The 57,671-nt window shown below is 39.4% G+C and carries 53 protein-coding genes and 2 riboswitches (2 of these 55 running past the window's edge); of the genes, 40 read left to right on the top strand and 13 right to left on the bottom strand.

Annotation, left to right across the window (positions count from 1 at the left end):
- Nucleotides 1-837, top strand: partial view of an aminotransferase-like domain-containing protein gene (locus C9J31_RS14130; protein ID WP_107949471.1) — the 3' portion only. It extends 567 nt beyond the left edge of the window; the window shows 837 of its 1,404 coding nt (coding positions 568-1,404); its start codon lies beyond the left edge, outside the window; it ends in the stop codon at nucleotides 835-837.
- 587 nt (nucleotides 838-1,424) lie between these two features.
- On the opposite strand, the gene C9J31_RS14125 is transcribed toward C9J31_RS14130, so the two are convergent.
- Nucleotides 1,425-2,360, bottom strand: a complete 936-nt coding sequence (locus tag C9J31_RS14125) for a bile acid:sodium symporter family protein (RefSeq protein WP_107923911.1) — start codon at nucleotides 2,358-2,360, stop codon at nucleotides 1,425-1,427.
- A gap of 292 nt (nucleotides 2,361-2,652) precedes the next feature.
- On the bottom strand, nucleotides 2,653-3,960 hold the full coding sequence (locus C9J31_RS14120; protein WP_107923912.1) for an HTH domain-containing protein: 1,308 nt from the start codon (nucleotides 3,958-3,960) through the stop codon (nucleotides 2,653-2,655).
- A gap of 109 nt (nucleotides 3,961-4,069) precedes the next feature.
- Here C9J31_RS14120 and C9J31_RS14115 point away from each other — a divergent pair, with 109 nt between their 5' ends.
- The 5 genes from C9J31_RS14115 (at nucleotide 4,070) to C9J31_RS14095 (ending at nucleotide 11,816) form a co-directional block, all read left to right on the top strand.
- Nucleotides 4,070-5,602 (top strand): AbgT family transporter, encoded by a 1,533-nt coding sequence (locus C9J31_RS14115; RefSeq protein WP_235616221.1) that lies wholly within the window; start codon nucleotides 4,070-4,072, stop codon nucleotides 5,600-5,602.
- Nucleotides 5,603-5,615: 13 nt separating this feature from the next.
- Entirely contained in the window at nucleotides 5,616-6,920 is a 1,305-nt protein-coding gene (locus C9J31_RS14110) for an amidohydrolase (RefSeq protein ID WP_107949473.1), read from the top strand.
- Nucleotides 6,917-8,362, top strand: a complete 1,446-nt coding sequence (locus C9J31_RS14105; RefSeq protein ID WP_107949475.1) for a M20 family metallopeptidase — start codon at nucleotides 6,917-6,919, stop codon at nucleotides 8,360-8,362. The genes C9J31_RS14110 and C9J31_RS14105 overlap by 4 nt, the downstream gene beginning before the upstream one ends.
- A 558-nt stretch (nucleotides 8,363-8,920) precedes the next feature.
- Nucleotides 8,921-10,156, top strand: coding sequence for a DNA polymerase IV (locus C9J31_RS14100; RefSeq protein ID WP_107949476.1), 1,236 nt, complete (start codon nucleotides 8,921-8,923; stop codon nucleotides 10,154-10,156).
- A gap of 448 nt (nucleotides 10,157-10,604) precedes the next feature.
- The gene (locus C9J31_RS14095) at nucleotides 10,605-11,816 is read left to right on the top strand and encodes an MFS transporter (RefSeq protein ID WP_107949478.1); all 1,212 of its coding nucleotides are present in this window, start codon (nucleotides 10,605-10,607) and stop codon (nucleotides 11,814-11,816) included.
- Nucleotides 11,817-12,050: 234 nt separating this feature from the next.
- Here the strand turns inward: C9J31_RS14095 and C9J31_RS14090 are convergent, their stop codons facing one another.
- Genes C9J31_RS14090 through C9J31_RS14080 form a run of 3 tightly spaced genes read right to left on the bottom strand, consistent with a single transcriptional unit; the run spans nucleotide 12,051 to nucleotide 14,566 of the window.
- The gene (locus C9J31_RS14090) at nucleotides 12,051-12,902 is read right to left on the bottom strand and encodes an SDR family oxidoreductase (protein WP_107949480.1); all 852 of its coding nucleotides are present in this window, start codon (nucleotides 12,900-12,902) and stop codon (nucleotides 12,051-12,053) included.
- Nucleotides 12,899-13,927, bottom strand: a complete 1,029-nt coding sequence (locus tag C9J31_RS14085) for a polysaccharide biosynthesis protein (protein ID WP_107923918.1) — start codon at nucleotides 13,925-13,927, stop codon at nucleotides 12,899-12,901. Before C9J31_RS14085 ends, C9J31_RS14090 begins: the two co-directional genes overlap by 4 nt.
- A 39-nt stretch (nucleotides 13,928-13,966) precedes the next feature.
- The gene (locus C9J31_RS14080; RefSeq protein ID WP_107923919.1) at nucleotides 13,967-14,566 is read right to left on the bottom strand and encodes a glycosyltransferase family 2 protein; all 600 of its coding nucleotides are present in this window, start codon (nucleotides 14,564-14,566) and stop codon (nucleotides 13,967-13,969) included.
- 345 nt (nucleotides 14,567-14,911) lie between these two features.
- Here C9J31_RS14080 and C9J31_RS14075 point away from each other — a divergent pair, with 345 nt between their 5' ends.
- Both C9J31_RS14075 and C9J31_RS14070 read left to right on the top strand, forming a co-directional pair.
- Nucleotides 14,912-16,000: a glycosyltransferase family 4 protein gene (locus C9J31_RS14075; RefSeq protein ID WP_107949482.1), complete on the top strand. Its 1,089-nt coding sequence runs from the start codon at nucleotides 14,912-14,914 to the stop codon at nucleotides 15,998-16,000.
- Between the two features lie 126 nt (nucleotides 16,001-16,126).
- Complete coding sequence (locus C9J31_RS14070) at nucleotides 16,127-16,567, top strand: GNAT family N-acetyltransferase (protein ID WP_107923921.1); 441 nt, start codon at nucleotides 16,127-16,129, stop codon at nucleotides 16,565-16,567.
- Nucleotides 16,568-17,088: 521 nt separating this feature from the next.
- On the opposite strand, the gene C9J31_RS14065 is transcribed toward C9J31_RS14070, so the two are convergent.
- The 5 genes from C9J31_RS14065 to C9J31_RS14045 form a co-directional block, all read right to left on the bottom strand.
- Complete coding sequence (locus C9J31_RS14065; RefSeq protein ID WP_107949484.1) at nucleotides 17,089-20,577, bottom strand: S8 family peptidase; 3,489 nt, start codon at nucleotides 20,575-20,577, stop codon at nucleotides 17,089-17,091.
- 385 nt (nucleotides 20,578-20,962) lie between these two features.
- Nucleotides 20,963-21,802 (bottom strand): energy-coupling factor ABC transporter ATP-binding protein, encoded by an 840-nt coding sequence (locus C9J31_RS14060; RefSeq protein WP_107949486.1) that lies wholly within the window; start codon nucleotides 21,800-21,802, stop codon nucleotides 20,963-20,965.
- Nucleotides 21,799-22,572 carry a cobalt ECF transporter T component CbiQ gene (cbiQ, locus tag C9J31_RS14055; protein WP_107949488.1) on the bottom strand — a complete coding sequence of 258 codons (774 nt, stop codon included), beginning with the start codon at nucleotides 22,570-22,572 and terminating at the stop codon, nucleotides 21,799-21,801. Before cbiQ ends, C9J31_RS14060 begins: the two co-directional genes overlap by 4 nt.
- 3 nt (nucleotides 22,573-22,575) lie before the next feature.
- Nucleotides 22,576-22,848 carry an energy-coupling factor ABC transporter substrate-binding protein gene (locus tag C9J31_RS14050; protein WP_107949490.1) on the bottom strand — a complete coding sequence of 91 codons (273 nt, stop codon included), beginning with the start codon at nucleotides 22,846-22,848 and terminating at the stop codon, nucleotides 22,576-22,578.
- A gap of 1 nt (nucleotide 22,849) precedes the next feature.
- Nucleotides 22,850-23,596, bottom strand: coding sequence for an energy-coupling factor ABC transporter permease (locus C9J31_RS14045; RefSeq protein WP_107949492.1), 747 nt, complete (start codon nucleotides 23,594-23,596; stop codon nucleotides 22,850-22,852).
- Between the two features lie 141 nt (nucleotides 23,597-23,737).
- Nucleotides 23,738-23,921: riboswitch (cobalamin riboswitch) on the bottom strand.
- A gap of 247 nt (nucleotides 23,922-24,168) precedes the next feature.
- Nucleotides 24,169-24,352, top strand: a riboswitch (cobalamin riboswitch).
- Between the two features lie 137 nt (nucleotides 24,353-24,489).
- Between C9J31_RS14045 and C9J31_RS14040 the strand changes: the two genes are divergently transcribed.
- The 26 genes from C9J31_RS14040 (at nucleotide 24,490) to C9J31_RS13915 (ending at nucleotide 48,222) form a co-directional block, all read left to right on the top strand.
- Nucleotides 24,490-24,882 carry a (2Fe-2S) ferredoxin domain-containing protein gene (locus C9J31_RS14040; protein WP_054767504.1) on the top strand — a complete coding sequence of 131 codons (393 nt, stop codon included), beginning with the start codon at nucleotides 24,490-24,492 and terminating at the stop codon, nucleotides 24,880-24,882.
- Nucleotides 24,866-26,536 (top strand): precorrin-3B C(17)-methyltransferase, encoded by a 1,671-nt coding sequence (gene cobJ, locus C9J31_RS14035; RefSeq protein ID WP_107949493.1) that lies wholly within the window; start codon nucleotides 24,866-24,868, stop codon nucleotides 26,534-26,536. The genes C9J31_RS14040 and cobJ overlap by 17 nt, the downstream gene beginning before the upstream one ends.
- Nucleotides 26,537-26,550: 14 nt before the next feature.
- Entirely contained in the window at nucleotides 26,551-27,456 is a 906-nt protein-coding gene (locus tag C9J31_RS14030; RefSeq protein WP_107949495.1) for a sirohydrochlorin chelatase, read from the top strand.
- Nucleotides 27,453-28,214 carry a precorrin-6A reductase gene (cobK, locus tag C9J31_RS14025; RefSeq protein WP_107949497.1) on the top strand — a complete coding sequence of 254 codons (762 nt, stop codon included), beginning with the start codon at nucleotides 27,453-27,455 and terminating at the stop codon, nucleotides 28,212-28,214. Before C9J31_RS14030 ends, cobK begins: the two co-directional genes overlap by 4 nt.
- A 12-nt stretch (nucleotides 28,215-28,226) precedes the next feature.
- Complete coding sequence (locus C9J31_RS14020) at nucleotides 28,227-28,886, top strand: precorrin-8X methylmutase (protein ID WP_107923928.1); 660 nt, start codon at nucleotides 28,227-28,229, stop codon at nucleotides 28,884-28,886.
- Nucleotides 28,886-30,019: a cobalt-precorrin-5B (C(1))-methyltransferase gene (locus C9J31_RS14015; RefSeq protein WP_107949499.1), complete on the top strand. Its 1,134-nt coding sequence runs from the start codon at nucleotides 28,886-28,888 to the stop codon at nucleotides 30,017-30,019. Before C9J31_RS14020 ends, C9J31_RS14015 begins: the two co-directional genes overlap by 1 nt.
- On the top strand, nucleotides 29,976-31,196 hold the full coding sequence (cbiE, locus tag C9J31_RS14010) for a precorrin-6y C5,15-methyltransferase (decarboxylating) subunit CbiE (protein ID WP_107949501.1): 1,221 nt from the start codon (nucleotides 29,976-29,978) through the stop codon (nucleotides 31,194-31,196). Before C9J31_RS14015 ends, cbiE begins: the two co-directional genes overlap by 44 nt.
- Nucleotides 31,189-31,896: a precorrin-2 C(20)-methyltransferase gene (gene cobI / locus C9J31_RS14005; protein ID WP_107923931.1), complete on the top strand. Its 708-nt coding sequence runs from the start codon at nucleotides 31,189-31,191 to the stop codon at nucleotides 31,894-31,896. The genes cbiE and cobI overlap by 8 nt, the downstream gene beginning before the upstream one ends.
- Nucleotides 31,896-32,681 carry a precorrin-4 C(11)-methyltransferase gene (gene cobM / locus C9J31_RS14000; RefSeq protein ID WP_107949503.1) on the top strand — a complete coding sequence of 262 codons (786 nt, stop codon included), beginning with the start codon at nucleotides 31,896-31,898 and terminating at the stop codon, nucleotides 32,679-32,681. Before cobI ends, cobM begins: the two co-directional genes overlap by 1 nt.
- Nucleotides 32,674-33,795: a cobalt-precorrin 5A hydrolase gene (locus C9J31_RS13995; RefSeq protein ID WP_107949504.1), complete on the top strand. Its 1,122-nt coding sequence runs from the start codon at nucleotides 32,674-32,676 to the stop codon at nucleotides 33,793-33,795. The genes cobM and C9J31_RS13995 overlap by 8 nt, the downstream gene beginning before the upstream one ends.
- A gap of 11 nt (nucleotides 33,796-33,806) precedes the next feature.
- On the top strand, nucleotides 33,807-35,174 hold the full coding sequence (locus C9J31_RS13990) for a cobyrinic acid a,c-diamide synthase CobB (protein WP_107949506.1): 1,368 nt from the start codon (nucleotides 33,807-33,809) through the stop codon (nucleotides 35,172-35,174).
- A complete protein-coding gene (locus C9J31_RS13985; protein ID WP_054767506.1) occupies nucleotides 35,167-35,805 on the top strand; it encodes a precorrin-2 dehydrogenase/sirohydrochlorin ferrochelatase family protein in 639 nt (212 codons plus the stop codon). Before C9J31_RS13990 ends, C9J31_RS13985 begins: the two co-directional genes overlap by 8 nt.
- Nucleotides 35,802-36,569, top strand: coding sequence for a uroporphyrinogen-III C-methyltransferase (gene cobA / locus C9J31_RS13980; RefSeq protein WP_107949508.1), 768 nt, complete (start codon nucleotides 35,802-35,804; stop codon nucleotides 36,567-36,569). The genes C9J31_RS13985 and cobA overlap by 4 nt, the downstream gene beginning before the upstream one ends.
- A gap of 163 nt (nucleotides 36,570-36,732) precedes the next feature.
- On the top strand, nucleotides 36,733-37,293 hold the full coding sequence (locus C9J31_RS13975) for a nitroreductase family protein (protein ID WP_107923936.1): 561 nt from the start codon (nucleotides 36,733-36,735) through the stop codon (nucleotides 37,291-37,293).
- 14 nt (nucleotides 37,294-37,307) lie between these two features.
- The gene (locus C9J31_RS13970; RefSeq protein ID WP_054767507.1) at nucleotides 37,308-37,844 is read left to right on the top strand and encodes a cob(I)yrinic acid a,c-diamide adenosyltransferase; all 537 of its coding nucleotides are present in this window, start codon (nucleotides 37,308-37,310) and stop codon (nucleotides 37,842-37,844) included.
- 130 nt (nucleotides 37,845-37,974) lie between these two features.
- Nucleotides 37,975-39,474 (top strand): cobyric acid synthase, encoded by a 1,500-nt coding sequence (locus C9J31_RS13965; RefSeq protein ID WP_107923937.1) that lies wholly within the window; start codon nucleotides 37,975-37,977, stop codon nucleotides 39,472-39,474.
- Nucleotides 39,471-40,307 (top strand): class I SAM-dependent methyltransferase, encoded by an 837-nt coding sequence (locus C9J31_RS13960; protein WP_107923938.1) that lies wholly within the window; start codon nucleotides 39,471-39,473, stop codon nucleotides 40,305-40,307. Before C9J31_RS13965 ends, C9J31_RS13960 begins: the two co-directional genes overlap by 4 nt.
- A 247-nt stretch (nucleotides 40,308-40,554) precedes the next feature.
- Complete coding sequence (gene rnz, locus C9J31_RS13955) at nucleotides 40,555-41,487, top strand: ribonuclease Z (protein ID WP_107949510.1); 933 nt, start codon at nucleotides 40,555-40,557, stop codon at nucleotides 41,485-41,487.
- 228 nt (nucleotides 41,488-41,715) lie between these two features.
- Nucleotides 41,716-41,946, top strand: coding sequence for an acyl-phosphate glycerol 3-phosphate acyltransferase (locus C9J31_RS13950; protein WP_107949512.1), 231 nt, complete (start codon nucleotides 41,716-41,718; stop codon nucleotides 41,944-41,946).
- Nucleotides 41,947-42,091: 145 nt separating this feature from the next.
- Nucleotides 42,092-42,676, top strand: coding sequence for a TetR/AcrR family transcriptional regulator (locus C9J31_RS13945; protein WP_107949514.1), 585 nt, complete (start codon nucleotides 42,092-42,094; stop codon nucleotides 42,674-42,676).
- 61 nt (nucleotides 42,677-42,737) lie between these two features.
- Complete coding sequence (locus tag C9J31_RS13940) at nucleotides 42,738-44,117, top strand: DHA2 family efflux MFS transporter permease subunit (RefSeq protein WP_107949516.1); 1,380 nt, start codon at nucleotides 42,738-42,740, stop codon at nucleotides 44,115-44,117.
- 303 nt (nucleotides 44,118-44,420) lie between these two features.
- On the top strand, nucleotides 44,421-45,041 hold the full coding sequence (gene cdaS, locus C9J31_RS13935; RefSeq protein WP_107923940.1) for a sporulation-specific diadenylate cyclase CdaS: 621 nt from the start codon (nucleotides 44,421-44,423) through the stop codon (nucleotides 45,039-45,041).
- Between the two features lie 95 nt (nucleotides 45,042-45,136).
- Entirely contained in the window at nucleotides 45,137-45,580 is a 444-nt protein-coding gene (locus C9J31_RS13930; RefSeq protein ID WP_107949518.1) for a MarR family winged helix-turn-helix transcriptional regulator, read from the top strand.
- Between the two features lie 54 nt (nucleotides 45,581-45,634).
- Entirely contained in the window at nucleotides 45,635-46,573 is a 939-nt protein-coding gene (locus C9J31_RS13925) for a ring-cleaving dioxygenase (protein ID WP_107949519.1), read from the top strand.
- Nucleotides 46,574-46,587: 14 nt separating this feature from the next.
- A complete protein-coding gene (locus C9J31_RS13920) occupies nucleotides 46,588-47,643 on the top strand; it encodes an LLM class flavin-dependent oxidoreductase (protein WP_107949521.1) in 1,056 nt (351 codons plus the stop codon).
- Nucleotides 47,644-47,661: 18 nt separating this feature from the next.
- Nucleotides 47,662-48,222 (top strand): NADPH-dependent FMN reductase, encoded by a 561-nt coding sequence (locus C9J31_RS13915; protein ID WP_274520176.1) that lies wholly within the window; start codon nucleotides 47,662-47,664, stop codon nucleotides 48,220-48,222.
- 77 nt (nucleotides 48,223-48,299) lie between these two features.
- On the opposite strand, the gene C9J31_RS13910 is transcribed toward C9J31_RS13915, so the two are convergent.
- A complete protein-coding gene (locus C9J31_RS13910; RefSeq protein WP_107949523.1) occupies nucleotides 48,300-49,325 on the bottom strand; it encodes a DUF2332 domain-containing protein in 1,026 nt (341 codons plus the stop codon).
- A 370-nt stretch (nucleotides 49,326-49,695) separates the two neighbouring features.
- Between C9J31_RS13910 and C9J31_RS13905 the strand changes: the two genes are divergently transcribed.
- A complete protein-coding gene (locus C9J31_RS13905; RefSeq protein ID WP_107949524.1) occupies nucleotides 49,696-49,971 on the top strand; it encodes a YuzB family protein in 276 nt (91 codons plus the stop codon).
- Nucleotides 49,972-50,190: 219 nt separating this feature from the next.
- On the opposite strand, the gene namA is transcribed toward C9J31_RS13905, so the two are convergent.
- Nucleotides 50,191-51,201: an NADPH dehydrogenase NamA gene (gene namA, locus C9J31_RS13900; RefSeq protein ID WP_107949526.1), complete on the bottom strand. Its 1,011-nt coding sequence runs from the start codon at nucleotides 51,199-51,201 to the stop codon at nucleotides 50,191-50,193.
- 45 nt (nucleotides 51,202-51,246) lie between these two features.
- Nucleotides 51,247-52,053 (bottom strand): pyrroline-5-carboxylate reductase, encoded by an 807-nt coding sequence (gene proC, locus C9J31_RS13895; protein ID WP_107949528.1) that lies wholly within the window; start codon nucleotides 52,051-52,053, stop codon nucleotides 51,247-51,249.
- A gap of 388 nt (nucleotides 52,054-52,441) precedes the next feature.
- On the opposite strand from proC, the gene C9J31_RS13890 reads away from it, so the two are divergent.
- From C9J31_RS13890 to C9J31_RS13870, 5 genes are all read left to right on the top strand, one after another.
- Nucleotides 52,442-53,389: an MBL fold metallo-hydrolase gene (locus tag C9J31_RS13890; RefSeq protein ID WP_107949530.1), complete on the top strand. Its 948-nt coding sequence runs from the start codon at nucleotides 52,442-52,444 to the stop codon at nucleotides 53,387-53,389.
- Between the two features lie 7 nt (nucleotides 53,390-53,396).
- Complete coding sequence (locus tag C9J31_RS13885) at nucleotides 53,397-54,152, top strand: SDR family NAD(P)-dependent oxidoreductase (protein WP_107949532.1); 756 nt, start codon at nucleotides 53,397-53,399, stop codon at nucleotides 54,150-54,152.
- Between the two features lie 331 nt (nucleotides 54,153-54,483).
- The gene (locus tag C9J31_RS13880) at nucleotides 54,484-55,677 is read left to right on the top strand and encodes an argininosuccinate synthase (RefSeq protein WP_107949533.1); all 1,194 of its coding nucleotides are present in this window, start codon (nucleotides 54,484-54,486) and stop codon (nucleotides 55,675-55,677) included.
- Nucleotides 55,678-55,883: 206 nt separating this feature from the next.
- Nucleotides 55,884-57,281, top strand: coding sequence for an argininosuccinate lyase (gene argH, locus C9J31_RS13875; protein WP_107923950.1), 1,398 nt, complete (start codon nucleotides 55,884-55,886; stop codon nucleotides 57,279-57,281).
- A gap of 201 nt (nucleotides 57,282-57,482) precedes the next feature.
- Nucleotides 57,483-57,671, top strand: the beginning of a protein-coding gene (locus C9J31_RS13870) for a carboxymuconolactone decarboxylase family protein (RefSeq protein ID WP_107949535.1). It continues 201 nt past the right edge of the window; only the first 189 of its 390 coding nucleotides appear in the window; the start codon lies at nucleotides 57,483-57,485; its stop codon lies beyond the right edge, outside the window.

The raw sequence follows: 57,671 nt of genomic DNA, 5'->3' as shown, positions 1-57,671 counted from the left end.
GGGGACCGAATTGGTACAGACCCTATTACATATGCAGGGATAAAAACAGCGGCCAATATGCTTGGTATCCAACTTGTAGCTATTCAACAAAGAAATGGAGAAATGACAAAAGAGGGGCTATTATACGCTTGCAAAAATGAACATATTAAGGGTCTTTATGTTATTCCAGATTTTCATAATCCAACAACACATACGATGTCTATCGAAACCAGGAAAATGATTGCTGAAATAGCAAGGCAAACAGGTTTACTTGTAATCGAGGATGCTATCTATAGTTTGCTGAAAGAACAACCTCTTGCACCGATAGCTTCCTATGCACCGAATAAGGTGATTTATATTGCTAGTGTCTCAAAGGCCATTTCTCCTGGCTTAAGGCTTTCCTTTATCGTCACACCTACTGGCCTGAGAAAGAAAATTATAGAGACGCTTTATAATATTAATATTTCTGTCTCACCTGTTATGGTGGAACTTACAGCACGGCTGATTCAAGATGGCGTGGCACAAACGATATTAGAGAAACATCGTTTGTATGCGAAGCAACAAAATGCTCTTGTCAATCAGTACTTATATGGTTACACAGTCTTAGGGGATGAGGCATGTATATTTAGATGGCTTATACTACCAAATAAATTTACAGGTGTGCAGTTTGAATTGCTTGCATCAAAGGCAGGCGTACAAGTTTATGCGGCGGAACGCTTTGCTGTTGGAAATGCCAAGCCGGTAAATGCGGTTCGCTTAGCAGTAACAGCGCCTGAAAATAGTGCGCAGCTTGAGCAAGCTTTATCAATATTAAAGGACTTACTCGAAAGTGATGGGGACTATGCGTTTGTCGATTGAATCGCGCCCACACTAAGTTTGTGAAATATGTATTGCACTAACATGGAAACCATACGTTATACCTTATTGTTATTGTAAATGTTTGATAAGTCTACTTCATGTTAACTGTTACTGTTTTCGGCCTTGTGTGTTAATTTTACTGAATTGATAGTGCTAATGAAGAGGGCTACGAGTAAACTTTGAACAAGAAGTTATCAATTTTGCGCAAACTACATTAGAATTTAAGGTGCCTCATATGTAGGGATTGTAAAAGAATTACCTCGAAACCCATCTGCAAGAGTATTAAAGCCTGTATTCGAGAACAACAAATATATTTTTTTATATTCTCGTTTTTTTAAAACACTTCATCTAAGTATTTGTGACTAACATTATGTTGGACGCAAATACTTTTCTTTTGGCCGATGCAAGAGTGTTACTGAAAGAATTGACAAGCATGTATCGAAGTTTGTTGTCGATATACAAAAAAAGCACTCAGACGGATCGTGATGAGGGATTACCCCGTCAACTCGCTAAAACAATCGTCTAAGCACCATAGTTTATTAGTTTTTCCGTGAGTAATCCATATAAAGTTTATGCTAAGTCTTAATTCACGTATTCTTATCGTTTATACGGCTAAAAATGGTAGCTAATATAGGACCTGATATATTGTGCCAAACACTGAAAATGGCACTTGGTACTGCAGCTAATGGAGAGAAATGTGCAACGGCTAAAGACGCACCTAGGCCAGAATTTTGCATGCCTACTTCAATGGCAATAGCTTTCTTTTTCGCTAAGTTCATACCGAACATCTTTCCAAATAAATACCCAATTAAGTATCCTAAACAATTGTGTAAAACAACCACAGCGAAGATAATTAAACCAGTTTCAGCAATTTTTTGTTGATTGCCCGCAACCACAGCTGCCACAATCGCAACGATGGCTACTACAGAAACAAGCGGCATCACTTTTACACTTGCTTTGGCTTGCTTGTTAAAGAGCTTTTGTACAATGAAGCCTAATGCAATCGGAATAATAATTACTTTGACAATCGACATAAAGAGTGCACTAGGTGCAATATCAATGTACTCACTTGCAAATAAATAAATAAGTCCAGGTGTCACGAATGGGGCTAATAAAGTTGTAATCGATGTAATGGTCACAGATAATGCTACATCACCTTTGGAAAGGAATGTCATAACGTTTGAAGATGTCCCCCCTGGGCAACAACCTACCAAAATAACACCAATAGCAATTTCTGGTGGAAGGTTAAATATTTTTATTAATAAAAAGGCTAAACTGGGCATAATTAGAAATTGACCAACTATACCAACCGCCACATCTTTCGGTCTCGTTAATACTTCTTTAAAGTCTGCAACCGTTATTGTTAATCCCATACCAAACATAACAATACCTAGTAATATCGTGATATACGCTGCAATCCAAGAAAAACCGCTTGGCACAAAAAAGGCAAGTGCTGCAAAAAGAAGCACCCACATAGCAAATGTTTTGCTAACAAACTCACTAAAACGTTCTAAAGCTTTCATCCTACACCTCTATGTATTATTTAATAACATAGTAAATCATATACCGAATACAGAATTTAATCAATAATCAGAATAATAAAAAATCTATCTTGTTTACGATAAACACCTCTGTATAGGACAGCCTTTAAGTAACATGGAGAATAATAAAGAAAGGTTTGCGTCAAATCAAAAACAACTACCCCAATTGATAGAATGTGGTCTACCAATGGGGAGTTTACTTGAGGTTTGCGACTGTTCGTATAAACATAGAAACGGACTATATAAAGAGACGAGTTAGATTTTTATCAATCCGTTATAATTCAAGTTTAAATAATTTTGGCGGTCGTCCTTTGGCTTTGGCCACTAAGTTTTGCAGGATAGTTGCATAACCTGATTCTTCTAGACGTTTGAGAATACGGCTAGCAGTCCGAGTAGATATAGATAAATGTGCCGCTAAATCTTCTGCTGTAATAGTATCTGTTTTAAGCTTTTGTAGAACATTTTTAATTTTTTGCAACTGAAACACAGAGAGGTTTGTTTCTGTTGCTATCTCATCTAGTTGCGCATCGTGATGGATAGGGAGGGGCTGACTTTGACCATTCAATGGTCCAATTAGTTGGCTTTCTTTCGTTAGCACAAAACTTTCTGTCTGATTGCCGTGGCAAAATGAGGCAGCTTTTTCAGCCTGCAAACGTGACTCGTCTAATGTTTTGCCGATACCCCAGCCAATTTTTACTTTAAAGGGTAGTTCTTTATGAAGAAAATCAGACAATGTACAGGATTCGAGATGATTGGTGATTTTCATCAAATCCATATAATTCGTGATAATTTCATAGTGAATCGCACTTTTAAAGGTGATAATGGAAATGCCTTGCTGGCGTTTATAATCTAGAATCGCCTTGTAAAGGGCAATTTGACGGTATTCAATCTCATTCACATCATTTTGAGCGCTAAAGAAAATGACATGCCCCGTGACAACCTGACTATTTGTTAACTGCAATACCTCAATTTCCTTCATCAACTTATGAAGTGTTGACAGCATACTTTTTTCAGAAGGAACGACGAGAATGGGGGTAATATTGTCAGCCTCTAAATGTTTATATAAATTCGTTAACCGAGTAAAAGAATAGCGCACCTTATTGTCTTTCCAGAGCGCTAAATGCCGTTTGCTGACTACCTCATAAGCTTGTTCATGTCCAAAAATCTCAATTGTATTACTTAAAATATACGGAAAATCCTCTTCGGGCAACCAATTTTTTAGATCTAAATAACTATTTTCTTCGTAAATAAAGTCAATAATGGAGTCTTTAAACGAAAATTGAGGATCTTTGTATTGCACTTCCGCAATTTTATAATAAAAATCTCGCTGAGAAATATCGAAAAAAGTAGTCGGTAAGGATGTCGCCTCCACGGGCAATGTTCGGTGAATATGTAAATAAGGAATTTGACCACTAAACACAACGCCATCGTACTGTTGGGCGTGTTTTATGAAGAGATTCTCTAACTCTCCTAAGGACTCATAAATAAAAAAATGATAAGAAATATCGGCTAAATTTAATTGATGAACTTTCTCCATCCACGTAAACGAATACTTCGTAGAAAATATACAAATATGAAACATTCTTAAAATTCCTCCTATTTTCCCTATTGTTTTAATTTTCAGTTTATATTAACCTTATTTTAAGACATTGCAATAATATGTCCGTAATGCAATCATAAGGGGGATTTGGATGAAAACACAATCAGATTTTGACATGAACAATAATGGATTTTTTAATAAATTTCTAGATGTTATTGAAAAAGTGGGTAATAGACTGCCTCATCCATTTATGTTGTTTTTTTATTTAACTGTAGTTTTAGTTGCTGTTTCAGCTATTTTGGGTACAATGCAAGTTGCTGTCACACATCCTAATACGGGGGAAGAGGTAGTTGTGCAAAACTTGTTATCCAAGGACGGACTCCGCTATATATTAGCAAACACGTTAACGAATTTCACTGGTTTTGCGCCGCTCGGCTTAGTATTGACAATGATGTTAGGGATTGGTTTGTCTGAGAAAGTGGGGTTATTCTCAGCTTTAATGACAAAAGCTATTACAAAAACGCCAAAAAAGATTGTGACATTCATGGTCGTGTTCATTGGTATTTTAGGTAATATCGCTTCAGATGCAGCTTTTGTAGTCATTCCACCATTAGCGGCTCTCGTCTTCTTATCTTTAGGTCGCCATCCATTAGCTGGTTTGGCAGCAGGTCTAGCCGGTGCAGGGATTGGATTTACAGCAAATATTTTAATAGCAGGTACGGATGCTTTACTATCAGGGATAACTACTGAGATTGCAAAGGGAATCATACCTGATATAATCGTATCGCCTTTAGACAACTGGTTCTTCATGAGTGCTTCAACATTTTTATTAGCTTTCCTTGGTGCGCTTGTAACCGACAAGTTTGTGGAACCTCGCTTAGGCGCTTACACTGGCGAGAAAAAAGCAGAGTCAACAGCATTAACAACACTAGAAAACCGCGCATTACGCAATACAGGTATAGTTGCATTGCTATATATCATCATTATTTTGGTGTTAATCTTAATGCCGAATTCACCGTTATTAAATGACGATGGGACAATTTTACGCTCACCATTCTTATCTGGTATTGTACCGATTTTATTTATGTTTTTTTTAGTAACAGGTATCACATATGGTATATCGGTGAAGAAGATTACAAAAACGGCAGATGTTCCTGAAATTATGACATTAGCGATAAAAGATTTATCTAGCTATATTGTATTAATCTTTATGATTGCACAATTCATAGGTTACTTCAACTGGACAAATATTGCGACTTGGATGGCTGTTCATCTAGCCGATTTTTTAACGATGATTAATTTAACAAATGTCTTCTCCATTGTATTATTCGTGTTATTAGTTGCGTTGTTAAGCTTGTTTATTATTAGTGGATCTGCTTTGTGGTCGTTAGTTGCACCAATTTTTGTTCCAACATTTATGGTGCTCGGTTATCATCCAGCGTTCATCCAACTAGCATATCGTATTGGTGAATCATCAACGAATATGGTAACACCGCTTAATACGTATTTCGCGATTATTTTAGGATTTGTACAGGTTTACAATAAGCGAGCAGGTATTGGTACATTGATGTCCCTGATGATTCCATACACACTTGTTTTCCTAATTGCGTGGATAGTATTAATGCTCGTATTTGTATTCTTCAATGTCCCAATCGGACCGGGAGTAAATTTCTTACTAGATTAGGAGAGAATTTTATATGACATCCATTAAAATAGATAAAAATTATTTAAATACAGTCATTTCATGGAGACGTGATTTTCATCAATATCCTGAAGTGGGATGGCTGGAGTTTAGAACAGCGTCACTCATTGCCAGTTACTTAGATGACTGGAATTATGATGTGAAAGCAGGTAAAGAGGTCATTACTTCTGAGCGTTTAGGCGTGCCAGAGCAGCAAGTTTTGGATGCTTCCTATGATATGGCCAAAAGAGAGGGGGCTCCAATATACTGGCTAGAAAAAATGAAGGGCGGATTTACAGGTGTTGTAGCTACATTGGATACTGGAAAACCTGGCCCTACGATTGCATTTCGTGTAGATATTGACGCCTTGCCAATTTTGGAGTCTGCAGCAAACAGTCATGTTCCTTCTCAACTTGGTTTTCGATCAAAACATGAAGGAGCCATGCATGCTTGTGGTCATGATAGTCATGCGGCAATAGGCTTGGGTCTTGCACAACAATTAATGGAAAGAAAAGAAATGTTAAAAGGCAAGATAAAAATTATATTCCAGCCAGCAGAAGAAGGAGCACGTGGCGGAAGTGTGATCGCAGAGTCATCGCATCTAGATGATGTGGATTTTTTTATGGCGCTACACATTGGTACAGGAATCCCAAAAGGAACATTCGTAGCAGGAACTGATGGATTTTTAGCATCTACCAAATATGATGTAAAGTTTCATGGAGTGGCAGCCCATTCAGGGGCATTTCCTGAGCGTGGGAAAAATGCGCTATTAGCAAGTGCGCAGGCGACGCTTGCACTTCATAGCTTACCCCCTCATAGTGATGGGGTTTCACGCGTAAACGTCGGAAAACTTCTGGCAGGTACTGGCCGTAATATTATCCCGTCGTACGCGGAGGCACAGTTTGAAATTAGAGCAGAAACATCAGAAATAAATGCTTTTTACGAACAAAAAGTGGAACAAATTATTCAAGGGGCTGCAACGATGTATGGGGTAGAGGCAACACTTGAAAAAGTAGGGTATGCCATCAACATTCCTTCTAATAGAGAACTAGCAGGAATTTTAGCAAAAGCGGCAAGCAAGACCAGCATTCAACAAGTCATCGATTTTAATGAGTTCAAAGCGGGTTCTGAGGATGCAACCTTTTTAATGAAAAAAGTGCAGGAACAGGGTGGTCAGGCATGTTATTCCATTATTGGCACAACGTTAGCTGCTGGACATCATCATGAATGTTTTGATATAGCAGAAGATGACATGCTAACTGCCATTGAAATTTGGTTAAATACGGTTTTCCAAATTTATGAGGAGGCTAACGAAACATGAATGGTATGAAAGAAAAGATAGATCATTTATTAAAGCAATATAAGCAAGACATCATAGATTTAGCTGATCGAATATGGGACATTGCGGAAACGCGGTTTGAAGAGTATGAGTCTGTACATGTATTGACGTCCTATTTGAAAAGTATTGGTTTTGAAGTAGAAGTAGGGATTGCTGGGTTACCGATTGCATTCATAGCAAGCTATGGTACAGCAGGCCCTGTGATTGGCATATTAGGCGAGTATGACGCACTCCCAGGGCTCAATCAAAAGTCGTCATCACCAATACGTGAGGCTACTGTTGAGGGCGGGAACGGCCATGGATGCGGACATAACCTGCTTGGTACAGCTGGTGTAGCGGCGCTTGCTGTATTAAAGGATTTAATTGTAGCGGGTGAATTGACTGGGACAATACGCTATTATGGTTGTCCTGCGGAAGAAGGCGGCTCTGGTAAAACGTTCATGGTGCGTGAAGGTGTTTTTGACGATGTTGATATCGCTTTAACTTGGCATCCAAATTCATTTACAAGCGTGTTTAGTTTTTCTTCTTTAGCCAACTATCAAGTATATTTTGAGTTTGAAGGTGTTGCTGCGCATGCTGCCAATTCCCCTCATCTAGGAAGAAGTGCTTTAGATGCAGTAGAATTAATGAATGTTGGTGTGAATTATTTACGTGAACATATTACCACTACAGCCCGAGTGCACTATGCTGTGACGGATACCGGCGGGATGTCTCCAAATGTGGTGCAATCGCATGCAAAAGTCTTGTATTTAATTAGAGCAAAAAATATTAAGGAAGTAGATGGAATTTACCAACGCATCGTAAAGATTGCGCAAGGTGCCTCGCTCATGACGGAAACGAATGTGACCATCAAGTTTGATAAAGCGTGTTCGAATTATTTACCGAATGATACGATAAATAAAATTATCTATGAGAACTTGCAAAAAGTTGGCTTGCCTCACTATACAAATGAAGAAATGGCTTATGCGGTAGATATGCATCACTCTATCTCGCCACATGAAATGCAAAGTGCGAAAGAGGAGATTAAGCTACTTGCAGGAGGATATGCAGAGGAATTAGCTTTAGAAAATGTAGATACGCCTTTTTATGAGAAAATTGTGCCGTACACAAAATCCAATTTATCGATGGCGGGTTCTACGGATGTAGCTGATGTGAGCTGGGTAGTGCCGACAGCGCAGTTCTTTACAACTTGCTTCGTATTAGGTACGCCTCTTCATACATGGCAACTTGTATCACAAGGGAAAACGGCATTGGGCCATAAGGGTATGCTTTATGCTGGTAAGGTAATGGCTTTAACAGCCATTGACCTCCTACAAAATGAACAACTCATTGTCGAGGCGAAACGAGAGCATGCCAAGCAAACAAATCATGCTTATAAAAATCCTATACCTAAAGAAGTAAAACCGAATATGTTTGGTTCATGATAAATGGATGAGGGATACAACACCGTATTTGCTGAACAGCATTCTTTTGGCGGGTCTCTCTATAAATAGAAACTGTCTTTATTTTATGAAAAAACACTAACCTTTACTTGAATTCGAGGCTGTTAATGTCTAAAAGTAGTAGCTGATAATTTCACATGCGTAATAGAGGAACTACTGCAGAAGCTGAGATTGGCAGTCTTTGAAACTTAATTTGTCACTAAATGTAGTCATAAAAAATTTAAAGAAGTTGGGATATTGAGTGGGAGTAGTATTCCTAGCCAATATCCTTCTTTTAATTACTCAAGGCGTATTAAGGGTGGAGTCATTTGAAAAATATTGAAGTTCATATGGCATTAATCTTTATTTACACACTAGTTCCTCAAGATTAGTATAATGAAACTAAGTATAGTTATTCTCACGAAGACGGTTGGGCCATATTCCCGTTAACATTTCAACACAGGGTAAGTGATGGGGAATTATACGAAATGAAATTATGAATACAATGTTTTCGTATTCACATTTTAAAAAACTGTAGCTGAGTTAATGGGGTGATGACATATGAACAAAGGGAGAATCATTTTACATATTGACCTTAATTGCTTTTATGCTTCTGTTGAACAAATTTATGATACCTCTTTAAAAGGAAAGCCAGTCGCAATCGCGGGCAATCCTAAAGAACGTAGAGGTATAATTATTACGTGTAGCTACGAAGCAAGGGCTAGAGGTGTTTATACAACGATGAATGTTGGAGAAGCACGGCGAAAATGCCCTGAGCTCATCGTACGACCTCCAAATTTTGATCGTTATCGGACAGCTTCGAAGTCTTTTTTCCATTTATTAAAGGAATATAGTGAAATTCTCCAGCCAGTTTCAATTGATGAAGGGTACTTGCAGCTACCTATTATCGAGGGGCAAAATGTATTGCAACATGTCCAAGATCTGCAAGAGAGAATTTGGACCGAGCTTCAACTGCCTTGTTCGATCGGCATTGCACCAAATAAATTCTTGGCGAAAATGGCAAGTGATATGAAAAAGCCGATGGGTATTACGGTACTACGAAAGCGAGACGTGCCAGCAATATTGTGGCCGATGCCTGTAATTGAGATGCATGGAATTGGCAAACGTACAGCAGAGAAGCTGAAAAAGTTAGATATTCAAACAATTGGGGAACTCGCGGTTGCTGATGAATATGTATTAAAACAAAATTTTGGCATCAATGGTCCACGTATGAAGCAAAAGGCGAATGGCCAAGATGACAGACCTGTGGACCCAGAAGCCATATATGATACGAAAAGCGTAGGGAACTCAACAACGTTGTCACATGACGTGACGGACAGAGATGAATTATATGAAATAATTTCGATGCTTTCTGAGAAGGTTGCTGGAAGATTAAAGGCAAAAAAACTTGCAGGCGTTACCGTAAGTGTTATGATTCGGACTGCTGATTGGGAGACGTATACACGAAGTAAGTCCATGAATAATGCGATTAATGCTAAAGAGGATATTGTTGAGCAAGCATGGAATTTATTTAATAAACATTGGCATGAAGAGCCGGTTAGATTACTAGGTGTTACTGTATCGAATGTCAGTGATATTAAAGAAACGACACAGCAGTTAACATTCTTTAACTTTGAAGAACATGTCAAAGAGGAGCCCATTATTAAACTGGTTGATCAAATTGAGCAGAAGTTTGGAAAAGGCGCCATTATTCGTGGTTCAGATATAGCTAAGCCAGCAGGGAAACACCATGCGAATACGAGTTTTAGCAAGGATTTTTGGGATGAACATAAATAATATGTTTGTCCCTTTAATTTTTGGTCAAAGAACAGGGAATTAAACTGGATTTTACAGTGAAAATGGTGTTTGTTCTTCCATAGATACAAAATCTATGGATAGATTCAATTGATTGGTGGAAAGGGTGCTCACTCTAGTGGGAAAAGCGGGCAAGTGCTAGCGTGGAAAGTATCAGCTTGTAATGGAAATCAATAGTTTACAATCTAACACCAGAATGACTAAAATAGTGGTTTTATTGTGGATATGATGAAAATTTCCTTTATTCAATTTTTTACGTAAAAATACACAATAAATGGAATATTTTGATAACATATAATAAAGGTAACTCTTGGTCAGTTCATTAACCCGAAAGAAGACTTAAACAAGATGATTGTCGATTGGCATATCTGCAAGTGCAAAGGTTCAAATGATGATGAGTTCGTTATTAGGATAGGGGGGGAACAACTTCATGAAAATCATTCGAAAATATAGTTTGTTAATTGGTGGCTTAGGTTTTTCCAATTTAGGAAATTGGATTTACCTTGTAGCGCTAAATTTATTTGTTTGGCATTTGACACAATCACCAGCAGCAATGGCCGGAATTTTTATTGTCGGACCTTTAGCGAGAGTTTTAACAAATTTGGTTGCAGGTTCTTTCATCGATCGTATGAATAAACGTAAGTTAATGATGACAACTGATATTATTCGAGGGATCGTCGTTTTTTGTATGCCATTTATGGAATCTATTTGGCTAATCTATACATTGTTATTTCTAGCGAATATTGCGAGTAGTTTCTTTGGACCGAGTAGCACCTATTATATTACAAAATTTGTTCCATCAGAAGATAGACAAAGATTCAACGCAGTGCTGGGCACATTTAATTCAGGTTCGTTTTTACTTGGTCCAGCATTAGCTGGTCTCCTCATTATGCTTTTTAATACAACGATTACGATTTGGTTCAATAGCGTTACATTTTTTGTTTGTGCCATATTTATATACTTATTACCCGATGTAGATGATGCTCATGAAACTTTACGGCAACGTATTACCTGGCGTGTGTTAAAAAGTGACTATCAGGCAGTAGTAGCTTTCATCCGTCAACATCAAATATTTATCGCGATTTATTTACTATTCCAATGTGCATTAATGATTGCCTTTGCGCTGGATTCCCAAGAAGCAACATTTATCAAGCAAGACTTAGCTTTATCCGATAGTTTATATGGTGCCTTTGTAAGTATTGCCGGAGCTGGGGCTATATTAGGTGGGATGGTTGCAGCAAGCTTTGCAAAAAAATGGTCTACTCGTTCATATATGGCTTTTGGCTTATTTATGACCATGCTATTTTATACTGCTTTTTATGCTTCAACAACAAGCGTATTGGCGTTTGTCAGTATTGCTTTACTCGGTTTTTTCATGGCATTTTGTAATACGGGGTATGAAACGTTTTATCAGCACAGTGTACCACCTGAATTGATGGGGCGCTTTGGCAGTATCGCAAACATTTTTCAAAGTAGTTTACAAATAATCTTTACATTATTATTAGGTCTATTTGCACAATGGTTTACGCTTCAAATGACTGCAGTTGCTTTCGGTATTCTAAGTATTTTATGTGCAGTTGCATTATACTTTGTACTGTATTCCAAAAAATTCCGATTACAAGTAGAGGAGGAAGCATTATGATTACCTATTCGCTTCGCTGTATTTTTTGTAAGGAAATTTTCGAGGTTATAGAAGGGACAAAGAAATATAAACTATACAAACAAAATATGCAGGGGAAATTTTCCTGCGAAGATTGTGATAGAAAAATTCAGTTCGAGTCAAGGAAAGGTTTCATAGGTAAACTTTAATGACAAGTTATGGAAGGTGCCTGGCACCAAAAAAGTCGAACCTAAAAGAGGATTCGACTTTTTTTATTCATTTAAAATAATGGGGATATAGTTTTTTATGTGCGTATATCCAGTCCTTCATTTCTATAATCATTTCTTCGTAGCTAGGTACTTTATATGAAAAATCATTTCGTGTATTGATTAAAGTTTTATCTAAATTTACTAATGACGAGGGGTTAATGGTAATCTGATTATCTTTAAAGTGTTTATTGAATAATTGTAGTAAATCGAACTTATTGATACTTACTGGATTTACGAGATGGTAAAGACCAGTTGTTCCTTCCATTGCTGCTCTTTCCATTGCTTTAGCTAAAGTCAGGGTTGTGACACCCGTCCAAATGGCACCTGTATAACCGTTAATGGGACCACTTTGTTTCATAAACCAATTAAATAGTCCAATACCATGTTCTTTCAAATCAGGACCGATGATGGAGTTTCGGAATGTTAAATGCCGAGGACTGTCAATTTCCCCTAATCCCTTTGTGCGGTCATAAAAGGTTTCACCGTCTCGGATACTGTTTTCACTATAAGGTGCTGCTTTTCCTGAAAACACACAATCTGTACTCATATGAAATAGCCTTGTCTGCGTTTTTTTTAGGAAAGCAGTAATGGCATGTGGTAAAAAGCTATTTAGATAGACAGCTTTTGCACGGTTATCATTACACGCTTCATTTAAAACGCCAATGCAATTAATAATAACATCATAGTTATCTAGCAGTAGTTTTTGTAAAAAAGTAGAATCTGTAATATCACCAGTTATGCTTTTTCCATAGGGAAAGGCTGATCTTGAATAGGTTGTGACTTCATGCCCCCGCATACTTAAAAATAAGGAAATGGTATGCCCCGCCATCCCCGTTGCACCAAGAACTAAAAATTTCAAGGTTTTCCTCCCGTCCAGTTATGTAGTTCTTCTTGAATGCGCGAGAGCTTTAATAATTTTTCCTTTATTTCTTGTATGGAAAGGATTTTTGTATTATTTGAGTTATATTCATCTGTTAAAGTGATTTTAGGAGAGCCCTCATCAAGGTATTTACCATAATTTAAATCGCGATTGTCTGCTGGGATTTTGTAAAAATTACCAACGTCAATCGCTTTAGCCGCTTCTTCCTTTGTTAATAGTACCTCATATTTCTTTTCTCCATGGCGTGTACCGATAATTTGAATGTTATTTTGAGCTTGGAAAATTTCCAGCAGTGCTTGTGCTAAATCCTCAATGTATGCTGAGGGAGATTTTTGTACCATGATGTCCCCGTTATCCGCATGTAAGAAGGCATATAATACTAACTCAACTGCTTCATCCAAGCTCATCATAAAACGCGTCATTGTTGGATCAGTAATAGTTAGTGGTTTCCCAGTCTTAATTTGTTCCATGAATAAGGGAATGACAGAGCCGCGAGAAGCCATAACATTACCATATCTCGTTCCGCAAATTAAAGTTTTATCGGCGTGAACCATCCTTGATTTGGCGATGAATGTTTTCTCCATCATTGCTTTCGAAATGCCCATTGCATTGACAGGATAGGCGGCTTTATCAGTAGAAAGACAAATGATTTTGCGAACGCCTGCTTGAATAGCTGCAGTCAATACATTTTCAGTGCCTAGAATATTTGTTTTGACAGCTTCAAGTGGGAAAAACTCGCAGGAGGGAACTTGCTTAAGGGCAGCTGCATGGAATACAAAATCTACATTATACATGGCATTGTGAAGGCTTTGGATGTCACGAACATCCCCAATATAAAACTTGATTTTGTTATTCTGATATAAAATACGCATATCTTCTTGCTTTTTTTCATCTCTTGAGAAAATTCGAATTTCCTTAATATCTGTATTTAAGAACCGTTGTAAGACGGCATTGCCAAATGAACCAGTGCCTCCAGTTATTAATAATATTTTATCTTTAAACATCGTATTGTATTTTACACCTCCTTATTACTAAGCCTACGCCTATTTCAAACCTCTTAAGTGTAAATCGTATTCAGAATTTTCTCTTGGGAAGTTGTACCAATATGCTAATAGATCTGTGTATTTGCATGTAGGATTTTTGATCATTAATGCGCAATTAAAGTCCCAATCTCCCGCAATATCTTTTCTTTTCGTAAACTTTGCATCACCTATGAAACTTCTGCGGATAATTTTAAACTGTCCAGGTAATGAATAACGATTCGTTTCGTTTTTAATAAATGTATAACCTGCTTTTGTTAACATGTTGTAGTAATAAATATCAAATTGACCGTCCACTTGTATCAAAACATCTGTAATGGCCGGTAAATAATGATCATCACTATCAATGATGGCTATATAATCGCCCGTTGCTTCTGCGATGCATCGATTATAGGAATCACTAGCACCTATATTAGTGTGGTTGATTAATATTTTTAACGAAGGACAGTTTTTTTGATATTCTTGTAAAATTGCTAACGTCTTGTCGGTTGATCCATCATCACAAACGATAATTTCGTAGGCATATTCTTTAGGTATACTATCGAGCATTGTTAATATCCATGCTTCACTATTGTAAGCAGGAGTTAAAAAACTAATATTCATGAGTAAGAACCCTCAATTCTTTAGGCATTTAAAGGCTTTAATGGCCTCTGTTTTTAGGGCGAAGTTATAACCACCTTAATGGTAATAAACAACACAAAGACTTTCTTTTTATAATATGCATAGAATGATTTGTTCGGTAGGCTATTGTTTATTTTGAATAAGAGATTTGAAATTATAGATGTAAGGCAAAAATGAGGCAATTTTGAAGGGAGAATATATATAAAGCGATCTTTAACAGCCTAATTATATTTATACGAAGCAGGGGATATACCGATAAATACCAAATTACGCACCTTATTTTCGGAGGCGGCATATGTTATATAGAGTTTTTTAAAGGGGGATACAATGTCAAAAAAAATAGCATTTATTTGTAGTGTGGAATCGTATAAGCTATCTGACGCACATATGTTTAAAGACCTTTGTCTTGTTCCTATATTACTAGGCGAATACTTAGGTTATGATGTCACCATTTTAACAACTGAAATGAATGAAACTTTACTCAAACAAACCTTTCCTACGGTAACCTTCCATCATATTCCTTTCGAAGCTGATTATGTTGCCAATATGAATGCCTACTTAATCGAACATGCACAAGAGATTGATATCGCATTTGCAATTGGACCATATCCATCGTATTTATCCATACTAAAGACCTATAAAAAATTCAACCCAAACGGTAAAATCTATATGAAGCTGGATGTGAATCGATTTTGGTTAAGTCGCTTAAAGACTTACCCTTATTTCACGGAATTGCTACAACTTTGTGATGTCCTTACATCTGAAAGTGAATCCATTCAAAAGTCTATTCAACAATTTTTGAATCTAGATATTAAACATATACCAAACGGTTTTTATGAATTTTTCCCCACTGACCCAGTTTCTTTTAGCGAGAAAAAAAATAGAATATTAACAGTTGGTCGATTAGATGCTCCTGAAAAACAAATTCTACTGGCTGTCAAAGCATTTTTAGCCGCCGAGCTCACCGATTGGGAATATCGTTTAGTTGGTCCAATGTCTGAGGACTTTAGCAAGGAGTTACACACACTTTTAGAAGGGAGCCCGTTCGCTTCCAAAGTAACGGTATTAGGACCCATTTATGATAAAGTTCAGTTAGAGGATGAGTATAGGCAAGCTAAAATTTTTTGCCTCACATCGTTAGTGGAATGTTATGCACATGTATTTGCTGAGGCAGCGAAGAATGGGTGTTATATCGTTACGACGGATGTTGATGGCGCTGCTGATATTACCCATCATCAACGCTTTGGTACAATCCATCCAACGCATGATTGGGAAAGTGTGGGACGGACATTACAGCAAGTAACGAAGCAGGACGCCTTACTGGCAGATACATGCGCGCACCTTCAAGCATTCGCTAGAGCAGAGTTAAACTGGAAGCATATTGTACAGAAGGTTGCCGATTATTTAAAAGAGTAACCATGAAAATGTGTATATTTGCTAGAAATTGAGAATTATTCTTTCCTTTATGCCATTATTTCCTTTATAATGAAAACTAGCTTCATAATTTTAGACAATGATGGGTAGACACAAGGGGAGAATGGCATGGAAATACTTCAAGCAACAATGCATGAACTAGAGGAGCTTACAGTGCTTTTTGATGAATATCGCCAATTTTATGGGATTGAGTCAGATAAAAGCAGTGCGAAAGCATTTTTACAACTTCGAATGGCCTTAAAAGAATCAGTAATTTTTATAGCAGTGGAAAATGGTAAAACAATTGGCTTTGCACAATTATATCCGACATTTTCTTCTATTGCTTTACAGTGTGCGTATATTTTAAATGATATCTATGTAACGGAAGATGCTAGAGGCCAAGGGGTGGGCAAGGCATTGATGAAAAAGGTATTTCAATGTTGTGAGCAGCAGCATGCTCGTTATGTGACGTTGCAAACGGCAACAGATAATGTAAATGCACGTAAGCTATATGAAAAGCTTGACATGATGCAGGATCAATATAGTAACTATGTGAAATATTTCAGTTAAAAAAAAGTATCTCGTCCATCTCGGATGAAGATGCTTTTTTTGTGCTCAGCATGGTAATGGGGATAGGGAGCAAGTGCGGTACCACGAATAGTGCGTAGTGGTTAGCCAAGTGCTAGGGTGTTCGGGGTGACATGGAAAGGGAGGGGAAACAGGCAGCAAATCTTGGGTTTGGAACACGAGCATATTCTTGGCTAGGTATACTGGTCGAGTGTGTGTAAACTTTATGTGGAATGATGAGGCAGAAATCTTAGCCTATTTTAGTGTAAAGACTATGGAATCAGTGTCATTTGCTTTCTATAAGCGTGAATCCAGGATGCTAGGCTTGAAGAGCTTAAAAAATCCCCTAGATTTTTTACATCTAGGGGACAATTCTTCACTTACTAATTGTAATGGAAAATATCGTGGACATTTCATAGTAAAAGAAGTAAAGGAGAATCTAAAAGAGTGCTTCTACAATACTAACTTCTATCGAAATTTCGGTCCTTCTACCAAGTTTATATTTTAGTCCAGATAGTTATAGCTTATTTTATTTCAAGTGTATAGGGTTGTGTACTAGCTTTGCCATCTACTTCACTGACTTCAATATAGTAGGTTCCTTTGTCTAGTTCGACTGTACCTACTTCAGGATCTTCAGCTCCATAAAGATCTAAGGTTTCTACTGTTTTTCCTTTTGCATCAATAATACGGATGACGCCATCGAGTGCTTTTTCAGTTTGTAGAGAAAAGAACACATCGCGCTTGCTGTCGTTGGTAAATTCAAAATAGTCTTTGTCACCAAATGGAACACCTGCATTAAGGTATTGAGTTGCTACCCATTTACCGTCTTTTTTTGTAAGGTGAGTTGGCTTTGTTGGTATGCCATTGACTAACTCGGAATCTGCATCTTCATCTACTCTATTATGATCAAACATAGTTAAAGTATATGGTTGCAGCGATACTTGCCCAAGATTCGCTCCATTCACAATAATAAAATAACCGCGATCCTTTTTCGCTTTAAATGAAGTATTCACATCTGTTGTGCCAGAAATACCGAGTAGTAATTCAATTATGTTTTCACCTTGCCCAAATGGAATTTCTGTTTCCATTTCCTTTGGATCAATTTCCATATTACCATTGGTGTCTTCAATAATAGAACCTGAAAATTTCAATTCTTTTTGAAGCTCTTTAGGTAATTGATTTAGCTGTTCATTCGTAAATGGTACGGAAGAAACAAGAAGACTCATGACTTCATCTTTGCCTCGTTGTTTATAATAGTAGAAATCAGTATCATCTTTATAAATGAGATGATCTTTATAAGTGCTACCAGGTTGAATCGTTTGAGCATTTATTGGTGTATTATTATCTGTATTATTATCTGTTGGAATAGCTGCCATTTTACTTGTTTTTAGTGTATATGGTTCAGAAGAACGGTCACCATAATTGGCTACACTTACAACATACGTTTTGTCCTTTTTCAAGGCAATAGTTTTGGCTTCATTTTCATCAGTTGTTGTTCCAAGAAGTAATCCGATTAATCCCAAATCATTTGTTAAAGAAGAAACTGGTAATAATTCATTTGTTTCCTCATCATACTCAAATATAGTTCCAGTTGGTGCTTGGTTCATGCCTTTATTAATATGGAAACCATATACGGCATCTTCTTTTGCTTTAAACAAGAAGTAATCTTCATCATTTTCTGTTTGGAAGTATGCTTTTTGGTCTACGCCAATATCAAAACGAATCGCTTTCTCCATAATGACATCCACATCTTCTAGACCACCCATACCACCTGGACTCATGAACATATTCATTAAATCATTTATCTGATTATTTTTTTTAGCTTCATATGGAGTTACAGGTAAAAGATCATTTTGTACGTCTTCTTCTAGTATTTCCTCTTTTAGTGGAAGTCCGTCTTCATCTTCAGGCAAGGTAATGACTTCTCCTTTTAATGTGTAAGGAATCATTGATTCACTTATAATCTCTTGCACTTCAAAGCCCCCACTAAAGAACATGTCTAGTGAAAAATCGTTACTGCTGTCATTTGAAACGCTTAGTACATACTCTTCATCAGGCATAGCATCGACGATAAGGCTTACTCCCTCTCCTTTATCCATGCTGTAAGCTGTTTGAATTGGATAAGCCCCTGCTGATTCCTCATCATTAAGTTCTTCTGTCGGTACATTACTTACGTCTTCTTTTAAATAAAGTTCCATGGATGCTGTAATACCTGGGATACCCGATAAATCAAATTTTAGTGTTGTTGGTTCTTTTACTGTAAATGTAAAATAATCTTGGTCACTTTGTTGATCTGTAGAAAGTAGGGTATAGTTTTTCCCTGCTGTAGTGAATGGGAATTGTTTAATATTCTCCATATTGTTCATATCTAATGAATCAATTGGTAATTCCTTTGTTGTTTGAGCTGTAAAGACGTAGTTAGATTCGCCCTTTAAACTATAGCTGCCATTATGATCTTTTACGCCAACAAGAAGGGTTCCTTCTTGATCTGCTTTAAATAGATATCCTTCTTGCTTTCCGACACGGACATCATTGACGTTGATTGGTTGTACTTCATCTTTATGTCCTTTAGGGTAGAAGTATAAATCAAATGCATAGTCGAATTTGTTTGCACCTTTTAATGTTAGTTGAGCATATTCATTTGTTTCTAAATCAACCTTGTACCATTTTTTTTCATCAGGCTGCTTGAATTCACCTTTTTCTGTATTCAGTACAGTCTTTTTAAGTTCTTTTGCGTTTTTCATTCGCTCATCTTTTGATTCTAAATACTGTTTAGGTAGATTTTTTAAATCAAACTGTAATGCTTTTACAGGATCGACAAGACCATGGCCATATGTAAGATCATAGCCTTTCTCGCCTAAATCCTTTGCGGTCATTTCCAGAATAGCTTCAATTTCATGGGGCTTTAAATTTGGGTATTTTGATTTTAGTAGGGACGCCACACCTGCAACAACGGGAGAGGCCATTGATGTCCCGCTAAATTTTACAAAGGATGATCCTTTTTTCTCATCATGAACAGTACTGTATACTTCTTCACCTGGAGCTACCACATCAACAGATGGACCGTAATTTGAATAGCTTGATAGTTTATTTCTATCATTCGTAGAACCTACACTAATAACGCCTTCGAAAGAAGCAGGGAAGGAGTAATTATCTGTCGATTCATTGCCAGCCGCAGCTACAACGGTAATTCCCTTTTCATTCGCTTGCTGAATAGCTTCCTTCATTAATGGAGATTCTCCGTAGCCGCCAAGGCTCATATTAATAACATCAGCGCCTTGCTCAATGGCGTAAAGGATTCCTTGTGCAATGACGAAATCATTGGCACCGTCTTTTCCGTTGAATACATCAATTGGAAGAAGCTTGGCTTTTGGATTAACCCCATGTCCACCGATCGCATTATCTTTTGCTGCGCCAATAATTCCAGCTACATGTGTACCATGGTCACCAGCATAAGTAGTATTGGCAGGTGCTGCTGCATTATAGGGTGGAAGCACTTGAGATTTTAAATCTGGATGTTTAAAATCCACACCAGAATCGATAACTGCTACCTTCACCTCATGATCGCCTGCTAATTCTAGCGCCTTATCAATTTGAAGCAGATTTAAATGATACATATCCTTTTTCTTTGGATCTTCTCCTGTACCAAAGGCATGATAGACGTAGCTAGGAGATACATTTTTAACCCCTTGTTGCTTTGCATAATACGAAACTGCTTTTTCTAATGTTACTCCCTTGCTAAGTTGGATAACATCGTAGCCTAATGAAGGGATAGAGCGAATCACTTTTGAGCCAATTTTTTTATGAACATTCTTAGCAAGACCTGAATGCTTGATAATAATTGTATCCTGACTGATCCATTCCTTTTGATTGTTGAATTGCTTTAACGCTTGTTCCTGATTGCTAGCGACCTTCGCTGTGTTTTGTGGCGCTTCTGCAAAGGCAGAGGCAGCGGGAACCATTAGTGCTGCAGACGATACTACAGCCATTGATTTTTTAATCCAGTTTTTCAATTGTTTTCTCCTTTAAGTGTTTTAATGTAAGTCACAACTATATTACGATTGGAAGATAGAAAAGTTTCATAATATAAGGATATAAGTAAATATTTTTCCAAGATTTTCGATTTCTATTGTTTGTTTTTTCAACTATGATAAAAAATGCATCAGCATATGAATAATAGTAGAAAGGGAGGAAGGTCGAACACCTCCTGCAACCAAAAAAAGAGTCTCTATCTACAGCGAGATACTGAATCACTGTCCCTCAGACTTCATGGAACTGCTAGTTACAAAAACGTACAGTAAGAGATTAACCTTCTACAAGATTTGTGCAATCGATTCGACCACAAGTGAAAAGTACACAACAATAGAGCAAGAAAAGCTATTTTTCTAAAATATTATCTTAAAGCTGTTCAATAAGTCTTTGTAAATCTTCCTTCGAGCGAGGTATTGATATGTTTTTGTCAAATAATTTTTTATGTTGTAAGGCTAACGCCATTTCAAAAACCCATGGCCGCCCAAGATGAGCTCGATTAAGTAAATCCTCCTGATAAAACAAGGCTACTGGATCGCCATTATAAATAATTTTCCCAGCTTCCATTACGATTATTTGTTCTGCCCATTCATAAGCGAGTGAAAGGTCATGGGTTGCTAGTAAAATGGTTCTTTCACCATCTTCTAATTTGGCTAAGTATTGTAAAACTTGTGCAGCATAATAATTATCAAGTCCTGCCGTTGGCTCATCTAATAATAATACGGATGGTTCCATTGCTAAAACACCTGCCATCGCCACACGTTTTTTCTGCCCTACACTCAAAAAGTGAATGGGCTTATCAAGTAGTGTTGCAATTTCAGTTTGCGCTACGGCCCATGCTATTTTTTCTTCAACTTTTTCTGCAGACCAACCAAGATTAAGCGGCCCAAATGCAATATCCTGCATCACTGTTCCAGAAAAAAGCTGATTATCTGCATCTTGAAATACAATCCCAACCTGTTGCCGTAATGCCTTTAAAGCTTTCCTGCCATAATAAAGTTCTTTGCCACAAAATGCTATACTACCGGTGGTTGGTTTTAAAATGCCATTTAGATGCTGAAATAATGTTGATTTTCCTGCACCATTATGACCAAGTAAAGCGATTTTTTTGCCTTTTGGAATTTGGAGTGTAATATCTGTTAAAGCATAGGTTCCATCTGCGTAGGCGTAGGATAATTGTTTTAATTCAAAATATAAGCCTGTTGTCATCTGCAAAGCCCTCCATAAATGATGAGGAATATAATAATAACAGCAATACCTAGCCAGTTTTTCCTGCTAGAGATAAAATTCTCTTGCCAATAGACGGTTTCACCACCGCGTGCTTGCATGGCATTGTTAAGCTCACGACTTCGTTGAAACATCTCTGCAAATAACGCTGCAACCAGCATTGAAATTGAACGTAACCATTGCAAAGGGGAGCGGAAACCTAATCGAGCCTGCTGGGCAAGATGAATTTTTTGCATACTGTCTAAAAAAATAAAAATAAAACGATACGTTAATTCTACTAGCTCGACAAATAGAACGGGAAGCCGCCATTGTCGTAGAATATGGCAAATAGATTGTACCGATGTCGTAAGAATTAAAAAATACAAACAGCTAATACTGCCAAGTACGATGAAAAAAAGTTCTTGTGCTGTCATCAAACTTGCAGTACCTATAAAAATAGTCCATGTTTTCAGCTGTAGTGCCCAGATATGTGAAGGTATAACACTTGCTGATGGCGCAATAGACAATATTATCGACACTAAGCTAGTCAACAGAAAAAAACCTGGTAACAGTAATAACTTTGCATAATACGTAAAGGGAATTCTTGCACCTAAAATGATAAAAGCACTCATCACAATAAATGTAATGAGTGAAATAAGTTCATCCCTCATGATAAGCGACAGCAGTAGAAGACCAAGAGAAAACGTCATTTTTTCTAGCGGATGAACAGACGCTAGTTTGTTCATGTAAGCATACTTATCAATGAGTAACATCGCTTAACCTTCTTTGTGTTTGCCACGCATATAGCCGATAAAATAGCCGATAAAACCAGCACCAATTGCGGCTTGAAGCACGAATAATAGGCTCTCAATTTCACCACTTGGTGGCTCCCAAAAACTTTCAAACCATGGCTCGTACTGAGCGTTAATTTCACCAATTGCGACTTCAGCCTCACCGTCAGCTCCACCGAACTCTGCTCCTTTTTGTACGAACAGCGGAATGATTGCCAATAGCACAACAATAGCTAAGAGTAGTAAATTTTTTTTCATGTCAATGTGCCTCCTTTGCTGAGAAAACACGTAAAGCTTTTAATTCACTGACATTATATTTTTTTAAGAAATTCATGACGATGACTGTTAAAATCCCTTCGCTAATGGCAAGTGGAATTTGTGTCAACGCAAAAATACCAGAAAATTTTGTGAATGAAGCCATAAAGCCTCCAACTTCTGAAGGGAAGGCCAGTGCAAGTTGGACAGAAGTCACAACATATGTACCTAAATCACCAAGCATTGCTGCAAAAAATACGGCAAGTGAGAACGATAGGCCAATCTTTTGAGAACCTTTAAAAACAAAGTACGCGATAAAAGGTCCTACTATAGCCATCGAAAAGGCATTTGCACCCAATGTCGTAATGCCGCCATGCGCTAACAGTAAAGATTGGAATAATAAGACGATTGTTCCAATTACGCTCATTGCCAATGGACCGAATAATACAGTTCCTAAGCCAACTCCAGTTGGATGTGAACAACTTCCTGTTACAGAGGGGATTTTAAGTGCAGATAAGACGAATGCAAAAGCACCTGAAAGACCGAGTATCATTTTTGTTTCGGGATTTTCATCGATTGTTTTACGAATTGAACGTAATCCTAAAATAATAAATGGCATGGCTACGATCCACCAGAAAATCGCCCATTCAATCGGCAGAAATCCTTCCATGATGTGCATGGCAAATGCTCGATTTGGCACGAGTAAAAATGCTAGTAAGAAATAACTAAGCTTCCAACAAGAAAATTTCAAAATAGCTCCTCCTTAAAATAAAATTTAGAATGTAGCGTGCGCAATAAAAAAGCACTTTTCCGATGTAGGAAAAGTGCATAGCTGAAAAAGCAAATAGAAATTATCATCTGCCAAGCCGCACACCTATCCTCGTAGGTTGAAACGATCACGTATTTTTCGGCAGGTCTCCTGGCTTTAGTTCAACATTTTATAGGCCTTCCCATCCTTTGGACAGTGACATAATCTATAAAACTCCCTAGTACAGTGGCGGGACCGCGCCGGACTTGAACCGGCTTCCCTTTTAAGCAAAATGACTACACTTCGCACCGAAAAAAGATGAAGTTGTGAGATTTCACGACAAAGTGTAACATGATTTTCCATAAATATGCTATCTCTTTTTATAAAAAATATTTTTAATTGAGCTTCATTCTAGAAAATTCTGATAAATCATAGAGTAACACCACATTTTTGCATGAAATATTTGTTGAAATTTTACTAAAAATTTCACAAATTAAAAAAGAATTGTTGAAATTTATAAATAATAAGCTATGATAGAAACAGTTTTCTATTACGTTTTTAGACAATTAAAATTTCATATAGATACATCTATAAGTGCTCGAGATAATTCGAGATAATAGGGAAATCGGTGTGAATCCGATACAGCCCCCGCTACTGTAATAGCTGATGAAATCGCAAATGCCACTAGTATCACTTGGGAAGGCGCGAAAGTAAAAAGAAGCTTAAGTCAGGAAACCTGCTTAGTTGATGGCATGCAAACTTTTCGGAGGGAGAAGTTGAAGCGAGAACGAGTACTTATATTTATTCGTTTTTATTTGGCTTCTACAAGACCTTTACTCTTCGTTTAGAGTGAAGGTCTTTTCTTTTTCCTAGTCGCAAATGAGGGGAGCAAGACAATGACAACTTGGAACTTAGACGGAATGAAAACGCATCTTTTTATTTGCAATGGCAGTAGCTGTATGCATAAAGATGGCGAAGAAATTACCCAAGCAATACGTAATGAAATACAGGTACAAGCACTTGATAAGGAAATACATACGACAAGAACACGCTGCAACGGCAGGTGTAAGGATGCTTGTGTTGTCATCGCCTATCCACAAGGAAACTGGTATCGTGTGCCAACGACAGAGCATGCAAAGGCGCTCGTGCAAGACTTACATCATGAGTCTTTACATAGTGAACATGTGTTCACACTGCGTGAAGGTACGTTACAGCGTACACCACAAACAACAGCTATTAAAGGCATTGAAAAGGTGAAAGAGGGGGAACAAAATGGCGCAAAAAGGTAAGATTTTTGTTGTGGGCTTTGGCCCCGGGGATTTTAAACATATAACAACAAGAGCTGTAGAAGCACTGCAACAGAGTGACTTTATCATCGGCTATAAAACGTATGTGGAGCTCATACAAGATTTAGTGACTGCCAAGTCGATTGTTAGTACAGGAATGACCGAAGAAGTTTCGAGGGCGCAGGAAGCTGTGCGTCAGGCAGAGGCAGGTAATATCGTGTCTGTCATTTCCAGTGGTGACTCAGGCGTGTACGGGATGGCGGGGCTCGTCTATGAGGTATTGATAGAGCTTGGCTGGACCGAAGCAACTGGTGTTGAAGTGGAGATTGTGCCTGGTATTTCTGCGATTAATTCGTGTGCCAGTTTACTAGGTGCGCCGATTATGCATGATTCTTGCACAATTAGTTTAAGTGACCATTTAACACCATGGAATTTAATCGCTAAACGGGTGGAAGCAGCAGCAATGGCGGATTTTGTGATTGCACTTTACAACCCGAAAAGTGGTCGTCGTACACGCCAAATCGTCGAAGCACAACGTATTTTACTAGAATATCGATCTCCCGATACACCGGTGGGGCTCGTAAAAAGCGCCTATCGTGATCGCCAGGAAATTACGATGACCACACTAGCGGAGATGCTTGAGCATGATATCGGGATGCTCACAACTGTTATTATCGGAAATTCATCTACATTTTTCTATGACAATAAAATGATTACACCGCGTGGCTATCAACGAAAATATACGCTTGGAGATGAAAAACAGCCACTACGTCCACATCAACGTCTGAAAGAAGAAAATGAACCGTGGGCGATGAATCAACAAACGGGAACAGCGCGTGCTGATTTTGCGGCAGACCCGAATGCAGGACGTAGCAAGCCCAGTTTAGCGATTACACCTGTGTCAACGCTAAATAAATCATCTCTTGAAATGGCTGCAACTGCACTTGCAATGGTGAAAGGGACAAGTGCTGGGCATGTCACATCTAAACTTGTCCAACAAAAGATTGAATCCATTTTTGAACTTGCCGTTAGTCCTGGGGTGGCTAATAAGTTTTTCACGCCGCAACAAATGACGGCTTTAGCTGAAGTTGTTGGGGAAGAAGGAACGATGGAGTATACACCGGACCATCAAATTCATTTGAAAATTCCAACATCTGAACCCGGTAAAATTACAGCAAAACTACGTGAAGTGGGCTTTTTGTTAGCTCCAATCGGCGATGTACTGTCATTAAAAGCATGTGATTTCTGTTATGGAGAGAAAGCAGACTCTATTCCATATGCCGAGGAAATTCAAGCAAAACTAGGTGGCTTAGCATTACCGAAAACGCTAAATATCGGCTTTAACGGCTGTGGTATGGCATGCTACCGTGCAGTGTTTGATGATATTGGTATTGTCTATCGTAAAAGTAAATTTGATGTCTTTATCGGTGCTAAACCAGTTGGGCGTACAGCGCATGCGGCACAGCCTGTGGTAGAAGGGTTAGAGCCAGAACAACTTGTTCCACTTATAACAGACATTCTTGAAGAGTACAAAGCCAATGCGCATCCAAATGAACGCTTGTTTAAATACTTCAAACGTGTGAAAAAAATATTGCATTTTACGTATCAAGATATGTCTTCAAAAATAAAAGTAGAGCCAGCTCCGTGCGGCGACTAGTGAGGAGAAAAGAGATGAAAGCTATTTTATTTGTCGGCCATGGTAGCCGTTTAGCAGCAGGAAATGATGAGGTACGCACATTTATTGAGCAAATGACTCCTCGGATTGATGACAGCTTTTTAGTTGAAACTTGTTTTCTGGAATTTGCTTCGCCAAACATTGAAGAGGGCATTACGAATTGCATACAAAAAGGTGCAACGGAAGTGCATGTTATACCAATTATTTTACTGCATGCTGGACATTCAAAGATGCATATTCCAGCAGAAATTGAGCATGCACGCGAGCATTACCCAAACATCACTTTCACATATGCGCAAACGATTGGCATTCACGATGAAATTTTTGCCATTCTAGAAGACCGTCTTGAAGAGATTGGGTTCAATGCACAAGATGAGCATAAAGATACGGCAGTGCTGTTAATTGCGCGTGGCGGTAGTGATCCTTATGCCAACGGTGATTTTTATAAAATTACTCGTTTGCTTTGGGAAAAGCTACCAGTACCAATCGTGGAAAGTGCTTTTATGGGCGTAACAGATCCGCGCGTGGACGCAGGCATTGAGCGATGCGTCAAGCTTGGTGCGAAAAAAATTATTATGTTACCGTACTTTTTATTTACAGGCATTCTGATGGAACGAATGCAGGGCATGTGCCAACAATTTAATGACAAATATCCTGACTGTGATATAGAAATTGCCAATTATTTTGGCTATCATGAGCGTCTACAAAATGTGCTGTTAGAACGTATAGAGCAAGCGGTGAATGGTACTTCTACTGGTATGCAAGATTTAGAAAATTACCGTGCTTATGCTGCGGTGCATGGTCATGCGCATCATCATCACCATCATGACCATGATCACGACCATGGCCACCAACACAGCCATGACCACCACCATCACCATGAAGAGGAGTCAGTGAAATGATTTTCATGTTAGCAGGCACTAGTGATGCAAGGAATCTAGCACTGGAATTGCAGTCTGCGGGTCATCAAGTGACTGCAACCGTTGTCACTGATTCAGCAGCTTCGAGCCTTACAAAAGCTGGTCTTCCACATTTAGTCGGTCGCTTGACGGCTGAAGAAATGGCGACAATTTTACTGGAAAAGGGCTATCAACTTGTTGTAGATGCCTCACACCCATTTGCTGAAGAGGCTTCTAAAAATGCGATGGCAGCAGCTGAAAAAGCAGGTGTACCTTATATTCGCTATGAACGTGCCCATGAGCATTACGCACATCCTCTCATAACGGTTGTGAGAGATTATGAGCAAGCTGCACAACTAGCAGCAACAAAACGCGGTGTCATTATGTTGACAACAGGTAGTAAGACGCTAGCGACGTTCACCAAAGTATTGCAAGGACTGGAAAATACACGTGTTATTGCTCGTATGCTTCCTCGTCTCGATAATATGGAAAAATGTGAGGCACTTGGTGTGGCGCAAAGAGATATAGTGGCCATTCAAGGACCGTTTTCAAAAGAATTAAACGAAGCCCTTTTCCGTCAATATGATGTCACATTGATGATTACGAAAGAAAGCGGCAAAGTTGGTTCTGTTGATGAAAAGCTTGAAGCCGCACTTGCTTGTGGCATAGAAACGATTTTAATTGCTCGACCAAATATACAATACGGCCAACAGTATTCCACATTCGAGGATATACTACGGGCTGTTCACAACACACTTTAGGAGGCAATTCATATGGATTTTAAAACAGATTTCAAACCTTTAACAGTAGACCCAGATAAAATTTATGATTACAGTTTCGCAATTATTGCAGAGGAAATGGGCGACCATAACTTCACAGAAGATGAGTGGAAAGTTGTACGTCGTATTATTCATGCATCTGCTGACTTTGAGTTAGGCCGTAGTGTCATCATCACACCAGGCGCATTAGAAGCTGGGGTTAAGTCTATCTTAGCAGGACGTCATGTTATTGCTGATGTCCAAATGATTGAAAGTGGTTCAGGGAAAAAACGTTTCCAAAAGCATGGCGGGGATTTACACTGCTATATTGCAGATGAAGATGTTTCAGTTGAAGCCAAAAAACAAAATACAACACGTGCCATTATTTCGATGCAAAAGGCTACAAAACTACACGAAGGCGGTATATATGCCATTGGTAATGCACCGACAGCATTACTAGAGTTAATTCGCTTAATTAAAGAAGGTTTAGCAAAACCGGATCTAATTATCGGTATGCCAGTTGGCTTCGTTTCAGCGGCTGAGTCAAAAGAGGAGCTATTAAAGCTAGAGGGTATTCCATATATTACAAATGTTGGCCGTAAAGGCGGTAGTACAGTGACGGTTGCCGCATTGAATGCCATCTCTATTTTAGCGGACGAACAGGCAAAAAAATAATGGAGCGGAAGCCAAAAAAGGATCCCAAGGACATGCGTCACGGTTATACAACGGGAGCCTGTGCAACTGCTGTTACAAAGGCTGCATTACTAGCACTAATTACAAATGAAGAACAGGAAACGAGTACCATTCATTTGCCGATAGGACGAGATGCAACATTTACAATTGAAAAATGTACATTTGCTCGCAATGCAGTAATCTGTGAAACGATTAAGGATGCTGGTGATGATCCAGATGCAACACATAAAGCGCTCATCATTGGCACAGTAAGCTGGGCCGACACACCAGGTATTCATTTAGACGGAGGAATAGGCGTCGGGCGGGTGACAAAGCCCGGCTTACCCGTTGCTGTCGGAGAAGCGGCTATTAATCCAGTGCCACGCAAGATGATACATAATACCGTACAGAGCGTACTTGACGAGTTTCATATTGATCGTGGTGTTAATGTCATTATTTCCGTACCAGCAGGTGAAGAAATTGCTAAAAAAACATTAAATGGAAGGCTCGGCATTATCGGTGGTATTTCCATTTTAGGCACAAGGGGAACCGTCGTGCCTTTTTCGAGTTCAGCCTATATGGCAAGTATTGTTCAAGCCATCAGTGTTGCAAAAGCAGCTGGATGTGAGCATGTAGTGGTGACAACAGGTGGACGCAGTGAAAAGTATGCCATGGCCCAATATCCTGAATTGCCAGAGGAGGCATTTATTGAGATGGGTGATTTTGTCGGCTTTACGTTAAAACATTGTAAACGACTCGGCATAAAGCAAGTATCGCTCGTAGGGATGATGGGCAAATTTTCAAAGGTGGCACAGGGTGTCATGATGGTACATTCAAAGAGTGCAGCCATTGATTTTAATTTTTTAGCGCAATTGGCAGTCGATGTTGGTGCAGATGAAGACACAGTGAGCGCAGTAAGGGAAGCTAATACGGCTTCACAGGTCGGAGAAATTATGGCAGATAAGGGCTATCAGGCCTTTTTTGATCATTTATGTGCGGCATGCTGTTATTCATCCATACATCATACACGGGGCGGCTTGACGCTCGCCACATCGATTTATTCGATGCAGGGACAATTATTAGGAAGGGCTGATGACATTGCATCGATCGATGAAATTAATTGGGATCGGGGATAACGGACAAGAAAGCTTATTGCCACAGTATGTACAGTGGATTGAAAACTGTGAGGTACTTGTTGGCGGTGAACGTGTCCTTGATTTTTTCCCAAGCTTTACAGGAGAAAAAGTTGTCATTAAAGGTGGTCTTTCAGTGCTTGTTGAACGCTTAGCAGCAGAGACACGAAGCACAGTTATTTTAGCATCAGGTGATCCATTATTTTATGGTATCGGTGGTTATTTAGCGAAAAAGTTAGACATCGAGGTTTATCCATATATGAGCTCGTTGCAATTAGCATTTTCGAAAATGGGTGAGAGTTGGCAGGATGCCTATGTAACAAGTATTCATGGACGACCAATAAAGGGCTTAGCACAGCGCATTGATGGTAAAAAGAAAATAGCGCTACTCACAGACGCTGAAAATAATCCAAATGCACTGGCACGTTATCTAAAGCATTTTGGTATGACAGAATATCGCGCCTTTGTCGCAGAAAATTTACAAGGCAATGATGAAAAATATGGTTGGTATTCGCTAGACGAATTAGAAACCGTTACATTTTCACCACTGAATGTTGTCATTTTACAGCAAACATCTGCACCAAAACGCTATCCACTAGGCATTGATGATGAAGAATTTTCACAGCGTAAGCCAGATAAAGGGCTTATTACCAAGAAGGAAATTCGTGTGTTAAGTTTACAGGCAATGCAACTCCAAAAAGATAGTATCATTTGGGACGTCGGAACCTGTACCGGTTCAATGGCTATTGAGGCCGGTAAATTGTCACCAGAGGGACAAATTTTTGCAGTGGAAAAAAATGCACCTGATTTAGAAAACTGCATGCAAAACCAGCAAAAATTCCGTGTAGATATTACCGCTATTCATAGTAAAGCACCAGCAGGGCTTGAAAATTTCCCAGATCCGGATGCGATTTTTATCGGCGGCACAGGAGGCGAAATGGTGGAACTCCTACAGTTGTGCTGTACACGGTTGAAACCGCAGGGTCGCATTGTCTTAAATGCAGCAACGATAGAAAATTTATATAAAGCGGTTGAAGCGTTTAAAGCTTGTGGTTTTGCAGTCGAAATTTTGCAGGCCCAACTTGCACGTAGTAAACCTATTTTGGATATGACCCGTTTTGTCCCATTAAATCCGATATATATTATTTCGGCACATCGAAAGGAAGAAAATCATGAGTAATCTTGGTATTTTATATGGCTTAGGCGTAGGCCCTGGCGATCCAGAGTTAATTACAGTAAAGGCATTCCGTGTTATTCAGGAGTCGCCAGTTATTGCCTATCCGAAAAAATTGAAGGGCAGTAAAAGTTATGCGCATCGTATCGTAGATGTGTACATTAACCCAGAAGAGAAAGATATGCTTGGTCTTGTGTTTCCAATGACAAAGGATGAGGCTGTGTTAGAGCGTGAATGGACAAAATCGGTGGAGCTTGTATATGGTAAGCTGCAAGAGGGGAAGGACGTCGCGTTTGTGACAGAGGGGGACCCATTATTATATAGTACGTTCATCCATATGATGAAGCTTATGCAGGATATGCATCCAGAGGTAGAAATTCGTACAGTACCTGGAATCTCTTCATTCAACGGCTCCGCGTCACGACTAGGTATTGCCCTTGCAGATGGTGATGATCGTGTAGCGATTATTCCAGCATATGATAATTATGACGCAATGCGTGAAGCAATTGAAAGTCATGATGCGGTAGTTTTCATTAAAGTCGCAAAAGTTATTGATTTAATGCTTAAAGTACTGCGCGATTTAGATTTACTTGATAAGGCATCAGTTGTAACAAAGGTCACGTCCGATGAGGAAATTATTTGGGATGTGCAAGAATTAGACGGCGTCGATTTAGAATATTTAACATTAATGGTGGTGCGTAAATAATGAAGAAAATTTTTATTGTTGGTGCTGGTCCTGGGGATCCAGATTTAATCACGGTGAAGGGTTTACATATGTTACAAACAGCAGATGTTGTCATGTATACAGATTCCTTAGTAAATGAAGACCTAATTGCAAAAGCAAAACCTGATGCTGAGGTTATTCGTACTGCTGGTATGCACTTAGAGGAAATGGTGGCAGTGATGGTAGATCGTGTCAATGCGGGCAAAGTTGTAGCACGCATGCACACTGGTGACCCAGCCATGTATGGTGCCATTATGGAACAAGTCGCGTTATTGAAAAAAGAGGGCATTGGCTACGAGGTTATTCCTGGGGTTAGCTCAGTATTTGCAGCTGCGGCGGCCATCGGGGCAGAACTTACTATCCCTGATTTAACACAAACACTTATTTTAACTCGTGCTGAAGGCCGTACACCCGTGCCTGAGTTTGAAAAACTACGCGATTTAGCGAGCCATCATTGTACAATTGCACTATTCCTGAGTGCGACATTAACCAAGAAAATCGTTAAAGAATTGCAAAATGCCGGCTGGGCTGATGATACACCGGTGGCAGTGATTCAACGGGCTTCTTGGCCAGACCAAAAAATTGTGCGCACGACATTAGTTGAACTTGATGAGGCAATGCGTGTAAACGGCATTCGTAAACATGCAATGATTTTAGCGGGCTGGGCATTAGATCCAAACATTCATGATAAAGATGAGTACCGTTCGAAATTATATGATGCTACCTTTACACATGGTTTCCGCAAAGGTGTGAAGACCAGTGATTGAATTGCAAGAGGGCGTTTTACCAGAAGTTGATCAACGCAATCCGTATGCAGTTGTGGCAATTACAAAACATGGTGTACAAATTGGGCGTAGACTGCAACAAACCTTTGCGGCAAGTGATTTATATTATATGAGTAAATTTGAGCAAGGCGACGAAGCAAAAAAGCATATTCAGCTTTTCACTGGTACAGTGCGCTTGCTATTACCTACATTATTTAAACAATATAAAGGCTTGATTTTAATCATTTCACTTGGTGCGGTTGTGCGCATGATTGCGCCAATTTTACAGGATAAGAAGACAGACCCTGGTGTTGTTGTCATTGATGATCGTGGGGAAAATGTGATTAGTGTGCTTTCAGGTCATTTAGGTGGTGCCAATGAGCTTACTCATGAAGTCGCAGCTGCTCTTGGTGCAAACCCAATTATTACAACGGCTTCAGATGTACAAAAAACAATCCCTGTTGATTTATTTGGCGCACGTTTTGGTTGGGTATGGGATAGTGCAGACAAGCTTACGCCAGTAAGTGCCTCTGTTGTTAATGAGGAACATGTCGCAATTGTACAAGAAATTGGTGAACGTGATTGGTGGATGCGTGATAGTCCTATGCCAGAGCAAATCAAAATATATCCATCGACAGAAGCGGCGATAGAGGCGAAACCACATGCAACATTGTTGATTACGGACCGCATCATTGAACCAGTGGAAGAAGTGCTCATTGAGAATGGCGTGATTTATCGTCCCAAATCGGTGGTGCTTGGTATGGGCTGCAATCGTGCTACTTCTCTTGAAGAAATCGAACATGTCATTGATGAAACACTTGCACAATTAAAATTATCGAAAAAAAGTGTCAAAGCACTCTGCACGATTGATTTAAAGAAAGACGAGCAGTGCTTCCTTGATGTCACAAAGAAATATGACTGGGAGTTTGTCACGTATACGCCAGCACAATTAAATGAAATTAATTTTCCGTCACCGTCAGACACGGTATTTAAATATACAGGTGCATATGGTGTGAGTGAGCCGGCTGCTATGCGCTATGCACAGGTGGAATCGCTCGTGCTACCAAAGAAAAAAGCAGGGAACGCGACGATTTCTGTAGCGAGATTAACATTTTAAGGAGGGCGCCTATGCAAACGAATCGCTTTGTACTTGCCGGAACTGGTAGTGGTGTTGGTAAAACGACGTTTACAATTGGTCTGATGAAGGCATTGCAGGAAAAGGGGAACATTGTACAGGGCTTTAAATGTGGTCCTGATTATATAGACCCAAGCTATCATACAGCTGTGACTGGTCGTGTGTCGCGCAATATAGATAGTTGGATGTTTTCACAGAATGCTGTGCGTGATATTGTGGCACGTGCAAGTATGGATGCAGATGTTTCGATTATCGAAGGCGTTATGGGATTCTATGATGGCAAAAGTCCATTATCTGATGCCGGATCTGCCGCTGATATTAGTGTTATTACAGAAAGTCCGGTCATTTTAATTGTCAATTGCGCAAGTATGGCGCGAAGTGTGGCTGCAGTTGTGAAAGGCTTCCAGTTGCTTTCTGACAAACCAAATATCGTTGGCGTCATTGCGAACCAAGTAGGGAGTGTCGGTCACTACGAGATTGCCAAAGCAGCAATTGAGCAGGAGTGTGGTATTCCTGTCATTGGTTATTTAAAACGTGAAGCAGACATTGATATTCCCAGTCGCCATTTAGGGTTAATTCCTGCTATAGAGCGAGGGGAGCTTGATTCGTTTTTTGACAAGCTAGGCGCTCTAGTGGCAGAAACGATAGATTTAGAGCAATTACTTGATTTAACAAAGGCACCTGTATTAGCGGAAACGGGTGATTTATTTGACCAACAGGAAGATCAACATATTCATATTGCGATTGCAAAGGATGCTGCATTCAACTTTTATTACGAAGAAAATCTAGCCCTTCTTCGAGCAAAAGGGGCCACGTTACAATTTTTCTCCCCGTTAGCCAATGAGCCTGTACCACCTGAGGCTGACGGTCTATATATCGGTGGGGGCTTCCCAGAGGAATTTGCCGAAATACTTGCAGGCAATGCTATCGCAAAGAAGTCCATAACTGAGGTTGTTAACAAGGGTTTACCAACCTTAGCTGAATGTGGTGGTTTTATGTATTTGACAGAAGCTATTACCAATAGCACTGGCCAACGCTACGACATGCTAGGTATTATTCCTGGTGAAGTAGCCATGCAAACAAAGCTTGCCGCGCTGGGCTACCGTGAAATTTCTGGCACGCAAGCAAACTTTTTAATCGGTGAGGATGAAGAGGCGAAGGGACATGAATTCCACTATTCAAAGTATAGCGCTGTACATGAAACGCCAGCCTACGAGACAAAAGGGCGCTTTGGCAAAAAACAAGAGGGTTATCAGGCGGGCAATTTAGTTGCTGGCTATACGCATTTTCATTTTGTATCCAATCCAAAGCTTGTCGATAACTGGTTGGCAGCTTGTAAGAAGGTGAAAAATCTTGACTAATTATTTCCCAATTCATATAAATATCGAATATAAAACGGTAGTGATTGTTGGAGGCGGACATGTTGCAACACAGAAGGTAGCGTCCCTGCTACCAGCTAAAGCAAGTATAGTTGTTGTTAGCCCAACATTGCATGATACACTACTTCCACTTGCTCAGGCGGGGCAAATTACATGGCGTGAAAAGGCATTTGAAGCACGTGATTTAGATGATGCATCGCTCATCATTGCGGCAACAAATGATACTAAAGTCAATGAAGCAGTACAGGAAGCGGCCCAGCATTGGCAACTAATAAATCGGGCAGATGCTCAAGGCGAGAGTGATTTTATTACACCGGCTACTGTGCGCCGTGGTCCACTAGTATTGACCGTGTCAACGTCGGGGGCAAGCCCCTCTTTAGCCCGTAAAATTAAAGAAGATTTAGCCGAGCAATTTGACGCAGTCTATGAAGACTATGTTTGTTTTTTACAGCAGGCACGTTTAATGGTTACTGCTAAGTTTGAAAAAGGCGATAAACGACGTGTTGCACTGCAAGCATTGCTTGAACCAAGCCTACTAGAATGGACACGTAGTGGAGAGATTGATAGACGTGAAGCTTATTTACAACAATTATTGACGGGAGAATCGCGATGAAGGACGGAATAGTGTATTTAGTAGGAGCTGGTCCGGGAGATCCAAAACTTATTACGGTGTATGGACTTGAATGTATTCAACAGGCGGATGTCATTGCATACGATCGTCTTGTGAACCCGAAATTGTTGGAATTTGCAAAGCCAGATGCTGAACTTGTGTACTGTGGTAAATTGCCTGGTAAGCATCATCTTATTCAAGATGAAATCAATGCACTACTTGTTGAACGAGCACAAGAGGGCAAAATTGTCACACGCTTAAAAGGAGGCGATCCATTCGTTTTTGGACGCGGTGCAGAGGAAGCCGAAATCTTAAAAAACCATGGCATATCTTATGAAATCGTGCCTGGCATTACGGCAGGTATTGCAGCTCCAGCATACGCAGGCATCCCTGTCACACACCGCGATTTTGCTACAAGCTTTGCGCTTGTGACAGGACACGGACGTGAGGAAAAAGGCCAAGACTTTTTAAATTGGCCAGCACTGGCAACAGGTATTGATACGGTGGCATTTTATATGAGTGTTGGCAATATTGCCTACATCTCAAGGAAATTAATCGACAATGGGCGTAAAGCAACAACACCAGTAGCCGTTATTGAGTGGGGAACAACTGATAAACAACGCACAATTACAGGTCAACTAGATGACATTGCTGACATCATTGAACGCGAGGGCTATCATAATCCTTCCATGATTGTTGTTGGGGATGTTGTCACTGTTCGCGACAAAATTCAATGGTTTGAAGAGCAAGGACTTTCTTTAACATGATTCTGCACAAGCATGTGCATGAATGACAGCTTTGCATGTGTGTCAGTGGCTCCTATGCCATTGACCTATAGAAAAAAACTCCGGCAAGTCATTGATTATGCTGGTAAAAAAAGAAGTAACAACAAGACGAGTCGGAGAGTATTAGCATTAAGGAGGAACAATCATGACAGTCATCGAAGCGTTAAAAAATCGACGAGCAATTCGAAATTATACAACACAGCCTGTTGAAAAAGAGAAAATTGAACAAATTTTGCAAGCTGCTACATTTGCGCCTAATGACCGTATGCGTGAGCCTTGGCATTTTTATATCTTACAAGGTGAAGCCATGAAGCGTTATGAAGAAATGGCAAACGCTTATTTACAGGAACGCTTTCCAACAAAGCCAAACCTAGTGGAAAGCTCCATAAAGGTTGTTCAAACAACCCCGATCGCAATTGTTGTGACAGCTGACATTGTAGAAGGTGATGCAGATGCAACACAAGACAATGTCTTTGCAGTTTGCAGTGCCATTATGTCCATGTGGTTAGCAGCTGAAGAACAAGGCCTAGGATTTGTATGGCGTACAAGAGGCGTTGGACTTGTCCATGATGCACGTATGCATTCATTTATCGGTGCGAGTGAACATCAAAAGGTAGTAGGGACAATTTTCATTGGCTATCCAGAAGAACAGGCGCTGAAAGATAAGAAGCGTACGCCATTTACGGAAAAAACAACGTGGCTTTAAAGGAGGCATGAAGCATGGCTAGAAAAGGCTTATTTTTAGTCTATACAGGTGAAGGCAAAGGGAAAACGACAGCTTCACTTGGTGTGACGTTACGTGCAGTTGGTCGAGGTTTAAATGTGAGATATCTGCAATTCATTAAATCACCAGAGCGCACATATGGCGAGCAAATTGCCCTTCGAAAGCTTGGCGTGGAAATGGAGCAAATGGGTATAGGTTTTACTTGGACTAAAACACCAGAGGAGCATCGCGTAGCTCTTGCGAAGGCTTGGCAAAAAACAAAGGCAGCATTGCAAGATGAGGGCATTGATTTACTAGTTCTTGATGAGCTAAACAATGCTTTGGCTATTACTAAATTTCCGATTGATGATGTGCTGCCATTAGCTGAAGTCATTGAGGCGATTCAACAGCGTCCTTCAACGATGCACCTTGTGGTAACAGGGCGTAGTGCCAATCCAGCGCTCCTTGCAATGGCGGATTTAGTATCAACAATTGATGCGACAAAGCATTATTATGAAGAGGGCATCCCAGCAGTAAAGGGACTTGAATTTTAATTAGATGTCCATAGAAATTTGTCAGCTCTAGAGATGTTCCGATAAATAGGAGGATTGTGTTTTATTCAGACGGTGTTTTAGTACTGCCTGAATAAATGAACCTTCTGGATAAGTGATGGGAGGAAAGAGTGTGCCAGCAAAATCAATTATGATTCAAGGAACTGCTTCGGACGTTGGAAAAAGTATGATTTGTACAGCCTTATGCCGTATTTTTTCTGATGCGGGGCTAAAGGTAGTACCCTTTAAGTCACAAAATATGGCGCTTAATTCATTTGTAACGGAGGATGGCGGTGAAATTGGCCGTGCACAAGGTGTACAAGCAGAAGCAGCGCGTGTTATTGCTACCACAGATATGAACCCGATTTTATTAAAGCCAAAGCAGGATATGGTGTCTGAGGTCATTGTACATGGCAAGCATTTTTTGAACATGGACGCGAAAAGTTACCGTAATAAATTTGTGCAGGAGGCGATGCCCATCGTTGAAAAATCTGTACGAACATTACAAAATACATATGATGTGATTGTGCTCGAAGGCGCAGGCAGCCCGGCAGAAATCAATTTAAAAGATCGCGATATTGCGAATATGCGTATGGCCCACTTAGCTGATGCTGCAGTTATTTTAGTTGCAGATATTGATCGTGGTGGTGTGTTTGCGTCAATTATTGGCACATTAGCATTGCTCGATGATGCCGAACGTGCACGCGTGAAAGGGTTAATTATTAATAAATTCAGAGGGTTGCGGGAGTTACTTGATGATGGTATTGAATGGGTGGAACGTGAGACAGGCATTCCTGTATTAGGCGTAGTACCCTACGTAGATGTCAATATTGAGGCAGAGGACTCACTTGCATTATCTTCATTACGCTTTAAAAAACCAAAACCAGGCGAGTTTTTGGTGGATATCGCCATGATTCGTTTGCCTCGAATTTCGAATTTTACTGATGTCGATCCGTTTTTCGATGAACCAGAGGTGGGTGTGCGATTAATTGCAAATGTTGCAGAGCTTGGCACTCCTGATTTACTAATACTACCAGGTACAAAAAGTACGATGGATGATTTAGCTTGGTTAAAAGCACAAGGCTTTGAGCAAGCCATTGCCAACTTACGAGCACGTGGTACAAAAATTATTGGTATTTGTGGTGGCTTCCAAATGCTTGGTGAAACATTACTTGATCCTGATGCTGTAGAAGGGAACGGTGATGCAGCACAAGGCTTAGGGCTACTACCAATGGAAACAGTTTTTGTAGGCGATAAAAAGACTGTACAAATGACAGGAACTCGCGGAAATGATACGTTCACAGGCTATGAGATTCACCTTGGGCGTACAAAAATTTTGCGTAATGAGGTATCACCATTTTTGCAGTTAAATGATGGCCGTGTGGACGGTGCAGTGTCGGTGGATGAGCAAGTTATCGGCACATATTTCCACGGATTATTCCATAATCGTAGTTTTACACGACAGCTTGTCAACGACATACGAATGAAAAAAGGGCTTGCAGTGCTACCAAGTGATGTAAAAAGTGATGCAGAACGCAGAGAAGATGCCTACAATATGCTTGCTGCTCATGTACATGCTAATTTAGATATGGAAAAAATATACGATATTTTGAATATAGAGGTAAGCATATGACACGAAAAGGGCCGTTAGCCATTGATTATGAGGCACTATGGCAAGAAGGCATGAAGGATTGGCAAGGGCAAATGCCTGAACGAATGGTGAATGATCATTTAGAGGAACAGTTTTGGTCACAATCAGTCGCACGTAAAAAAAGGGGACAAACAGACCCTTATGCTGCACGGATTTTTGAAGAAATTAAAAGAAGTATTCAACCGGAACATTCAGTTCTTGAAATCGGGCCTGGGTGGGGAAATTATACATTTCCACTTGCTGAATATGTTCATGAGCTGACATGTGTCGACAGTTCACAAAGTATTCTCGCCTATTTACAAAGTTGCTTACCGCATGAAAAACATGTTTCTTATGTCCATGCGAAATGGGAAGAGCTTGGTGAAAATGACATTCCAGCACATGATATTGTTGTTGGCGTGAATTGTTTTTACCGCATGTATGAAATTAAATCGGCATTAAAACATATGAATCGTCTTGCTAAAAAGCGTGCGATAATTGGGATGACGACAGGTCCGATTCAACCGCATTATGAACTATTGCATGCTAAATATGGTTATGATATCAAGTTCCCACGAAGGGATTATATTGAATTTTTGAATTTGCTATATGAAATGGATATTTATGCAGAGTGCAACATAATACCGCTGAAACGCGTATATGAATATGAGACGTATGAACAACTTATCACAACACAAAGTAAAAAAATATTAAACACTGATTTTAACAGAGCACATATCGAGGAATCGCTGGCACCGTTTATAGAACAAAAGGATGGTCGTTATTACTACCGTCATGATTTCCATGCTGCACTTGTGTCTTGGCAACCGAAATAAAGTGAAACTTCAATCCGTGAGGGTCTATATCCCCCACGGATTGTTAGTTGAACCAATGGGTTTTTACGGTCAGTTGATAGCCCACCAAGTTGACTCGTTCTCATCTATCAAATTGAGATGGTCGTCTTACTGACCGTTCATGCGGGATAATGGAAAAACCTTTGGAGAAAGCTTGTCCCCAAAGGTTTTTCTTATTTTCTGCAATAAGGTACAATAGAACGACAGAAAAAGAATTGAGGTGGCATATGTGCAACTACATTTTTTAGGGACAGGCGCAGGCATGCCTTCGAAAGAGCGCAATACAAGTGCTCTAATGGTAAAGCTTCTAGATGAAATCGGTGAGATGTGGCTTTTCGATTGCGGAGAAGCGACACAACATCAAATATTACATTCATCCTTAAAGCCACGTAAAGTAACGAAAATTTTCATCACGCATTTACATGGTGATCATATTTTTGGTCTGCCAGGATTTCTTAGCTCTCGTTCCTTTCAAGGCGGCGATGAACCATTAACGATTTTTGGACCAGCAGGACTACAACAATGGGTGGAGCAGACATTTGCATTGTCAAAAACACATTTAACGTATCCACTACAATTTGTAGAAGTACAGGAAGGTGTCATTTACGAGGACGCACACTTTACTGTACGAGCCGGTGAATTACGTCATGTTGTACCATGTTTTGGTTACCGCATTGAACAAAAGGAATTACCAGGAGAATTGCTTATGGAGAAAGTCCAAGCTTTAGGCGTTCCAAAGGGTCCACTGCTTGGACAGTTAAAGAGGGGGCACAATATTGAGCTTGAAAATGGCATAATTATTAAAGCTACTGATGTTGTAGCACCTCCTAAGAAAGGCTTTACGCTAACCATTTTAGGCGATACAAAATATTGTGAAGAGGCGATAACGCTAGCACAGCAGGCAGATATTGTGATTCACGAAGCAACGTTTGATGGTGAGACGACGGAGTTAGCAGCAAATTATGGACACTCCACAAATGTGGAAGCAGCTATGGTTGCTAAACGTGCAGGTGCAAAATTTTTACTCCTCAATCATTTAAGTGCCCGATTTTTACCGCATGATTTACCCACTTTCTTAGCACAGGCCCAAGAGGTTTTCTCACAAACGCTCTTAACATATGATCAAACAGTGTTCACTTGGAGTAATGATAAATTAGATTGAAAGTGGTATATATTAGCATCAAAAAATTTCTAAACAGCACTCTTTTATAATGGTAGTTCATTATAAAAGAGTGCTGTTTCAAGTAAATTGCTAAGAACTGTCATCAGCAGGAGTAATAATACTATAAAATAGATGAGTCTGGTGAAATAGAGAATTCTGTGAATTTGTAGAAATATAGTGCGTTTAATAGATGATTTACTTATAATTGAGTAAAAGGGGAGTGGTTGTATGGATCAACAAAAAATGCCACCAGCTGTTTTGCGTTTACTTGTTATTTTTCCAAACGTGTTGAGCTATTTACTATTAGGCGGTCTTATTATTTATGTTACGACAAATTATGAAGTGCTTAAGTCAACAGAAAGCTTGAAAGTTTGGCTGATCTTTATTGCAGTTCTTGCACCAGCAGCTGCCTTTACTACATACAGTATTATTAAGAAAATTCGTGCTGGTCACATGTAATAACCAAAAGAATGCAACACACGCCAATGGTAGCTATACGAGTGGCGTGTGCTTTTTTTTATTAGCCTAATAACGAATGATTGACAGTATAAGAAAAGTCATCTATATTTTTGTTAGTCATTACTAACATTTAGGAGGGTATACTTTGAGAAAAAATACTGCGGACAAAATTTTAGCATCAGCACTTACATTGATGACCGAACGTGGTTATAACAATGTTTCTGTGAAAGAAATTGCATTAACTGCAGGTGTCAGTGAAATGACAGTTTTTCGTCATTTTGATACGAAGCTGGGGATCTTACAATCACTTATTCGCACGTATTCCTACATACCGTACTTCGAACATTTCTTTTCACATGAACTAACTGGACATTTGACAAAGGATTTGCAGCAAATTGCCCACAGCTATTTAGCGTTTATGGAGAAAAATAAACCTATTTTTCTTATTGCCATGCAAGATCGAAGCATTCTACCAGAGTTAATAGATATAATTTCTGACAATAATACGCGCCAACTACAAAATTTATTGGCCGACTATTTTCAAAAATCGATTGAACAGGGGCACTTGAAGAAGGAAATCGATACAGCTGGGCAAGCAATTGTTTTTTTAACAGGATTATTTGGATTTTTCGTTTCGACTGCAATTTGGGAGAACCATTTTTTAAAAGATCAGCAAGAAATTTTTGTTCAACATACAGTAGAGGCTTTTCTGAAAGGAGTGCAAGTATAGTAGTTTTATTTTTTACAAAATGTTAGTTATCACTAACTAACTTATGAAGGGAAGTAGAAAAATGAACATCATGACGATCAGACAGAAAAATATTGTGGTTGCTATTTTACTAGCGGCTGCGTTTGTTTCGATTTTAAACCAGACATTATTATTAATTGCTATGCCACCGATCATGCATGATTTTCACATTGATGCGAATCTAGCACAGTGGTTAACGACCGTTTATTTATTGACCAATGGGATACTCATTCCGATTACGGCTTTTTTAATTGGGCGTTTTTCAAACCGCATATTATTAATGTCGGCGCTTAGCTTATTTAGTATAGGTACTTTATTAGGCGCATTGGCACCGTCCTTTACTGTATTACTGATTGCGCGAGTGATACAGGCTGCGGGGGCTGGGATTATTATGCCTTTAATGCAGACAGCTCTATTGTCCATGTATCCGAAAGAGAAACGTGGCGCTGTGATGGGACTTGCAGGGCTCGTTACTGGATTTGCTCCCGCAGTGGGTCCAACTTTAGCGGGCTGGGTTATTGCGCATTTTACATGGCGACATATATTTTATATGGTATTTCCTGTTGCAATGGCTGTTCTGTTACTGAGTGTTTTATTTATGAAAAATGTAACACCACAAAAAAATGGACATTTAGATAGTTTTTCTATTATGTTATCTTCATTAGGCTGGGGAGGACTACTCTATGGCTTTAGTTTAGCTGGAACAGTTGGTTTTACTAACCCACAAGTGTTTATTCCATTAGGCGTTGGTGGAGTAGCTCTTTATGTATTTATTAAAAGACAGCTTGCATTAGCAAACCCTATGCTTGAATTTCGTGTTTTTCAATCGAAGACCTTTACAATCAGCACAATTTTATCCAGTTTAGTTTATGCGATTATGACTGGCACGCAAATTTTATTAACATTTTACATTCAAAATGTACGCGGTCTTTCTGCTCTTGAGGCGGGATTAGTCCTACTTTTGGGTGCTCTAGTAATGGGCTTTATGTCTCCTGTGACGGGGAAAATTTTCGATAAATTTGGTGGGAGGGGAATGGCGATCGTAGGGTTTTCTCTCATTGTGTTTAGTACAAGCTTATTCATAACAATAGGTATGACCACAGCCCTTTGGTTATTAGCACTGCTATTTACATGTATCTCATTGGGTATTGCGATGATTATGATGCCACTTACTACTGCTGGCATGAATGCTCTACCTACTAATTTAATGGCCCACGGAACTGCCATGAATAGCACTTTAAGGATGGTAGGGGGAGCAATAGTTACAGCATTGCTTGTTACTGTAATGAGTACTGTCATAGGATTTAAAGAGCAGGATGTTTTAGAGGTGGCGATGTTACAAGGGATTCAGACAGCCTTTTTTACAGCGGCTTTATTAAGTATTTGTGGGCTAGTATTGTCATTCTTTATAGTCCAAGAATAATCGTTCAAGCATTTAATTATGAAATGGATCGTGTCAAATAAAATGTTGTAGAAAAATTCTTTGGCAGTTATTTTGCGCCAGGCTATGGTTTAATAGCTGAAATTAGTGCACAATTTATATCTTATTGACCCAAAAATAGGCGACTTCTTGTTCACATATGAACAGGTAGTGAGCCTTATTATTTTGAAAATAAAGGGAGGGATTGGTGAAATGCCTCCAAAGCGAATAAAAAAAATTCAGATAGAGAGACTAAATATACCAAGAGGTGATCCATCATTATATTAGAAAAGAGGCGTGTTTTTTGTGAATCAATCAAATTGTGATTTTTCACCAATGAAACAAACGGTAAAAGATGAACTTAGTCAAGTCATTATGTCCTTGCAGCAAAGTATAGAGGCAATGGATACAGAAGCGAATTGTCTTCTTAGTGATTTTGAAAAAATCAAAGAGAAATTTATTACGATTGAAATGCAGGCTGCGACATTCTATTTAAATTGTTATTTGTCTCCGTTTACTGAAAAATACCCAGAGCTATCAAATTGCGTACAAAATATGTCTAAGAGAAGACATGGTGGGCTCATTGTGATTCAACGAGAAGATGCACTGGATTCCTTTTTAAAACCAGGTATTCATATTGGCGCAGACTTAACGCATTCATTATTAGAATCTATTTTTTTCCCAGGAAATCCACTACATGATGGAGCCGTATTAGTAAGTCACAATAAAATTGTGTCTGCAGCAAATGTTCTTCCTCTTTCAGATATTTATACTGGTGAAAAAAAACTCGGCACAAGACACCGAGCAGCGATAGGATTAAGTGAACGAAGTGATGCACTGATCATGGTCGTGTCTGAGGAAACGGGAAGAATTTCATTTGCTTTTAATGGAAATTTACACCCAATAACCCCGCATGGAATTCTCTAAACTAAAAATATCTCTAATTCGAGATATTTTTCTTGCTTGTTTATCACTTGCGTGGTAAAGTGATGATACAGTACAAATGAAGGGAGGACAAAGTGATGCGAAAACATACATTGGGCTCACTTACATGGTTGCGTATGATGCGCTTTACAAATCAAAGTAATCATCTATCCAATGACTTTTTAAAGCGCTTTGATTTAACGACCGCACAATTTGATGTGTTAATACAAATCAAGACATATGCACCGTTAACACAATCAGCGTTAGCAGAGAAAGTTACGGTTACACAAGGAGGCATTTCTCGTATGCTTGCCCGTCTTGAAAAGGATGGTTTAATTGAGCGCAAGCAAAATTGGAAGACAAAAACGATTTCGTTAACGCAAAAAGGTGAGCAGATGATAGATGCGGCGACACCAAGCCAGCTCCACTTTCAATCCTCATTTTTTGAAGATGTATTAACAGAAGAAGAACTGAAATCATTATATACACTTATGTCGAAAATAGAAAAGCATAGCCGAGTAAAGAAATTGCCACAAGCGTGATTTTTTTTTAGACAATCACTTGCTTAGTCAAGTGAAAAAAGGGAGGACACAAAAATGCACAAATTAAGTGGACATCATCATATATCAATGTTAACAAAAAATGGGAAACAAAATAACGATTTTTATACAAAAGTTCTGGGCTTACGTCGAGTGAAAAAAACAGTGAATCAGGATTCACCATCTATGTATCACTTATTTTATGGAGATTTAACAGGAGCTGCCGGAACTGAGTTATCCTTTTTTGAAATGCCTGTTGCTGGACGTACAGTGCGTGGAACAAATGCCATTACGCGCATTGGCCTTTTAGTTCCAAGTTATGACAGCCTTGTATTTTGGAAAAAACGCTTTGAGCTTTTAGCAGTAGAACATAGTGAGATTATGACCTATGCAGGCAAAGATGCACTGTTTTTTGAAGATCATGAAGGCTTGCGAATGGTGCTTTTAAATCACCACAATCAACAAATACCGGCCGAATGGCAAACATGGGAAAGTGATATCCCTGTGGAGCATCGCATTTTAGGGATGGGGACAGTAGAAATGACAGTACGTTATATAAGTCGTACAGTGACTTTACTACAAGAACTATTTCATTATACAGTTGTCACTGAAAATGAAAAAGAAGCTCGCCTGCAATCTATTGCAGGGGAAACACTTGGCGAGATTGTCGTTAAAGAACTGGAGGGACCAAGTGAAAAACCTGGTCGAGGAAGTATTCACCACCTAGCTTTACGTGTAGCAACAGTGGAAGAACTTCAAGAATGGGATGCCTTAATTAAAGCGCGCGGTTTAGAAAGTACAGGCGTTGTAGACCGCTATTATTTCCAAAGTCTTTATTTTAGAGATCGTAATAACATTCTATTTGAAATGGCAACAGACGGTCCAGGGTTTACCGTAGATTCTCCTATAGAAGATCTTGGCAAAGAGCTTGATTTGCCGCCATTTTTAGAGGAAAAACGAGCTGAAATTGAAGCAATTTTAGAACCATTAGATTAAAGGAGAGAACAATAATGGAAAAATATCGTATAGACCAATCAAAAGGGATTGAATTTGGACTTTATTCGTTAGGGGACCATATTCCAAATCCATTAACGGGTGAACGAATTTCTGCACAGCAACGTCTTCAAGAGCTAATCGAAGCAAGTCAATTAGCAGAGCAGGCAGGCATTGATGTATTTGGCGTTGGTGAAAGTCACCAATCGTATTTTACAACACAGGCACATACGGTCGTTTTAGGAGCGATTGCACAAGCAACGAAAAAAATTAAAATAGCAAGCTCTGCAACGGTGCTGAGTGTCTCTGACCCTGTACGGGTATATGAGGATTTTGCGACGATTGATTTAATTTCAGATGGACGTGCGGAAATTGTTGCGGGGCGAGGTTCTCGTGTTGGTGCATACCACTTACTTGGCGTCGATTTACAGGACTATGAGGAAATTTTTGAGGAAAAGTTGGAACTACTAAAAAAGATTAATGACGAAGAGCTTATCACTTGGGAAGGGCAATACCGTGCACCTATTCACAATGCTCAAATTTTGCCACAACCGAAAGATGGCTCCCTGCCAATTTGGCGTGCGGTGGGGGGACCACCTGCCAGTGCCATTAAAGCAGGCTATATGGGTATCCCGATGATGTTAACAACATTAGGAGGGCCAGCCGTGAACTTTAAACCATCTGTTGATGCCTATCGTGAGGCGGCAGAACGAAGTGGTTTTGATGCACAAGAATTACCAATTGCTACAACAAGCTTATTTTATGTAGCTGACACAACAAAAGAAGCATTACAAGGTATGTACCCACATATTAATGGTGGCTTCCAGGCAATTCGTGGCGGTGGCTATCCAAAGCAGCAATTTGCGCAAGCACCCGATACTCGTGATGCGCTGATGGTTGGTAGTAAAGAAGAAATTATCGAAAAATTACTTTATCAATATGAACTTTATGGTATGCAACGATTTATGGCACAAATTGATTTTGGTGGCGTTCCATACGACAAAATAATGAAAAACATTGAAATCATTGGCAATGATATATTACCAGCGATTAAAAAATATACCGCAAATTAAGGAGATCATTACATGTAAATCGTCGCACTAGCCGGTTCAATTGTCGGCTCTAAAACAAAAACAGCGATGTCAAAAGTCGTTGAAATGCTTCACCAAAAATACACCGAGCATGAAGTAACGTTATTGGATCTCGCTGACTACAATATGGCATTTAGTGATGGTCGAAACTATTTTGAGTATGAGGGCGATACAAAATATGTGACCGAAACAATTATGGCTGCTGATGCATTAATCATTGGCACACCGACATTTCAAGCATCAATTCCTGCAACGTTAAAAAATATATTTGACTTACTACCTGTAAATGCCTTCCGAGATAAAATTGTGAGTACAGTCGTTACTGCGGGTACATCTAAGCATTATCTAATGGTTGAACAACAATTAAAACCGATTCTTGCATATATGAAAGCACATATTGTACCGACCTATGTATTTATAGAAGAAAAAGATTTTCTCCGTAAAGAAATTATCAACGATGATGTTCTTTTCCGCTTACAGCGTTTAGTAGAGGATACAGTTATGGTAGCCGATGCTTTCGCAGAAATTCGTGCAAAAAAAGATGCGGAGTATGGCTTTTAGAGGTGAAAGTATTTCTAATAGATTTTAATATAAAACAACGCTGCATGAGGAAAATCCACATGCAGCGTTGTTTTATATTAATTGTTTGCCCACGTAAACCACCGTGCATGACCGTCCGGTTGAGCCATTGTGCGAACTGTTGTTATTTCTGTTTGATGAATAAAGTCTTGATGCAGTTGGTAATCAAACAAATTATTATAACAATGATAAAGTGGTCTTTCCTTGCTTATTTCTTGTAAGCATTCTATCAATTCACGTCGTAACGCAATAGGTATTTGATTTGCAACATGTGTATGGTAGACAACCAAAATGGCTTGTTGATCAATTGTACTACTAATCTCTTTTATGACGTTAATGGCATCGCCTCTTAAAAGTTGTATATCAAGTCCTTTTAAAATAGGGATTGCTTTATTTAATATGGAACGCCGTTCATGATGTTCAGGCCAAATTAAAGCTTGTAGCCAACGAAGTTCTTCCTCATTATGGACATCAATTGGATGTAAATCAATGCCGATGCGCTGACCAACAACAATTGAATTACTAATGGAATGTGGTAATTCTTCACCTTGATTGTCCGAGGTTAACACTAGGTCACTAGCTGAATTTATTACAGATAATTTTCGATTATAAGTATAGTTATATTGATCCATGCCCAGCTGCAAGCCAGCACTTGCACCAATTTCTAGAAAAGCGAGCGGCTTTTGATGTTTTGCATAAATTTCTGTCATCATCGGATAAAGGTACGCACAGCGACGAATTTCATTTGTTTGCACAAGCTTTGCCTGCATGATAACCTTCAATTCATCTAAGTAAGAAAGTACGAACTTTTTAAAAACGGGATATACATGATCTGTCGGTTTCGATGTTGTTGTAAAGGACGGATAGAAGCCCGTTAATTCGTCTTCATTTGTTGCTAGCAAGTAGTGTACAGCTGCCAACAATAAATTAGGGACAGGTTGCCCTTGAGGTACATAACGTGCAATTGTCAATATTTCTTCGTCATCTGCAATTGTATAGGCCAAATGCTCGTAAAGTGGACTTGAGTTTTCACATTCATTTTTTGCGAAAGTACGGAACTGTTGGCTTAGTTTAGCTAGCATCATAGTTTCTCCCCTTTGTTTTAAAATGAACTCTCTAGTCTTAAGTGTATTATTGTTAAACAATTTAGTAAATTTAGTAGCTTGCATTAAAATTTCGAATTAAAATGAATACTGAGAGAATGGCGAACATTTTTGGTAGGAGCGTAAGGCGGCGGCTTCAGTGGGAAAAGCAAGCGAACTGTGATCTGTACTGAGCGTAACGAAGCAAGAGGATCGGTGCTTGCCTGCGGAAAGCGTCTGCCTGTAGTAGAATACCAATGTGATATGAACAATTACTATAATTTCTTTAATAATATTCGTCTTTATTGATATAATTTATTTGCACAATTTATTTAATCGTGTGGAAGCAAACGTCAAAGGGAGTGTAAATGATATGGTGTTTTCTTTTTTTAAGAAAAATAAAGAGCCGCAACAATTGAAAAATAGAGTGGAGTTTTGCATAACGAATTTATCACTTGGTGCAGCAGATGCCTATGATGTATTAATGGAGCGATCCGATATTGAAATAGAAGAATCAGGTTGTACATCGCACTGTGAAGTTTGCGAGCAAGGTATTTTCGCGATTGTCAATGGAGAAGTGATTACGGCGGATGATGCTGAGACATTAGTGCAAGCAATAGATGAGGAAATTAAGCTAAATCCTCTTTGAGAGCACATTATAGCGGGTAGTGATGACGATGGATGATAGAAAGTGGTACTAGAGTGTATTTACGAAAATCGAAGAAAATGACTGGCGGAGTTCATCAATACGTTTGTTAGGAGAATGGTTGTTGTCAACCTAGGTTGTTCTTATTAAAAGAGACTGTGACATGTAATTCATAAATCACAGTCTCTTTACTTTGTTATGATCTGTAAAGAGGGTACTTAATTACCAACCTCTAATATATTGCACGGGTGGTGTCACTTCTTCGCCTAATTCCTTTGCAGCATGTAGTGGCCAATAGGGTTCACGTAATAGCACACGACCTAAAAAAATCAAATCAGCACGATTATTTTGTAAAATTTCCTCTGCTTGAATAGCGGTTGTGATAAGACCAACTGCACTTGTTGGCATATCAGCGCCTTGCTTAATGCTTTCAGCATGTGGCACTTGATAACCAGGAAAGACATGGATGTCAGCCTGTACGACGCCACCTGTAGAGACATCGACTAAATCGACACCCTGTGATTTCATCCAGCGACTGAATACAATAAAATCTTCCATTGTAGTGCCATCTTCTGCATAGTCTTCAGCTGAAACACGAATGAGCAGCGGACCATTCCAAACACTACGAACAGCATCGATGACTTGGCGCAGTAAACGATAGCGATTCTCCTGTGAGCCACCGTAGTTATCGGTACGTTTATTTACTGCTGGCGATAAAAACTCACTAATTAAATAGCCGTGCGCTCCATGAATCTCAAGTGCATCAAAACCAGCTTTACTAGCCCGAATAGCTGCTTGTTTGAAGGCTTCAATAACTTTTTGGATATCTTCTAGGGTCATTTCAGTGGGTGTCTTATAAGCATCACTAAACGCAACGGCAGAAGGTGCAAATATTTCTCCATCGACTGTTGCTTTACGCCCAGCATGTGCAAGTTGAATCGCTGTTTTTGCTCCGTATGCTTTCATGCCGTCTACTAGCTGTGTTAAGCCAGCAATATGTGTATCATCCCAAATACCAAGGTCTTTGTTGGAGATGCGCCCTTCAGGTACTACACCAGTAGCCTCCACCACGATTAAACCTACTTGACCGGCTGCGCGTGTTGCGTAATGCACAACATGGAATGGCGTCACGAAGCCATCGTCTTGGGCAGAATACATACACATCGGCGCCATGACAATGCGATTTTTTAATGAAATATTTTGTAATTGATATGGTTTGAATAATTTAGTCAAAGCAAAGCCCCCTAATTCCTAGTTGTTAACTCTATTTTGCACAGATTATTTGCTTTTTGCAAGTGAACGAGATCGTGCTTCTGCTTCTTTGATGCATGCAGTAATGGCTTCATTAAATTTGTATTGTTCGAGCGCTTTAATGCCGGCCTCAGTTGTACCGCCTGGGCTTGTTACTTTTTTACGGAGTACATCGGGTTCATCTAGGGATTGTTTTAGCATTTCTGCAGTACCAGCAAGTGTTTGCGTCATAAGAAGTCGTACAGTATCTTTCGTCAGACCCACTTCTGTCCCAACACGTTCAAAAGCTTCCATTAGGTAATAAATATAAGCAGGACCACTTCCAGAAAGCGCAGTAACCGCATGTAGCTGATCTTCTTCGACCTCGATGACTGACCCAACGGCCTCTAATAATTGTAGGAACATAGTACGGTGTTCGGCTGTAATGCGATCATTAAATGCTATGCCACTTGCTGACATCCCAATGGTTGCAGAAGTATTGGGCATGACACGTGCTACTGGGCGCAATCCTAAATTTTCTGTTATAGTGTTTATGGCAATCCCAGCTAAGATGGACAGGACAGCAGTGTGGGCGGAAATTTTAGGTTTTAGCTCTAGCATGGCTGCAATTGCATCCTTTGGTTTCATCGCTAATATGATTAAATCAGCTTGCATATAAATGTCATCATTCATCATATAGTTCACGTTGTATGTGTTGTGTAAAAATTGTAGCCGTTCTTTATCTGAGCGATTGGTGACGTATATTTCTTGCGCTGTGAATACTTTCTGCTTTATCCAGCCTTGCATTAATGCTTCAGCCATAGAGCCTGCACCAATAAATAATATTTTTTTCATAAGAAAAACCTCCAGTTCAAAATAAAAAGCGCTCTCGTCCTCACATAGAAGGACGAAAACGCTGTCGTTTCCGCGGTACCACCTTTGTTTGCCAATTTTGGCACAACTCTTAGCCCTTTTATCGCAAGGGGGACGGTTATGTTGTCATAACTGCTCAGAAGTAGGTTCAGTAATGGGAGCGGGTGATGTTACTTGCAGCAAATGTAACATTCTCTAGAACACCTTTCACCACGACGTACTTGGCTTCTTCAACGCACATAAATAATTAGATTATTCAAAATTATATTGATAATACGTCAACCTGTCAACAGAAGGGTGACGAAAGAAAGAAAAACTTGTAAAATAAAATGAATCAGTATTCATTAGTAGCAATAAGGGGGAAACAGCTTTGTCTATTCACAAAATCGAAATACCAACACCCTATGAAGTAGGAGATGTTAATGCATTTGTTGTCAAAGGGGATGCACTGACGATTTTTGATGTTGGTCCAAAAACAATGGAAGCATACGATGCTCTGAAGTGGGGGGTTCGGGCAGCTGGTTTTCAGTTGCAAGATATTGAACAGGTTGTGTTAACCCATCATCACCCAGATCATGCAGGCTGGGTGGATGCATTTCCGCATGCAGAAATTTTAGGGCATGCCTATAACGATAAATGGCTACGTCATGACGAAGAGTTTTTACGTTATCATGAACAGTTTTATAGTGAGCGTTTGTTTGAACATGGAGTACCTCATGAGTATATTCAACAGAGTGTCCATGTACGTCGTGAATTAGAGCTTGTAGGTGAACGACCGTTGACTCAAATTTTAAATGACGGTGATGAAGTACCGGGACATCCTGGATTACAGGCGTTTGAAACATTAGGACATGCGCAAAGTCATTTTATTTTTTGGGATGAAAAAACACATAATGTTATTGGGGGAGACCTACTGCTTGAAAAGATTACACCTAATCCATTAATTGAACCACCATTAGATCGTTCAATAGGGCGCACGAAATCGTTACTGCAATATAATGCATCACTTGAAATTTTGCGCCAATTACCCGTCAAAACCATGTATACAGGGCATGGCGCAGATTTACAAAATATTCCGGATTTAATCGATAAGCGACTTGAACGCCAACATCTGCAATCGATGAAGGTCTTTGAGTTGATTGATGATGATCAGTTAACAGTGGTACAAATGACACAACGATTATATCCATCGATTTTTCAGCGTATGCTTGGTCTAACGCTTTCTAAAACGCTTGGTCATTTAGACTACTTAGAGGCAATTAACCTTGTGACGTCTAAGAAAAATGATGAAGGTGTCTATCTGTTTAAACGAAAGTAGGTTATACATGAAAATGAATAAAAAGACAATCTTTGTTACTGGTGCGACTAGTGGTATAGGATTGAAAATTACAGAATTATTAGTTGCACAAGGCCACTTGGTCTATGCTACAGGACGCAATGCAGTAGCCTTAAAAGCACTAGAACGATTAGGCGCTAACGTTATCCAAGCTGACTTAACAACACTTGCAGCAATTAACGAAGTTTGTGCACAGCTACCCCCGATTGATGTTGCGATTCTATCTGCAGGGGTCGGTAAGTTTGGCATTGCACCCGCATTATCTGATGAAGCTATCACTGAAATGGTCGAGGTCAATGTCAGTGTACCGATTTACTTAGCAAAACGTTTAGCGGCTTCTATGATAGAACGTGGACGGGGCCAGCTTATTTTCATTGGTTCCCAGGCAGGAAAAGTAGCAACACCAAAGGCTAGTGTTTACGCAGCAACAAAGCACGCGATCGTCGGCTTTACAAACGGCTTACGTATGGAACTGGCACCATTTAATGTCAAGGTTACTGCGATTCATCCTGGCCCGATTGACACACCTTTTTTAGATAAGGTAAGTGACGAAAGTGGTTATCGAGAGTCTTTAGGTAGGTTTCTATTAACACCTGAAGAAGTTGCACATGCGACGCTAAAAACAATTGAACGTCCTGTAAGAGAAGTGAATTTACCACGTATTATGGGTTTATCGAGTAAATTGTATGCTTTAGCGCCGGCCACAATTGAATTTTTGGGTAAGCCATTTTTTAATAAGAAATAACTATAACAGCTTAGATGATGCCTTCCTTACTAGAGGAGTCGTTTCAATTGATTTTTGAGACGGCTTCTCTTTTTCGTTAGTAGATCATTTTTTTATATTGTATACATTAGCCTTGTCAGGAATTAATCGTATTTTCGAGTAAAAAGTTTTACTGTTCCAATAGTGGCTAAAATCTTGTATTAACTGACTTTTACGATTAAACATAAAAGTCTATTTTTTTATAAAAATACACTTGTTTTTATTTTTATAACATGTTACTATTCGTGTATAAACTTTTAAGTGAATGTATAAACATACATATCCTATAGAGCAATTGGAGGCGCATTTTTTCATGACAAATAAAAAAGTAGTATTAGCATACTCGGGCGGTCTTGATACTTCAGTAGCAATTCCGTGGTTAAAAGAGCAAGGTTGGGACGTTATTGCAGTTTGTCTCGATGTTGGTGAAGGAAAAGACCTAGAATTCATTAAAAACAAAGCACTTCAAGTAGGTGCAGTTGAATCATACATGGTGGATGCAAAGGACGAATTCGCAGAAAATTACGCACTGGTTTCTTTACAAGCTCATACTTGGTATGAACAAAAATATCCATTAGTATCAGCTCTTTCTCGACCACTTATTTCTAAAAAATTAGTGGAAATCGCCGACCAAGTAGGCGCGGACGCAGTGGCTCACGGTTGCACAGGTAAAGGCAATGACCAAGTTCGTTTCGAAGTGTCAATTAAAGCATTGAACCCAGATTTAGAAGTTTTAGCACCTGTTCGTGAATGGGGCTGGAGCCGTGACGAGGAAATCGAATACGCAGCGAAACACAATGTACCGATTCCTGCTACACTTGACTCACCGTTTTCAATCGACCAAAATCTATGGGGCCGTGCAAACGAAGCAGGCGTAATGGAAGATCCTTGGGTTGCACCACCAGAAGAAGCTTACGGTTTAACAGTTTCTGTAGAACAAGCACCCAATGAAGCACAATATGTAGAAATCGAATTCGTAGCTGGTAAACCTGTTGCTTTAAACGGCAAAGAAATGAAACTAGCTGATTTAATTCAAGAATTAAATGCAGTTGCTGGCGCACACGGTGTTGGTCGTATCGATCACGTCGAAAACCGTTTGGTAGGTATTAAATCTCGTGAAGTATACGAAATTCCAGGTGCCAAAGTACTGTTAGCTGCTCATAAAGAGCTTGAGGATTTAACACTTGTAAAAGAATTAGCGCATTTTAAACCTATAATTGAGAAAAAATTATCTGAATTAATCTATGATGGTTTATGGTTCTCTCCATTACGTGATGCACTTGAAGCATTCTTAAAAGAATCACAACAATATGTAAATGGTACGGTGCGCGTGAAACTTTACAAAGGTCATGCAATTGTTGAAGGACGTAAATCGCCAAATTCTTTATACAATGAAAAACTGGCAACTTACTCAAAAGAAGATGCCTTCAACCATGCTTCAGCAGTAGGTTTCATCGAATTATGGGGCTTGCCAACAGTGGTTAACTCTTCGGTCAATAAAAAATAGTTAAAAAAACGAAGCATTCTGTTTATCCCGTAACACTGCTTGCGCGCTCGAAGCGAAAAGTAACGTGGTATCACTTTCGCTTAAGAAAGCAAATCATGTTGTGAGGGTTAGGCACTGGGCTAGAAACAACGAAAATCTAGGTGTAGTGTAGCATATGCGCTGTACTGCACCTTTTCGATAAGTACTAAAGGAAAAGGTGAGCTGTTATGACAAAACTTTGGGGCGGACGATTCCAAAAATCAGCAGAAGCATGGGTTGATGAGTTCGGCGCATCTATCGGCTTTGACCAACAACTTGTAATGGAAGACCTGGAAGGTAGTGTCGCTCATGTTACAATGCTTGGGGAGACTGGAATTTTACCAGCAACTGACGTTGAGAGCATTCTTGGCGGCCTTGCACAACTACAGGAGAAAGCAATTGCAGGTGAGCTTGAATTTAGCGTTGCGAACGAGGATATCCATTTAAACTTAGAGAAAATGCTGATCGATTTAATTGGCCCTGTTGGTGGGAAACTTCATACAGGTCGTAGCCGTAACGACCAAGTGGCAACGGATATGCATATTTTCTTGAAAAAACGTGTGCAGGAAGCTGTCGGCTTAATCGAGACATTCCAAAAAACGTTACTAGAAAAGGCGCAAGAGCATGTGGAAACAATTGCTCCTGGTTACACACACTTACAGCGTGCACAACCAATTTCGTTTGCCCATCATTTAATGGCGTACTTTTGGATGCTTGAACGCGATAAACAACGCTTTACGGAGTCTGTAAAACGCATTGATATTCTGCCTTTAGGGGCTGGAGCGATGGCAGGGACAACTTTCCCAATAGACCGTTTAAAAACTGCGGAGCTACTTGGCTTTTCTCAAGTGTATGCAAACTCAATGGATGCGGTAAGCGACCGTGATTTCATTGTTGAATTTTTAAGCAATTCTTCATTACTAATGGCACATTTATCGCGTTTTGCTGAGGAGATTATCCTTTGGTCAACAGATGAATTTAAGTTTATTGAGCTAGACGATGCGTTTTCAACTGGCTCTTCCATTATGCCACAAAAGAAAAATCCTGATATGGCAGAGTTAATTCGCGGAAAGACGGGCCGTGTATACGGTAACTTAATGGGCTTATTAACTGTGCTAAAAGGTACACCGTTAACGTACAACAAAGATATGCAGGAAGACAAAGAAGGTATGTTCGATACCGTGCACACAATTCTTGGCTCACTGAAAATCTTTGAAGGAATGGTACGCACGATGACTGTCAATACAGAGCGTCTGCACAAGGCAGTGCACTCTGACTTCTCAAATGCCACGGAACTTGCAGACTACCTTGCAACAAAAGGAATGCCTTTCCGTGAAGCACATGAAGTAACTGGCAAACTCGTCTTCACTTGTATTCAAAAGGATATCTATTTATTGGATTTACCAATTGAAGATATGAAAAAAGAAAGTGAGCTTATCGAGGCAGATATTTATGATGTGCTGGCACCAGAAGCGGCTGTTCGCCGTCGTCATTCATTAGGTGGTACAGGCTTTGATCAAGTAAAAATCCAAATCGAAAAAGCCAAAGAGTGCCTGGCACACACACAATTTACACACAATTCTTAAATTTGCGTGCATGTCCTCGTGACTTTTGCATAGAACTTCATTAAAGCTGTCCAGTGAGACACTATGAACAAACCATTTCCTTTTTCGCAGGAGCCAGAGGGTGAAACGAAAAAGAGCACCTTACATATGTGAAGGACAATCCCCCCATTCTGGAGACGCGGAATTGGGGTTTTTGTATATAAAATTTGGGAGGGATTATAAATGGGGGAACGTTTTACAAAGGGGTTAGCAACGATTAAACACTATATCACAGAAGAAGAAGCAACTCGCTTGGTAGATTCAGATACACTCGCTGATATAGCGCCAGATTTACGCAAGATGATTATTGAGTTTGCTTATGGTGATGTCTATTCACGACCAGGACTCGAGGCCAAAAGTCGCGCGCTTGTC

The sequence above is a fragment of the Lysinibacillus parviboronicapiens genome (assembly GCF_003049605.2).
Classification (GTDB): Bacteria; Bacillota; Bacilli; order Bacillales_A; family Planococcaceae; genus Lysinibacillus; species Lysinibacillus parviboronicapiens.
The sequence above is the reverse complement of the archived record's forward strand: the minus strand, read 5'-3'. Positions and strand labels throughout refer to the sequence as shown.

Excerpts from the sequence above, each read along its gene's own strand:
- C9J31_RS14125 (WP_107923911.1), bottom strand. The coding sequence starts at position 2,360 with ATGAAAGCTTTAGAACGTTTTAGTGAGTTTGTTAGCAAAACATTTGCT.
- C9J31_RS14120 (WP_107923912.1), bottom strand. The coding sequence starts at position 3,960 with ATGTTTCATATTTGTATATTTTCTACGAAGTATTCGTTTACGTGGATG.
- C9J31_RS14115 (WP_235616221.1), top strand. The coding sequence starts at position 4,070 with ATGAAAACACAATCAGATTTTGACATGAACAATAATGGATTTTTTAAT.
- C9J31_RS14110 (WP_107949473.1), top strand. The coding sequence starts at position 5,616 with ATGACATCCATTAAAATAGATAAAAATTATTTAAATACAGTCATTTCA.
- C9J31_RS14105 (WP_107949475.1), top strand. The coding sequence starts at position 6,917 with ATGAATGGTATGAAAGAAAAGATAGATCATTTATTAAAGCAATATAAG.
- C9J31_RS14100 (WP_107949476.1), top strand. The coding sequence starts at position 8,921 with ATGAACAAAGGGAGAATCATTTTACATATTGACCTTAATTGCTTTTAT.
- C9J31_RS14095 (WP_107949478.1), top strand. The coding sequence starts at position 10,605 with ATGAAAATCATTCGAAAATATAGTTTGTTAATTGGTGGCTTAGGTTTT.
- C9J31_RS14085 (WP_107923918.1), bottom strand. The coding sequence starts at position 13,927 with ATGTTTAAAGATAAAATATTATTAATAACTGGAGGCACTGGTTCATTT.
- C9J31_RS14080 (WP_107923919.1), bottom strand. The coding sequence starts at position 14,566 with ATGAATATTAGTTTTTTAACTCCTGCTTACAATAGTGAAGCATGGATA.
- C9J31_RS14075 (WP_107949482.1), top strand. The coding sequence starts at position 14,912 with ATGTCAAAAAAAATAGCATTTATTTGTAGTGTGGAATCGTATAAGCTA.
- C9J31_RS14070 (WP_107923921.1), top strand. The coding sequence starts at position 16,127 with ATGGAAATACTTCAAGCAACAATGCATGAACTAGAGGAGCTTACAGTG.
- C9J31_RS14060 (WP_107949486.1), bottom strand. The coding sequence starts at position 21,802 with ATGACAACAGGCTTATATTTTGAATTAAAACAATTATCCTACGCCTAC.
- cbiQ (WP_107949488.1), bottom strand. The coding sequence starts at position 22,572 with ATGTTACTCATTGATAAGTATGCTTACATGAACAAACTAGCGTCTGTT.
- C9J31_RS14050 (WP_107949490.1), bottom strand. The coding sequence starts at position 22,848 with ATGAAAAAAAATTTACTACTCTTAGCTATTGTTGTGCTATTGGCAATC.
- C9J31_RS14040 (WP_054767504.1), top strand. The coding sequence starts at position 24,490 with ATGACAACTTGGAACTTAGACGGAATGAAAACGCATCTTTTTATTTGC.
- cobJ (WP_107949493.1), top strand. The coding sequence starts at position 24,866 with ATGGCGCAAAAAGGTAAGATTTTTGTTGTGGGCTTTGGCCCCGGGGAT.
- C9J31_RS14030 (WP_107949495.1), top strand. The coding sequence starts at position 26,551 with ATGAAAGCTATTTTATTTGTCGGCCATGGTAGCCGTTTAGCAGCAGGA.
- cobK (WP_107949497.1), top strand. The coding sequence starts at position 27,453 with ATGATTTTCATGTTAGCAGGCACTAGTGATGCAAGGAATCTAGCACTG.
- C9J31_RS14020 (WP_107923928.1), top strand. The coding sequence starts at position 28,227 with ATGGATTTTAAAACAGATTTCAAACCTTTAACAGTAGACCCAGATAAA.
- C9J31_RS14015 (WP_107949499.1), top strand. The coding sequence starts at position 28,886 with ATGGAGCGGAAGCCAAAAAAGGATCCCAAGGACATGCGTCACGGTTAT.
- cbiE (WP_107949501.1), top strand. The coding sequence starts at position 29,976 with ATGACATTGCATCGATCGATGAAATTAATTGGGATCGGGGATAACGGA.
- cobI (WP_107923931.1), top strand. The coding sequence starts at position 31,189 with ATGAGTAATCTTGGTATTTTATATGGCTTAGGCGTAGGCCCTGGCGAT.
- cobM (WP_107949503.1), top strand. The coding sequence starts at position 31,896 with ATGAAGAAAATTTTTATTGTTGGTGCTGGTCCTGGGGATCCAGATTTA.
- C9J31_RS13990 (WP_107949506.1), top strand. The coding sequence starts at position 33,807 with ATGCAAACGAATCGCTTTGTACTTGCCGGAACTGGTAGTGGTGTTGGT.
- cobA (WP_107949508.1), top strand. The coding sequence starts at position 35,802 with ATGAAGGACGGAATAGTGTATTTAGTAGGAGCTGGTCCGGGAGATCCA.
- C9J31_RS13975 (WP_107923936.1), top strand. The coding sequence starts at position 36,733 with ATGACAGTCATCGAAGCGTTAAAAAATCGACGAGCAATTCGAAATTAT.
- C9J31_RS13970 (WP_054767507.1), top strand. The coding sequence starts at position 37,308 with ATGGCTAGAAAAGGCTTATTTTTAGTCTATACAGGTGAAGGCAAAGGG.
- C9J31_RS13960 (WP_107923938.1), top strand. The coding sequence starts at position 39,471 with ATGACACGAAAAGGGCCGTTAGCCATTGATTATGAGGCACTATGGCAA.
- C9J31_RS13950 (WP_107949512.1), top strand. The coding sequence starts at position 41,716 with ATGGATCAACAAAAAATGCCACCAGCTGTTTTGCGTTTACTTGTTATT.
- C9J31_RS13940 (WP_107949516.1), top strand. The coding sequence starts at position 42,738 with ATGAACATCATGACGATCAGACAGAAAAATATTGTGGTTGCTATTTTA.
- C9J31_RS13930 (WP_107949518.1), top strand. The coding sequence starts at position 45,137 with ATGCGAAAACATACATTGGGCTCACTTACATGGTTGCGTATGATGCGC.
- C9J31_RS13925 (WP_107949519.1), top strand. The coding sequence starts at position 45,635 with ATGCACAAATTAAGTGGACATCATCATATATCAATGTTAACAAAAAAT.
- C9J31_RS13920 (WP_107949521.1), top strand. The coding sequence starts at position 46,588 with ATGGAAAAATATCGTATAGACCAATCAAAAGGGATTGAATTTGGACTT.
- C9J31_RS13910 (WP_107949523.1), bottom strand. The coding sequence starts at position 49,325 with ATGATGCTAGCTAAACTAAGCCAACAGTTCCGTACTTTCGCAAAAAAT.
- C9J31_RS13905 (WP_107949524.1), top strand. The coding sequence starts at position 49,696 with ATGGTGTTTTCTTTTTTTAAGAAAAATAAAGAGCCGCAACAATTGAAA.
- proC (WP_107949528.1), bottom strand. The coding sequence starts at position 52,053 with ATGAAAAAAATATTATTTATTGGTGCAGGCTCTATGGCTGAAGCATTA.
- C9J31_RS13885 (WP_107949532.1), top strand. The coding sequence starts at position 53,397 with ATGAAAATGAATAAAAAGACAATCTTTGTTACTGGTGCGACTAGTGGT.
- C9J31_RS13880 (WP_107949533.1), top strand. The coding sequence starts at position 54,484 with ATGACAAATAAAAAAGTAGTATTAGCATACTCGGGCGGTCTTGATACT.
- argH (WP_107923950.1), top strand. The coding sequence starts at position 55,884 with ATGACAAAACTTTGGGGCGGACGATTCCAAAAATCAGCAGAAGCATGG.